The 57671-nt window shown below is 36.0% G+C and carries 60 protein-coding genes and 12 pseudogenes (1 of these 72 running past the window's edge); 18 read left to right on the top strand and 54 right to left on the bottom strand.

The window, feature by feature from the left end; genetic code table 11:
• Positions 1 to 800 carry the 3' portion of an MFS transporter gene (locus JCM21714_RS11760; RefSeq protein ID WP_084040741.1) on the top strand. 436 nt of this gene lie to the left of the window's left edge, so 800 of the gene's 1236 nt are visible here — the last part of the coding sequence; its start codon lies beyond the left edge, outside the window; it ends in the stop codon at positions 798 to 800.
• A gap of 71 nt (positions 801 to 871) precedes the next feature.
• Here JCM21714_RS11760 and JCM21714_RS21605 read toward each other — a convergent pair whose 3' ends face one another.
• The 10 genes from JCM21714_RS21605 to JCM21714_RS11725 all read right to left on the bottom strand — a co-directional run bounded on the left by JCM21714_RS21605 (position 872) and on the right by JCM21714_RS11725 (position 6771).
• A complete protein-coding gene (locus JCM21714_RS21605; RefSeq protein WP_235182804.1) occupies positions 872 to 1069 on the bottom strand; it encodes a hypothetical protein in 198 nt (65 codons plus the stop codon).
• A gap of 7 nt (positions 1070 to 1076) precedes the next feature.
• Positions 1077 to 1643, bottom strand: a complete 567-nt coding sequence (locus tag JCM21714_RS21600; RefSeq protein ID WP_235182803.1) for a hypothetical protein — start codon at positions 1641 to 1643, stop codon at positions 1077 to 1079.
• An 8-nt stretch (positions 1644 to 1651) separates the two neighbouring features.
• A complete protein-coding gene (locus tag JCM21714_RS21595; protein ID WP_235182802.1) occupies positions 1652 to 2587 on the bottom strand; it encodes a hypothetical protein in 936 nt (311 codons plus the stop codon).
• 253 nt (positions 2588 to 2840) lie between these two features.
• On the bottom strand, positions 2841 to 3065 hold the full coding sequence (locus tag JCM21714_RS18435) for a hypothetical protein (protein ID WP_052000565.1): 225 nt from the start codon (positions 3063 to 3065) through the stop codon (positions 2841 to 2843).
• A 371-nt stretch (positions 3066 to 3436) separates the two neighbouring features.
• On the bottom strand, positions 3437 to 4336 hold the full coding sequence (locus JCM21714_RS11745) for a nuclease-related domain-containing protein (protein ID WP_052000562.1): 900 nt from the start codon (positions 4334 to 4336) through the stop codon (positions 3437 to 3439).
• A gap of 65 nt (positions 4337 to 4401) precedes the next feature.
• Positions 4402 to 4728 (bottom strand): ATP-binding cassette domain-containing protein, encoded by a 327-nt coding sequence (locus tag JCM21714_RS23100; RefSeq protein WP_268748353.1) that lies wholly within the window; start codon positions 4726 to 4728, stop codon positions 4402 to 4404.
• Positions 4725 to 5069, bottom strand: coding sequence for an ATP-binding cassette domain-containing protein (locus JCM21714_RS23355; RefSeq protein ID WP_305037898.1), 345 nt, complete (start codon positions 5067 to 5069; stop codon positions 4725 to 4727). The genes JCM21714_RS23100 and JCM21714_RS23355 overlap by 4 nt, the downstream gene beginning before the upstream one ends.
• Positions 5062 to 5427: a GntR family transcriptional regulator gene (locus JCM21714_RS11735; RefSeq protein WP_035724573.1), complete on the bottom strand. Its 366-nt coding sequence runs from the start codon at positions 5425 to 5427 to the stop codon at positions 5062 to 5064. Before JCM21714_RS11735 ends, JCM21714_RS23355 begins: the two co-directional genes overlap by 8 nt.
• Before the next feature lie 21 nt (positions 5428 to 5448).
• The gene (locus JCM21714_RS11730) at positions 5449 to 6165 is read right to left on the bottom strand and encodes a hypothetical protein (RefSeq protein ID WP_035724570.1); all 717 of its coding nucleotides are present in this window, start codon (positions 6163 to 6165) and stop codon (positions 5449 to 5451) included.
• A gap of 324 nt (positions 6166 to 6489) precedes the next feature.
• Positions 6490 to 6771: a DUF2524 family protein gene (locus JCM21714_RS11725; RefSeq protein ID WP_035724568.1), complete on the bottom strand. Its 282-nt coding sequence runs from the start codon at positions 6769 to 6771 to the stop codon at positions 6490 to 6492.
• Between the two features lie 110 nt (positions 6772 to 6881).
• On the opposite strand from JCM21714_RS11725, the pseudogene mnmM reads away from it, so the two are divergent.
• A pseudogene (gene mnmM / locus JCM21714_RS24765) lies at positions 6882 to 7467 on the top strand (tRNA 5-(aminomethyl)-2-thiouridylate-methyltransferase MnmM).
• A gap of 63 nt (positions 7468 to 7530) precedes the next feature.
• On the opposite strand, the gene JCM21714_RS11715 reads toward mnmM, so the two are convergent.
• Complete coding sequence (locus JCM21714_RS11715; protein ID WP_305037897.1) at positions 7531 to 8604, bottom strand: tetraprenyl-beta-curcumene synthase family protein; 1074 nt, start codon at positions 8602 to 8604, stop codon at positions 7531 to 7533.
• An 82-nt stretch (positions 8605 to 8686) separates the two neighbouring features.
• Between JCM21714_RS11715 and JCM21714_RS11710 the strand changes: the two are divergent.
• A pseudogene (locus JCM21714_RS11710) lies at positions 8687 to 9200 on the top strand (gamma carbonic anhydrase).
• A gap of 20 nt (positions 9201 to 9220) precedes the next feature.
• On the opposite strand, the pseudogene asnB reads toward JCM21714_RS11710, so the two are convergent.
• The 10 genes and pseudogenes from asnB to JCM21714_RS11665 all read right to left on the bottom strand — a co-directional run bounded on the left by asnB (position 9221) and on the right by JCM21714_RS11665 (position 20183).
• Positions 9221 to 11126: pseudogene (gene asnB / locus JCM21714_RS11705) on the bottom strand (asparagine synthase (glutamine-hydrolyzing)).
• 154 nt (positions 11127 to 11280) lie between these two features.
• A complete protein-coding gene (gene metK, locus JCM21714_RS11700; protein WP_035724564.1) occupies positions 11281 to 12483 on the bottom strand; it encodes a methionine adenosyltransferase in 1203 nt (400 codons plus the stop codon).
• A 353-nt stretch (positions 12484 to 12836) separates the two neighbouring features.
• Positions 12837 to 13318, bottom strand: a pseudogene (gene ytkD / locus JCM21714_RS11695) (RNA deprotection pyrophosphohydrolase).
• 22 nt (positions 13319 to 13340) lie between these two features.
• The gene (locus JCM21714_RS11690) at positions 13341 to 13904 is read right to left on the bottom strand and encodes a hypothetical protein (protein ID WP_035724562.1); all 564 of its coding nucleotides are present in this window, start codon (positions 13902 to 13904) and stop codon (positions 13341 to 13343) included.
• Positions 13905 to 13996: 92 nt separating this feature from the next.
• Positions 13997 to 14326: a hypothetical protein gene (locus JCM21714_RS11685; RefSeq protein ID WP_035724560.1), complete on the bottom strand. Its 330-nt coding sequence runs from the start codon at positions 14324 to 14326 to the stop codon at positions 13997 to 13999.
• Between the two features lie 936 nt (positions 14327 to 15262).
• Complete coding sequence (locus tag JCM21714_RS11680) at positions 15263 to 16078, bottom strand: hypothetical protein (RefSeq protein ID WP_035724557.1); 816 nt, start codon at positions 16076 to 16078, stop codon at positions 15263 to 15265.
• Between the two features lie 33 nt (positions 16079 to 16111).
• Positions 16112 to 16717: a hypothetical protein gene (locus JCM21714_RS11675; RefSeq protein ID WP_035724554.1), complete on the bottom strand. Its 606-nt coding sequence runs from the start codon at positions 16715 to 16717 to the stop codon at positions 16112 to 16114.
• A 291-nt stretch (positions 16718 to 17008) separates the two neighbouring features.
• A pseudogene (locus JCM21714_RS11670) lies at positions 17009 to 18313 on the bottom strand (IS1380 family transposase).
• Between the two features lie 805 nt (positions 18314 to 19118).
• Entirely contained in the window at positions 19119 to 19250 is a 132-nt protein-coding gene (locus JCM21714_RS23090; RefSeq protein WP_268748352.1) for a hypothetical protein, read from the bottom strand.
• Between the two features lie 96 nt (positions 19251 to 19346).
• Complete coding sequence (locus tag JCM21714_RS11665) at positions 19347 to 20183, bottom strand: ABC transporter ATP-binding protein (protein WP_035724551.1); 837 nt, start codon at positions 20181 to 20183, stop codon at positions 19347 to 19349.
• A gap of 215 nt (positions 20184 to 20398) precedes the next feature.
• On the opposite strand from JCM21714_RS11665, the pseudogene JCM21714_RS11660 reads away from it, so the two are divergent.
• Positions 20399 to 21651 (top strand): annotated as a pseudogene (locus tag JCM21714_RS11660) (DNA polymerase IV).
• A gap of 111 nt (positions 21652 to 21762) precedes the next feature.
• Here JCM21714_RS11660 and JCM21714_RS24180 read toward each other — a convergent pair.
• The 7 genes from JCM21714_RS24180 to JCM21714_RS11635 all read right to left on the bottom strand — a co-directional run bounded on the left by JCM21714_RS24180 (position 21763) and on the right by JCM21714_RS11635 (position 28019).
• Positions 21763 to 22170: an AMP-binding enzyme gene (locus tag JCM21714_RS24180; RefSeq protein WP_369403566.1), complete on the bottom strand. Its 408-nt coding sequence runs from the start codon at positions 22168 to 22170 to the stop codon at positions 21763 to 21765.
• Entirely contained in the window at positions 22136 to 23182 is a 1047-nt protein-coding gene (locus tag JCM21714_RS11655; protein ID WP_369403565.1) for an AMP-binding protein, read from the bottom strand. The genes JCM21714_RS24180 and JCM21714_RS11655 overlap by 35 nt, the downstream gene beginning before the upstream one ends.
• An 80-nt stretch (positions 23183 to 23262) precedes the next feature.
• Positions 23263 to 24081 carry a 1,4-dihydroxy-2-naphthoyl-CoA synthase gene (gene menB, locus JCM21714_RS11650; protein WP_035724549.1) on the bottom strand — a complete coding sequence of 273 codons (819 nt, stop codon included), beginning with the start codon at positions 24079 to 24081 and terminating at the stop codon, positions 23263 to 23265.
• Positions 24059 to 24529, bottom strand: a complete 471-nt coding sequence (locus tag JCM21714_RS24175) for a hypothetical protein (RefSeq protein ID WP_369403564.1) — start codon at positions 24527 to 24529, stop codon at positions 24059 to 24061. The genes menB and JCM21714_RS24175 overlap by 23 nt, the downstream gene beginning before the upstream one ends.
• Positions 24501 to 24884: an alpha/beta fold hydrolase gene (locus JCM21714_RS24170; protein ID WP_369403563.1), complete on the bottom strand. Its 384-nt coding sequence runs from the start codon at positions 24882 to 24884 to the stop codon at positions 24501 to 24503. Before JCM21714_RS24170 ends, JCM21714_RS24175 begins: the two co-directional genes overlap by 29 nt.
• Positions 24874 to 26625, bottom strand: a complete 1752-nt coding sequence (gene menD / locus JCM21714_RS11640) for a 2-succinyl-5-enolpyruvyl-6-hydroxy-3-cyclohexene-1-carboxylic-acid synthase (protein ID WP_035724546.1) — start codon at positions 26623 to 26625, stop codon at positions 24874 to 24876. The genes JCM21714_RS24170 and menD overlap by 11 nt, the downstream gene beginning before the upstream one ends.
• Positions 26622 to 28019 carry an isochorismate synthase gene (locus tag JCM21714_RS11635; RefSeq protein ID WP_035724544.1) on the bottom strand — a complete coding sequence of 466 codons (1398 nt, stop codon included), beginning with the start codon at positions 28017 to 28019 and terminating at the stop codon, positions 26622 to 26624. The genes menD and JCM21714_RS11635 overlap by 4 nt, the downstream gene beginning before the upstream one ends.
• 231 nt (positions 28020 to 28250) lie before the next feature.
• On the opposite strand from JCM21714_RS11635, the gene JCM21714_RS11630 reads away from it, so the two are divergent.
• The 3 genes from JCM21714_RS11630 to JCM21714_RS23085 all read left to right on the top strand — a co-directional run bounded on the left by JCM21714_RS11630 (position 28251) and on the right by JCM21714_RS23085 (position 29967).
• Positions 28251 to 29195, top strand: a complete 945-nt coding sequence (locus JCM21714_RS11630) for a 1,4-dihydroxy-2-naphthoate polyprenyltransferase (RefSeq protein ID WP_035724541.1) — start codon at positions 28251 to 28253, stop codon at positions 29193 to 29195.
• Positions 29196 to 29246: 51 nt separating this feature from the next.
• Entirely contained in the window at positions 29247 to 29636 is a 390-nt protein-coding gene (locus tag JCM21714_RS11625) for a PaaI family thioesterase (protein WP_035724539.1), read from the top strand.
• Positions 29637 to 29835: 199 nt separating this feature from the next.
• Positions 29836 to 29967 (top strand): hypothetical protein, encoded by a 132-nt coding sequence (locus JCM21714_RS23085; RefSeq protein ID WP_268748351.1) that lies wholly within the window; start codon positions 29836 to 29838, stop codon positions 29965 to 29967.
• Between the two features lie 516 nt (positions 29968 to 30483).
• Here the strand turns inward: JCM21714_RS23085 and JCM21714_RS11620 are convergent.
• Entirely contained in the window at positions 30484 to 31482 is a 999-nt protein-coding gene (locus JCM21714_RS11620; RefSeq protein WP_439644460.1) for a M20/M25/M40 family metallo-hydrolase, read from the bottom strand.
• Positions 31483 to 31565: 83 nt separating this feature from the next.
• On the opposite strand from JCM21714_RS11620, the gene JCM21714_RS11615 reads away from it, so the two are divergent.
• A complete protein-coding gene (locus tag JCM21714_RS11615; RefSeq protein ID WP_235182801.1) occupies positions 31566 to 32618 on the top strand; it encodes a potassium channel family protein in 1053 nt (350 codons plus the stop codon).
• Between the two features lie 33 nt (positions 32619 to 32651).
• Here JCM21714_RS11615 and JCM21714_RS11610 read toward each other — a convergent pair whose 3' ends face one another.
• Both JCM21714_RS11610 and JCM21714_RS11605 read right to left on the bottom strand, forming a co-directional pair.
• The gene (locus tag JCM21714_RS11610) at positions 32652 to 33059 is read right to left on the bottom strand and encodes a YugN family protein (protein WP_035724530.1); all 408 of its coding nucleotides are present in this window, start codon (positions 33057 to 33059) and stop codon (positions 32652 to 32654) included.
• Positions 33060 to 33231: 172 nt separating this feature from the next.
• Positions 33232 to 34578, bottom strand: coding sequence for a glucose-6-phosphate isomerase (locus tag JCM21714_RS11605; protein ID WP_035724528.1), 1347 nt, complete (start codon positions 34576 to 34578; stop codon positions 33232 to 33234).
• Between the two features lie 226 nt (positions 34579 to 34804).
• Here JCM21714_RS11605 and JCM21714_RS11600 point away from each other — a divergent pair, with 226 nt between their 5' ends.
• Positions 34805 to 35002 (top strand): DUF378 domain-containing protein, encoded by a 198-nt coding sequence (locus tag JCM21714_RS11600; protein WP_035724526.1) that lies wholly within the window; start codon positions 34805 to 34807, stop codon positions 35000 to 35002.
• Between the two features lie 60 nt (positions 35003 to 35062).
• Here the strand turns inward: JCM21714_RS11600 and JCM21714_RS11595 are convergent, their stop codons facing one another.
• On the bottom strand, positions 35063 to 35413 hold the full coding sequence (locus tag JCM21714_RS11595; protein WP_035724524.1) for a CvfD/Ygs/GSP13 family RNA-binding post-transcriptional regulator: 351 nt from the start codon (positions 35411 to 35413) through the stop codon (positions 35063 to 35065).
• Between the two features lie 241 nt (positions 35414 to 35654).
• Between JCM21714_RS11595 and JCM21714_RS19845 the strand changes: the two genes are divergently transcribed.
• The 4 genes from JCM21714_RS19845 (at position 35655) to JCM21714_RS24160 (ending at position 37720) form a co-directional block, all read left to right on the top strand.
• Positions 35655 to 35855, top strand: coding sequence for an alpha/beta fold hydrolase (locus tag JCM21714_RS19845; protein WP_148295021.1), 201 nt, complete (start codon positions 35655 to 35657; stop codon positions 35853 to 35855).
• A 46-nt stretch (positions 35856 to 35901) separates the two neighbouring features.
• The gene (locus JCM21714_RS11590) at positions 35902 to 36471 is read left to right on the top strand and encodes an alpha/beta fold hydrolase (protein ID WP_084040737.1); all 570 of its coding nucleotides are present in this window, start codon (positions 35902 to 35904) and stop codon (positions 36469 to 36471) included.
• 161 nt (positions 36472 to 36632) lie between these two features.
• Positions 36633 to 36941, top strand: a complete 309-nt coding sequence (locus JCM21714_RS24165) for an aminotransferase class I/II-fold pyridoxal phosphate-dependent enzyme (protein ID WP_369403562.1) — start codon at positions 36633 to 36635, stop codon at positions 36939 to 36941.
• Positions 36942 to 36979: 38 nt separating this feature from the next.
• Entirely contained in the window at positions 36980 to 37720 is a 741-nt protein-coding gene (locus JCM21714_RS24160) for a MalY/PatB family protein (protein ID WP_369403568.1), read from the top strand.
• 31 nt (positions 37721 to 37751) lie between these two features.
• Here JCM21714_RS24160 and JCM21714_RS11580 read toward each other — a convergent pair whose 3' ends face one another.
• The 3 genes from JCM21714_RS11580 to JCM21714_RS11575 all read right to left on the bottom strand — a co-directional run bounded on the left by JCM21714_RS11580 (position 37752) and on the right by JCM21714_RS11575 (position 38901).
• Positions 37752 to 38330 (bottom strand): superoxide dismutase family protein, encoded by a 579-nt coding sequence (locus tag JCM21714_RS11580; RefSeq protein WP_035724517.1) that lies wholly within the window; start codon positions 38328 to 38330, stop codon positions 37752 to 37754.
• Positions 38331 to 38392: 62 nt separating this feature from the next.
• Positions 38393 to 38560, bottom strand: coding sequence for a hypothetical protein (locus JCM21714_RS20375; RefSeq protein WP_162833704.1), 168 nt, complete (start codon positions 38558 to 38560; stop codon positions 38393 to 38395).
• Between the two features lie 77 nt (positions 38561 to 38637).
• Positions 38638 to 38901: a phosphocarrier protein HPr gene (locus JCM21714_RS11575; protein ID WP_035724514.1), complete on the bottom strand. Its 264-nt coding sequence runs from the start codon at positions 38899 to 38901 to the stop codon at positions 38638 to 38640.
• 222 nt (positions 38902 to 39123) lie between these two features.
• On the opposite strand from JCM21714_RS11575, the pseudogene deoD reads away from it, so the two are divergent.
• A pseudogene (gene deoD, locus JCM21714_RS11570) lies at positions 39124 to 39838 on the top strand (purine-nucleoside phosphorylase).
• Between the two features lie 194 nt (positions 39839 to 40032).
• Positions 40033 to 40512, top strand: a complete 480-nt coding sequence (locus JCM21714_RS11565; RefSeq protein ID WP_035724511.1) for a divergent PAP2 family protein — start codon at positions 40033 to 40035, stop codon at positions 40510 to 40512.
• A 222-nt stretch (positions 40513 to 40734) separates the two neighbouring features.
• Here the strand turns inward: JCM21714_RS11565 and spsC are convergent, their stop codons facing one another.
• From spsC to JCM21714_RS11550, 3 genes and pseudogenes are all read right to left on the bottom strand, one after another.
• A complete protein-coding gene (gene spsC / locus JCM21714_RS11560) occupies positions 40735 to 41421 on the bottom strand; it encodes a stationary phase survival protein SpsC (RefSeq protein WP_035724508.1) in 687 nt (228 codons plus the stop codon).
• 68 nt (positions 41422 to 41489) lie between these two features.
• Positions 41490 to 41801 carry a YuiB family protein gene (locus tag JCM21714_RS11555; RefSeq protein WP_035724505.1) on the bottom strand — a complete coding sequence of 104 codons (312 nt, stop codon included), beginning with the start codon at positions 41799 to 41801 and terminating at the stop codon, positions 41490 to 41492.
• Between the two features lie 169 nt (positions 41802 to 41970).
• Positions 41971 to 43193: pseudogene (locus tag JCM21714_RS11550) on the bottom strand (NAD(P)/FAD-dependent oxidoreductase).
• Between the two features lie 285 nt (positions 43194 to 43478).
• On the opposite strand from JCM21714_RS11550, the pseudogene JCM21714_RS11545 reads away from it, so the two are divergent.
• Positions 43479 to 44460 (top strand): annotated as a pseudogene (locus JCM21714_RS11545) (NAD(P)/FAD-dependent oxidoreductase).
• A gap of 43 nt (positions 44461 to 44503) precedes the next feature.
• Here the strand turns inward: JCM21714_RS11545 and JCM21714_RS11540 are convergent.
• The 3 genes and pseudogenes from JCM21714_RS11540 to JCM21714_RS11530 all read right to left on the bottom strand — a co-directional run bounded on the left by JCM21714_RS11540 (position 44504) and on the right by JCM21714_RS11530 (position 46075).
• Positions 44504 to 44863: a HesB/IscA family protein gene (locus JCM21714_RS11540; RefSeq protein ID WP_035724504.1), complete on the bottom strand. Its 360-nt coding sequence runs from the start codon at positions 44861 to 44863 to the stop codon at positions 44504 to 44506.
• 98 nt (positions 44864 to 44961) lie between these two features.
• The gene (gene dapF, locus JCM21714_RS11535; RefSeq protein WP_035724502.1) at positions 44962 to 45816 is read right to left on the bottom strand and encodes a diaminopimelate epimerase; all 855 of its coding nucleotides are present in this window, start codon (positions 45814 to 45816) and stop codon (positions 44962 to 44964) included.
• Between the two features lie 15 nt (positions 45817 to 45831).
• A pseudogene (locus JCM21714_RS11530) lies at positions 45832 to 46075 on the bottom strand (DUF1450 domain-containing protein).
• Positions 46076 to 46275: 200 nt separating this feature from the next.
• On the opposite strand from JCM21714_RS11530, the gene JCM21714_RS11525 reads away from it, so the two are divergent.
• A complete protein-coding gene (locus tag JCM21714_RS11525; protein WP_035724497.1) occupies positions 46276 to 46506 on the top strand; it encodes a NifU family protein in 231 nt (76 codons plus the stop codon).
• A 52-nt stretch (positions 46507 to 46558) separates the two neighbouring features.
• Here JCM21714_RS11525 and thrB read toward each other — a convergent pair whose 3' ends face one another.
• The 4 genes from thrB to JCM21714_RS11505 form a co-directional block, all read right to left on the bottom strand.
• Positions 46559 to 47467, bottom strand: a complete 909-nt coding sequence (gene thrB, locus JCM21714_RS11520; protein ID WP_035724494.1) for a homoserine kinase — start codon at positions 47465 to 47467, stop codon at positions 46559 to 46561.
• Positions 47464 to 48528, bottom strand: coding sequence for a threonine synthase (gene thrC / locus JCM21714_RS11515; RefSeq protein WP_035724491.1), 1065 nt, complete (start codon positions 48526 to 48528; stop codon positions 47464 to 47466). The genes thrB and thrC overlap by 4 nt, the downstream gene beginning before the upstream one ends.
• Positions 48529 to 48533: 5 nt before the next feature.
• Positions 48534 to 49826 carry a homoserine dehydrogenase gene (locus tag JCM21714_RS11510; protein WP_035724488.1) on the bottom strand — a complete coding sequence of 431 codons (1293 nt, stop codon included), beginning with the start codon at positions 49824 to 49826 and terminating at the stop codon, positions 48534 to 48536.
• 157 nt (positions 49827 to 49983) lie between these two features.
• The gene (locus JCM21714_RS11505; protein ID WP_035724485.1) at positions 49984 to 50955 is read right to left on the bottom strand and encodes a YutH/CotS family kinase-like spore coat protein; all 972 of its coding nucleotides are present in this window, start codon (positions 50953 to 50955) and stop codon (positions 49984 to 49986) included.
• Between the two features lie 86 nt (positions 50956 to 51041).
• Between JCM21714_RS11505 and JCM21714_RS11500 the strand changes: the two genes are divergently transcribed.
• On the top strand, positions 51042 to 51557 hold the full coding sequence (locus tag JCM21714_RS11500) for a phosphatidylglycerophosphatase A family protein (protein ID WP_035724483.1): 516 nt from the start codon (positions 51042 to 51044) through the stop codon (positions 51555 to 51557).
• 419 nt (positions 51558 to 51976) lie between these two features.
• On the opposite strand, the gene JCM21714_RS11495 is transcribed toward JCM21714_RS11500, so the two are convergent.
• The 9 genes and pseudogenes from JCM21714_RS11495 to moaA all read right to left on the bottom strand — a co-directional run bounded on the left by JCM21714_RS11495 (position 51977) and on the right by moaA (position 57605).
• The gene (locus tag JCM21714_RS11495) at positions 51977 to 52372 is read right to left on the bottom strand and encodes a YbaN family protein (RefSeq protein ID WP_035724481.1); all 396 of its coding nucleotides are present in this window, start codon (positions 52370 to 52372) and stop codon (positions 51977 to 51979) included.
• A gap of 4 nt (positions 52373 to 52376) precedes the next feature.
• Positions 52377 to 52967 (bottom strand): molybdenum cofactor guanylyltransferase, encoded by a 591-nt coding sequence (locus JCM21714_RS11490; protein ID WP_052000560.1) that lies wholly within the window; start codon positions 52965 to 52967, stop codon positions 52377 to 52379.
• Between the two features lie 101 nt (positions 52968 to 53068).
• The gene (locus tag JCM21714_RS11485; RefSeq protein ID WP_052000558.1) at positions 53069 to 53461 is read right to left on the bottom strand and encodes a molybdopterin-guanine dinucleotide biosynthesis protein B; all 393 of its coding nucleotides are present in this window, start codon (positions 53459 to 53461) and stop codon (positions 53069 to 53071) included.
• Positions 53445 to 53579 (bottom strand): molybdopterin-guanine dinucleotide biosynthesis protein B, encoded by a 135-nt coding sequence (locus JCM21714_RS23080; RefSeq protein ID WP_158413506.1) that lies wholly within the window; start codon positions 53577 to 53579, stop codon positions 53445 to 53447. Before JCM21714_RS23080 ends, JCM21714_RS11485 begins: the two co-directional genes overlap by 17 nt.
• Before the next feature lies 1 nt (position 53580).
• Positions 53581 to 53814, bottom strand: a complete 234-nt coding sequence (moaD, locus tag JCM21714_RS11480; protein WP_035724478.1) for a molybdopterin converting factor subunit 1 — start codon at positions 53812 to 53814, stop codon at positions 53581 to 53583.
• A pseudogene (locus JCM21714_RS11475) lies at positions 53811 to 54283 on the bottom strand (molybdenum cofactor biosynthesis protein MoaE). Before JCM21714_RS11475 ends, moaD begins: the two are co-directional and overlap by 4 nt.
• 29 nt (positions 54284 to 54312) lie before the next feature.
• Positions 54313 to 55543, bottom strand: a pseudogene (locus tag JCM21714_RS11470) (molybdopterin molybdotransferase MoeA).
• An 11-nt stretch (positions 55544 to 55554) separates the two neighbouring features.
• Positions 55555 to 56571, bottom strand: a complete 1017-nt coding sequence (locus tag JCM21714_RS11465; RefSeq protein WP_035724475.1) for a ThiF family adenylyltransferase — start codon at positions 56569 to 56571, stop codon at positions 55555 to 55557.
• A gap of 17 nt (positions 56572 to 56588) precedes the next feature.
• Positions 56589 to 57605 (bottom strand): GTP 3',8-cyclase MoaA, encoded by a 1017-nt coding sequence (moaA, locus tag JCM21714_RS11460; RefSeq protein ID WP_035724473.1) that lies wholly within the window; start codon positions 57603 to 57605, stop codon positions 56589 to 56591.
• Between the last annotated feature and the right edge of the window lie 66 nt (positions 57606 to 57671).

Raw genomic sequence — 57671 nt, 5'->3', positions numbered from 1 at the left:
GTTCAACAGTCGCACCAATCATCGCGGCCCAAATGATGGGATGGGAGGTATCCTCAACCGTACTTGGTTGGCGTGGAATGTATATGATCATGCTATCATTATCGATTCTACCGATTATACCTGTAATGCTAAGTCGTTTTCCAAAACAAGACGGGATAGAAGAGGAAGATCGTACTTCCATAAAGAAATTAACCCGTGATCCTATCGCATGGCTTATTGTATTTGCCTTAACGATGGGAGTAACAGCAGAATTAGGTATTGCTGCTTGGCTTGTAAACTATTTAGTGAAAGTAAGCGAATGGTCAATTGCAGATGCTTCAGGACTGCTGTCAATCTTCTTCTTTTCATTTATGCTTGCAAGATTATTATTAGGACCTGTTACCGATAAATTTGGTTATGCTATTTCCATTGTTATCTTCTCATTATTTGCTGGGATATTAAGCATTATTCCAATCTTTAGCGGTGATCAATTTGCGATTTTATTTGGAATTGCCGGGTTTGGAATTGGTCCGATTTACCCTACCATGATGGCACTACTTGCAAAAATGTATACAAAAGGTACCGATTCAGCGATTACTTTTACAGTTGTACTGATCGGGATTGGCGGAGTTATTACTAATTTAATGATTGGATATATAATTGAATGGGTTACCGAGCTATCATTTGGTACTACTTTTGAAGAGAGTAACAGAATTGGGATGCAGGCAGGTTATTTCTTTATTGCACTTACAGCAATTCTTTGTGCCCTTGCTACCTTGGAGATTTACCGCAGATTAAAAAAAGCTGGAAACATTTTATAATAAAAGAAATGAGGGATGCGAAAGTTAGATGATTCGCATCCCTTAAAATTATGCTATTTAATCAGTATTCTTTATTCACTTAATCCTTCGATTTCTATTTCTTCCACCGTTGCTGTGCCATTATCTAATAATTGAACTTCTGCTGTAATGGCATCTCCTTTTTCTAAAAAGATCGCTAATGGTGCTTTACTAGCATTTACCGTATAAATGGTTGTATCTCCAGATAATAAATACTGAACGATTTGCCCTTGTTCTGAGGAGGTCACCAATACTCGATCAACTTCCCCCCGAGCGTGTCTCTAATTCCACACCGTCAGTAGCACCAACATTACCAGGATTTTGTAACAACGCCATCCGGTAAGCATCTAATGTTTGATTAGCGGTATCTCCAAATACAACAAAGTCAGAATCATTTGCTTTAATGTATGCGTATTGTTTATGGAGTCCATTTGGATCTAATACATTCACGACCCATGTTGGATTACCGTCTACATTGTATAGAACGGGCATGTAGCCTTCCCATCGCTTCTCAGGAAATTCTTTGTTAACAATTTGCTTAGCACCCTCACTATCCATAATGCCATTATTTTTTTCTCCATTGTAATAAGTCAATTCTCCTGTACGGGCATGAATTAGTGTATAGCCTAATGCAGAGTCAATATTTTCTTTAGGTGATGTAAGATCAGTAAAATAGAACATTTCCCCCCCGTTCTCATCAAAGATTGGAGTTACTCCAGATTCAGAACCAGAAGCATTTGGAATCTTAACATCTCTTTTTCCAAAAACACTATTCAGCCAACCATGAATGTATTTACCAAAATAATTATTTTCGGTTGTTGCCATTTCAGAACTTACCGACCTTCAATAAAATCGGGTGCTTCATTTGTTTCAAACATCTTCATGTCACCTGAGGTTGGATCGATGACAACTACCTTTAAGGCATTTAAATTTGGTTTATTCGTAACATGCATTGGACGATAAATGGTTTGTACATACCAAGGCTTTCCATCTTCATCTATTTCAATTTGAGCTTCACCACTTTGTATATATTGTGGATACTGATTATAAATCACACGTTTAACATACTTATGAAAATAACTGGAATTCGTATACTGCATCGCACTATCATGAAATTCCGGCTGTGCATTTACATTCGTTGCTGAAATCGTAAAATAACCCGCAGTTTCTTTTCCACGAAGAAACTTCCAAAAACCAGCAAACTCTACTGGCGCTACATACACTACTTCTTCTTCTACTTTTTGAACTTGCAATTTCCCTAAATCATAAAATTGCGGATTAGGTACCACACTCATTGCCTTCTGAATTTTATTTCGTGCAAATTCAGGAGCTACTGTAATAGGCGTTTCATCTTTCGTTAACGGTTTTGCCTCTTCTTCCTCAGTTACTGAAATAGACTGATGTGCATCATCCAGCGTTGTAAATCCTAAAACAATGATGACAATCAAAGCTATAAATCCTACACTAAAAAAGAGCACAATCGGTTTCATTACGCTTGTCTCTACCTTTTTCCCTGGTTGAATCACATAAAGAAATAATGGCAGAAAAATTGCTGCTACGATTATATTAGCCAATAACATATTTGGAACTGTAATTGCAGGAATTGCAAAATAAAAGATAATCCCTGTTGTCAGATAACCAATCACCAAAATTATTAGTCCATGTTTCATTACCCTTGATGCATTCAATTTAGAAATACTTAACGTGATAATCATACCGACTACATATAATATCATTGCGATTAATGTTGCTATTAATACACCTATCATACTTATCCCCCCTCTTTCTTCTCAACTATTGTTTACGATCATAAGAGAAAAAAGGTTTCAATTATTTTATTTCATCTGCTGTTAAACGATGAAGAAACACCAGGTTTTCTCCTCCAGAACCTGCACCATTACGGATGCAAGAGCACATATCCCGTTCGGTCAACAATTGCTTGCCCTTGTTCTGAAGTTATCCAATTAATTAATGTTGGTACATTGGGATTATTTATACCTGCAGTTACTGCATAAAACTCAGCTATAATAGGATAAGTTCCGTTTTGATTTCCTTTGTAGGTGCTACATTATTAATGGCGATGTGTTTGATCTCCCCCCCATTTTCCACCATTTCCTGCGAGAAAAAGCGGAATGAATATCCTATTGCATTCCGATGATTCTGATAATTGGACGTTTCTCGGATAATACCACACATACCTGAAATAATCTCATCACTTGGTGGCTCCATGAATGTTTTGCCATCCATAAACCGAAGCAGAGCAGACTGACTGCAACTACCTTCCGGACGTTGAAATGCACGAATCTCTTTATTTTCTCCGCCTACTTGTTGCCAATTAGTGATATCTCAAGCATAAATCGATTGAATTTGTTCCACTGTTAATGAATCAATTGGATTATTTTCTCGGTAGAACAAGTGCATACTTATTATTAGTTTCGATTATTGCATGAAAACTATTTACTGAAATTAATAGATTTTAAGTAATAGATTATTATTGCATAAAATCGACTAATAACAGTAATATGATTTCATGCAATTATGATCGATAACATAAAATCAGTTACAGAATATCGCCTGATTTCATGCAATTCTTTTCCTCATAGTATTTTTGGTACATTTTATAGAATATAATATGCTCCTTTCGTATTTCCTTCTACCTTTAAATGTTTCTTTAAGATGTAGCGCATCCTTTGGGCAGATAAAGGTAAGTCACACCAATCCTTCATTAGCTCAACTGTTATTTGTTTTTCGGGAAAAAGTACCATTAATTCTTTCAAGTTCCGTAAAACTGCTGATACAACTGATTCCATCTTTCCACATGCAGAGCAAATCAATATTTTTCCCTCTACTTGGTCTAGAAAATGACAACAATACGTACATGGAATTCCTTTTAATAATTGATCATATGAATAGTTAGCTGAATTCAGAAATGGAGAATGCGGCATTTTTAACGTATTTAGTTGTTGATATAGCGTGTGATAAGTCGGACTTAATGAGGTATGCGATGGAAATTGCTTAAAGTAACGATTTAATTGCGTGGGAAGTATCAACCTTGGATTTTTATCCTTTGAATAGATCGTACACTCGGGATTAACAAAGACTACTGCAGATTTAATTGTGAATTGATAGCCTAAATCTGCTAATAATTGCCGGAACAATGATTCACTTCGCCTTAATTGAATTAATGGGTCATCTATTTCAACATGTGTTTCCCTAAAAAATTTTTCGTTATCATAAAAAAAGTCACCAGAAAAATTTTTCACTTCGTAAAGATATATCGTATCATTGTAGAACAATAAGAGATCAAGTTGGAAAGTGCGTCCATGATGAGTGAGCCAAAGGTCATGGATGATTATTAAATCTCCTGATAGTTGTTGGACGTATGATTCTAATAACTTTTCACCCTGATAACCACGTTCTATTTTTCTATATGTACTTTTCTCTTGCTGTGGCAATTGTTTACGCTTACTTAGGTAATCAAAAATAACCAGTTCATGCGGCTTTATTTGCGCATTCAAATGCATCACTCCTTTTTTATTTTACTATATTTTACATTAAACAGACCAATATTACTAGTGGAAGTTCAATATATTTCCTTTAACCATTCGTGTATCGACGCCTGCTCGCGGATAGCTTCTACCTGTTCTTGTGCAATAACTTGGCCATTTTTCAACACAATTACTTCATCTAATAAGTTTTCTACTTCTAGTAGTTCATGAGTTGTTATAATTAATGATTGCCTTTCCAAATCAATAAATTGGATAATGCCTTTCGTAATTCTTTCTTTAACAAGGGGGGGATCAAGACCTGCCAATGGTTCATCCAGCACAAGAAAAGGTGCGTTTCGCGCAAGGGTTACCGTAATCTTCACACGCGCCATTTGGCCTTTTGATAAATATTTTATTTTCATTTTACGATCAAGATCAAAAAATCTAGCATTGCTTCGGCACGTTCTTGTACAAAATCATCAAATTGTGACTGATAAAAATCTATCAATTGCTCAATGGTAAAATAATTATAGAAATAGTCGTGATCTGAACTATACGAAATGTTAAAACTCCGATCTTGTTTAAGATTGATATGACCTTTACTTGGATATAATACACCTGCCAATATTTTTAGTAACGTTGTTTTGCCACTACCATTTTCTCCAATAATACCAACTATCTTTCCTATCTCGATAGAAAAAGTACAATCGGTTAATATCGGGCGGAACATTTTCCTTTTACTTATATGTTGTACATTAAGCATCTGTTTTTTCCTCCTTCAAGCTTTTTAGAATGTCATCTTTGGTAAATCCTAAAGCTACCATATCGTCTAAAAATGTATGGAGATATTGTTGTTTTAATGATTCTCTTACTTGAGCAATTAATATCTCATCTTTAGTCACAAATGTACCTTGACCTCTTCTTGTAACGGTAATATGTCTTTGATCTAACTCGCGATATACACGCTGAATCGTATTCGGATTGACTCCCGATTCAACTGCTAATTCACGAACAGAGGGTAATTTCTCTCCTGCTTTTCTACTTCCACTGACAATTTCCTGGATGATTTGGTCGACTACTTGTAAATAAATAGGTTTGTCTCTTTCAAATTGTGGAGGCATCGTTACACCTCCGCTTTCTTTTTAAAAAGCCATGTTACAAAGAAAAAAGACAAGACTATAAATTAAAAAAATAAATAAAATCATACTTATCGATATTTGATCATTCACCATAAAGGTGTTAATAGAAAGGTTTATCTCATCACTCACATCCCATAACCACCAAGATTGAAGAAATGTTAACTGTTTTGTTATGAAATTAAAGCTCAACATTATGAAATAAAGTATAAACAACGTGCTAATAATAGAAAGAACAAACCCAATTTTCGATTTTAACCATTGATGACCAGTCCATCCAATGTATACAGCAAGTGATAAAGAAAAGGCAATCGGCAGAACAGTGCTAAACAAACTGATCAATAATAGAGATGTTTCACTCCATGTCATGGTCCAAACATTTAGTAACAGGAATACGATTAATAAGATATATAGAATAAAATAAAACACGACCATTAAAAATATCGCATGTAACCATTTAATTATCATTTGTTTATACATATTACGTTTAAGAAATAATAATTGACCGATCTGTAAAGTTTCCGTATTAAGACTAAATAAAAGCGTAGCAGGCATTATAATGAATCCAATTGCACTGAAATCTATTACAAATAAAGCATCACGCTGTGAATCCATCCTCAAATAAATCAAATAGGAAAATAATAACAATAGAAAGATAAATGCACTTATCTGGAATCCCCCCCGCATCATAGCTATTTCCTTTTTCCATAACCCCCCCAACATTTTTTCATCTCCTTGTATTAGTGTGCTATTTATATAATACACTAATACATATTAGAATGCAATATCGCTTAAGACTTGTCTGAAAGTTAGGCTATGTGTCTTAGAAAAAGAGTGCTATAGAACAGTAAGAACCGCTTTTGCATGAAATAACATCATTCTTTTTCGAAGATTTTATGCAATAATAGCTTATAACATGAAATCCTATTACAAAATACTAAAGATTTTATTTAATAAAGAATGATTGCATAAAATCCACAAATTTCTTACTATATATTTCATGCAATCATTCTCTCTATAAAAAACTATCCCTAACCAAAGGGATAGTTATTCATATCTCGTTACATCGACCTGATCCAAGATCATATCGTTTAATTTTCCATTGACTGCTAATTGAAAACGGTGCAACTGTTCACGTTGTTGAGAATTTGCACTGTGCATGACGCGATCAATGCTTTGTGATAATTTTTCTAATTCTAAATGGGCGTTCGTGTAATCTTCATTCAACATAAATTGGCTACGGTTAGACATATCTAATTGTTCTTCTGCTTGCTGAATAATATGTTGACCCTCAATAAGTAAGTTTTCAATTGAATCTCTTGTGGTCATATTCATCACCTCGTCTATAGTGTGAAACAACCAATAAAATTCATACATTTTATAATAATAATTTGCTAAAATAAATTTAAAAATATGCTTTTTAAAGGAGTACTATCAAAATGAAGGCAATTGTCGCTTATTCTCATCAGTTATTGAAAGACATTGTTCAGCATGGCGACATCGTAATAGATGCAACCTGTGGAAATGGAAATGATACCATATTCTTAAGTGGATTAGTTGGAAAATTTGGAAAAGTTTACGCCTTCGATATTCAAAAACAGGCCATTGCGAAAACTAAAATTTTATTAGAAAAAAACAACATTAATAATGTTGAATTGATTGAGGATGGACATGAAAAGGTGACCCATTACATTGTGAACCAACCGATAGCAGGGGGCCATATTTAATTTAGGCTATTTACCAAATGGTGATCATTCCATTATTACGGTTCCAGAAACAACGATTCATGCTATTTCATCGATGCTGGCGTTGCTTAAAAGGCGCGGTCGAATCGTGATTGTTATTTATCATGGTCATGCTGGAGGAACAACAGAAAAAAACGAAGTATTAGCCTATTGCGAGCAGTTAGATCAAGAAAAATATCAAGTATTACAGTACCAATTTATTAATCAAATCAATAAGCCTCCTTTTGTTATCGCAATTGAAAAGACATATTCCAATTTATCACACACTTTAACACCCTGATAAGTTTCGCTTAATGAGCAGCGGGAGAAAAAATTCCCACTGATAGTTTCACTTTATACTTCCTCAGTATCTTCCTGCTAATCGGTTATACATTTTAATATTCCAATGAAAAAATTGTGATTTTCGTCCACTTGCTTTGAGCAGCCTTTTTACAGTAGGCTGGAATTGGCGCATTTTTCGCACCTTTGGATCTGCGAGGTAAAGACCTACTAACCCATGTTGAATCATTTCATGAAATCCTCGCTCAGGTAAGGTTTGTACCTGTTTATTGGTTTGCTCAACAAAATAGAGAAGTCGCTTTTCCAGTTCATCTTCATTCTGATAATAGTTACAGAAATTCAAATCTCCTTCTTCCTTATCTTCTTGCTGATCAATAAAATAGTCCAACATAATATGTAACCCTTGCAAAAAGGGAAAATAGCTTTCAAATATATTATCCGCTAATTTCGTTGTCATTTTATTATTTAATCCGTATGATACCATACAAAAAATTCCTAACGTGGAACCAGTGCAGGCAGAAAACTCATACCAGCTCAGCATCGGCCATTTTTGTTGATGTTCCTGAAACCATTTCTCTAATCTTGGAATTCGTTCATGGTGTGTTACATGCTTATGTACTTGCAAATCACTATATAAAGATTCTAATTGAATCATATGATTTTGAAAGTCGGTATAATCGTCAATTTCACGAAGAACTGCTTGGCATGTTTGCACTAAATTAACTAAATATTCCCCCCCATCGTCCTGTTCTTCGCGATATTGATAATAATTTTTCGCTTTATTTTCGGGCGAAAGTGCATCTTCCATTGATTGATGAAGCATCCTGAAATCTGTGGGATCAAGGGAGGTGCTGCGGTCACATAAGTTATCCAAATAATCACTAATTGTTTGGTAGGCAACAATAAAACGAATCGACTTTTCCCATTGTCCTCCTGATAATACACTATAGACACTTCCACCCTGGCAATGAAATTTTTTAGTTTGAATACTCGCTAATGCTTGTGTTCGCAACTCCTTATTAGGAATTTGTTCTGCACGTTTTCTCCAATAATTCAGTTCTATTTTTACTTGTGGAAAGATTTTTTGATAGACATTCTTCATCAGTACCGGTGCATTGGTTGGGACATGTAGTGTCACCTTTTTCCCCTCGCTTTACTGTTATCCTTTTTCTATCTATATGATATCATATAATTAACTAGATAATAGGAGGTTAACATAGATGATCTATCAATATAAAGGAAAAACTCCTGTAATTGATCCAACCGCTTTTATCGCTTCGGATACCGTTATTACAGGAGATGTAGAAATTGGCGCCTATAGCAGTGTTTGGTTTAAAACCGTGATACGTGGGGGGGATGTTTCTCCAGTTAAGATTGGTGCTTATACAAATATTCAGGACTTATCGCTTTTGCATCAGAGTCCTGAGTTACCACTAATTATCGAAGATTATGTTACGATTGGACACCAGGTAACCCTTCATTCCGCGGTTATTCGTCAGCATGCTCTAGTCGGAATGGGATCCATTATATTAGATGGTGCTGAAATTGGTGAAGGGGGGGCTTTTGTGGGAGCAGGAAGCTTAGTTCCCCCCTGGCAAAAAAATCCCACCTGATACTCTTGCATTTGGACAACCAGCAAAAGTAGTTCGCAACTTGACTGAAGAAGATAAAAAAGAAATGAAGCGAATTCAGGAAGGCTATGTGACAAAAGGACAAGATTATAAAAAATTATAAAAAAAAAGCAAGCTTGTTTATCAAACGTGAACAAGCTTGCTTTCTGTTTTATCTTCTGTCTGTAATTGTGAAATATCAAATTTATGTTCGACATATATTTGATACCATAACATAAACATTAAGACGGTCCAGATTTTTCGGCTATTATCTCTTTTTCCAATACAATGTTCATCTAATAAATGCCAAATCACTTTTTTATTAATTAAATGATCTGTCTGACTTTCCTGAATTAACTGTTTTGCCCAGCTGTTTAACTCATTTTTCAACCAATGACGTATCGGAACTGGAAATCCGAGTTTTTTTCTATCCAACACATGATCCGGTACTATCCCACGAGCAGCTTGACGTAAAATATATTTGGTTGTACCATTTGTTATTTTTAAATTCACTGGAATTTCCTTTGCTGTTTGAAATACTTCCTTATCGAGAAACGGAACTCGTAATTCTAATGAATGTGCCATGGTCATTTTGTCTGCTTTTAACAGAATATCTCCGCGAAGCCATGTGTGTATATCAATGTATTGCATTTGATTGACAGGATCATCTTGACTTACTTGATCATATAAAGGAGCTGTTATATTTTGATAAATGTGTTGCTGTTGATATGCTTGAAGCAAATTATTTTTCTCATGCTCTTCAAACATTTTGGCATTTCCTACATATCGATCTCTTAGTGGCGTTGTCCCTCTTTCAAGAAAGCTTTTGCCTCTTACACCTTCTGGCAACACCTTTGCTACTCGAGCTAATAAATCTTTTGCTGGATGGGGGGATCGAATCAAAAACTCGTAATGATTCCGGTTCATGGTAGATATTATAACCACCGAATAACTCGTCCGCTCCTTCTCCTGATAATACAACTGTTACGTGTTTTTTCGCTTCTCTTGCTACAAAATACAGTGGTACACATGCAGGGTCTGCAAGCGGATCATCCATATGCCACATTATTTTGGGTAACTTTGCTACATACTCTTCTGGTGTAATAATATACGAGTAATTATCCACTCCTAATTTATCTGCTGTTTCTTTTGCTACTTCTATTTCAGAATAGCCATCTTGCTCAAATCCTACCGAGAAAGTTTTTATATCAGGATGGTAGCGCTTTGCTAGAGCTACAATAATGGAAGAGTCAATTCCACCTGAGAGAAAGGAACCAACCGGAACATCGCTACGCATATGCTTTTGAACGGAATCATCTAGTCTGGACTGAATTTGATCTATCCATTCATTTTCTGTCTTATTAACAGGACTAAAATTCGGTTTAAAATAATGGTGAAAGGTGAGTGGAGTATCTTTTTGTTTAATAAAATAAGTTCCAGGTTCCACACGTTTCACTTCTTGACTCATGGATATCGGTTCCGGTACATATTGAAAGGTTAAATAGTCTTGCAGACCTTGTTGTTCTATCTGTTCCTTATTAGATAACAGACTCTTCGTTTCGGAAGCAAAATAGATTCCTTGCTCAGTTTCTTTATAATAAAATGGTTTAATTCCAAAAGGATCTCTTGCCCCCCCATATAAACATTGTGATTGTTTATCCCAAATTAAAATAGAAAACATCCCACGTAACTGTTGAAAGGCATCGACGCCTTTATTAGCAAATAAAGCGATAATTACTTCCGTATCAGAATCTGTTTTAAAAGTAACATCTTTTTGTTGTAAGCTTTCCCTTAACTCCACATAGTTATAAATTTCTCCATTAAACACCATCCAATATCGATCATCTTCATAGGAAAAAGGCTGATGTCCACTGTTAATATCAATTATACTTAATCTTCTAAAACCCAGTACAATTTCTTCATCTTCAAAATATCCTTTATCATCAGGACCTCTGTGTTGAATGAGATTAAGACGATTCTTAAATTCCTCTCGTTCTTCCAAATCTAACATTTTTTCTTGAGCTTTTAATAGACCAATAAAACCGCACATCATACTTTCCTCTTCTCACATAAAAATTTTCAATCCTTTATATGACGATCTTAGATGCCGATTTGTTACACATTATCTTTTTATTAACATAAAGGGGTCAAGTACACTGTTAATGTACTTGACCCATGTATTCTTTCTTTATTTTACCTCAATTTTACAATTGTGACAAGAATTTTTTTAATTCGTCAACCTTATCGATTTTTTCCCAAGTAAAGTTTGTATCTGTTCGACCAAAATGACCGTATGCCGCCGTCTTGCGATAAATTGGTTTTTTCAAATCTAACATTTTAATGATGCCAGCAGGACGCAGATCAAAAATAGCTCTAACCGCGTTTACGAGATCTTCTTCAGCGTATTTTCCTGTATCAAACGTATTAATCGCAATCGAGACGGGTTGTGCTACACCAATTGCATACGCAAATTGTACTTCACATGCATCCGCTAATCCAGCAGCCACAATATTTTTTGCTACATATCGTGCAGCATACGCAGCAGAGCGGTCTACTTTAGTTGCATCCTTTCCACTAAAGGCACCACCTCCATGACGAGCATATCCACCATATGTATCAACAATAATTTTCCGGCCAGTTAAACCTGCATCCCCTTGTGGACCACCGATAACAAAGCGTCCTGTCGGATTAATAAAATATTTTGTTTCGGCATCTAACAATTCTGAAGGAACGACAGGCTTGATAACATGTTCTTTAAGATCCTCCTGAATTTGCTCTAATGTAGTATCCTGATTATGCTGTGTGGAAATAACAATGGTGTCTATTCGGATTGGTTTATTATTTTCGTCATATTCAACCGTCACTTGTGTTTTACCATCTGGACGGAGATATTCTAAAGTTTTATTCTTTCTTACCTCTGATAATTGCTTGGCCAATTTATGAGCCAAACTAATAGGTAAGGGCATTAATTCCGGTGTTTCATTATTGGCATAACCAAACATAAGTCCTTGATCACCAGCACCAATTGCTTCAATTTCATCGTCTGACATTCGCCCTTCTCGTGCTTCTAAAGCCTTATCAACACCACTTGCAATATCTGGAGATTGTTCATCAATTGCAGTTAACACTCCACAGGTTTCGGCATCAAAACCATATTTTGCTCTTGTATAACCGATCTCTTTAATCGTATTTCGAACGATTTTTGGAATATCCGCATATGTGGAAGTAGAAATTTCGCCTGTTACTAATACTAAACCAGTTGTTACGGTAGTCTCACATGCCACTCTTGCATTGGGATCCTTTAATAAAATTTCATCTAAAATCGCGTCAGAAATTTGGTCACATATTTTATCCGGATGCCCTTCTGTCACAGATTCTGATGTAAATAAATGTCTATTCTTTACCATATTCTCTATATCCTCCCTGTTAGTTTTCACCAAGACTTTCATCACTATTTTTTATAATCGAAACCTGACTTATCACTAAAAAAGAACAGCGAAGTTCTTCGTTCTCTTGTTCTATAGTTTCATTTTCCTATATGCTTAAGTGGTAAAAATCCATAAAAATTTAATATATTTAAAAATTCTACATCTTCCACTATACAACGTTTCACTAAAAATTGCACGAACCAAATTATCTTAACTTTTCGTAAAAAATTATGGCTATTTTTAATATGTAAAAATAGTAAAATGATAACATTTATCGTATCGAATAAAATTTAAAAAGTCAACTCAAACAAAAGAAACAGCTAATCCGAGGATTAGCTGTAAGGTAGTTCCGTTCTGTTTTTAATATAGTCTAAACTATATGTTAATACATCATCTTTCATAATAAAGCTATATGCTTCATTACTTTTAATATTATTTGGTAAAAATTCTAATAGTACAGGCCCTTCTGTCTCATAATAGCATTTCTTCTCTTTCAGGATATTTATTTGGGCGAAATAAATATTTTTTGCCAATTGTTCTTTTTTCCGGAAACAAAATATTGACCTAAATAATTTATTTTTTCAATCTCGCCTCCCGTTTCTTCTAATACCTCTCGAATCGCTGCTTGTTTTGGTGTTTCATTTCTTTCCACTTTTCCTCCGGGAAATTCTAAGCCACGGTTTCTATGTCTGGTTAACAGCCATTTCTTCTTATATCTGCAAATTACAAAAACATGTTTTGGATTTTGGTCAAATGGCTGATCTTCAAAGGATAATTGTATTTTATTATTATAGTAATCGTAAAAAGTTTTCATAATAATATACTACCCTTTATTTTTACTCATGGCTAATATTTACGATTCTCCATATACCCTCTACTTGCTCAAAAGTGATGACAATTGTATATTTGCCATGAAGTTCATTTTTATTAATTTGCGTAACCTTTACTTTTCCATCATCTGTTTTTTCTTTTTGATATTCCACATCATTCTCAAACCATGCTGGTGTTTCTGTCGGTACAATATATAATCCATCTTCTTGTTCCTGATAATAAAAATCAATGTATGGCTGTACTGCTTCTTTTTTTACATACGGTTCAAACGCTTGGATTAGCTCTACTTTTGTATTGAATTCTACCACTTTATATTGTTCATCTGTTTTCTGTACTAGTAATTCCATAAATGTATCAGTTAAAGTTATGATCTGTTCATGAGATAACTCTGCTTCTTTTTGAGTAAGCTGCTGTATATCTTCAAACTGAAGAACTTTTTGTTCATTATTTTTTTGTGCATGAGCTTTTTTTTCAATAGCGTATGCTTGATCCATCTGTGGTTGATTAACCATAAATATTGCAAATGCGGAAAGGACTATGATTGTTCCCATCGTGATGATTTTTTTCATTATTTTCTACCTCCTATTGTCCCTTTATCTTTTTATTCCTTTTTCATAATTTTTTAAACCTTCTTTTTATAAAAATAGACGTTTTTTTTTTACTAAATAGTTTCATTATTTTTTTCTTGTCCAATATTCGATTCTTCCATAGCTTGTTTCGTCTCTTGATTTGCCAATTTATAAATCATCTGAAGGGCTTCTTGTAAATCATTATCATATTTATCATTATCACGATCATCATGATACTGTACATAGGGAATATGAGCGCGAATGTAGGTACCAAAATCATCTTCATGTATTTCGTTGAATTTTTCTCGTAACAGAAATACTTCTTCATCCGTTGCTTCTATTGTATATTCGGTATTTGCACCATATGGGATTTGGGATATTTCTTGTGATCCGATATTTACGTAGTATGTTTTCTTTTCCATTATTATTCACCTCTTCAAAGGTATTGTATGTAAAATGAGTGGATACATGCACGCTAATTATTATGTGATAGTAAATCCTAATGCCTGTCGTACGGAATATACAATTATAAATCATAAGGATTCGCTTATAAGAAATACCGGGAAAGCCCGCCCGGTCCATATTATTAACACAGGTACTGTGCTCTAACTATTATGTAAAAATTCCAAATTATATAAACCGTAATATCACCGCTTCGGCTTGCCCACTTCGCTTTCCAAGGGGGGGCGTGTCTTCAGCTAACTTTTTTGAGCGGTTTGTGCTCGAAAAAGTTAGCTGAAGGAAAAACGCCACGGACAGGGAAGTGTGCATCCGGAGCGATTTCCTTGCACACGATTACTCTCATAATAAATAATATAACCAGTCAACTAAATCTTAATTTATTTCACATCTAAAACGGAAATTGGATACCAAAATGCCGTAATACCAATGGTCATATACTCCCTCTATATACTAACGTATTCTCTTGATAACTCTGTTTTTCTTAGAATTTCACATATATATCAAGAATTGCTTCACACAATAACTTAAGGCTACTGAATCTTCTATGAAATTATGGTGAAAAAGGGTGTACTTAATAAGCCATTCTTTATATTTAGAAAAAATGGAATATACAAATGCTATTGATCGCACTCCATTCCCACAGTACTCATGGCGACAAACCCTTTCCTCTCAATTTAGCACTGCATGATGTGAAGTATAAAACACACTATACTTTTTACAAAAGTGTGTGCTCTTCGAGGCTAAGATCAAGGTCAATTTCCTTTTTCACCTACCGGCTCAAAAAAAGAGTGGTGGCAAACGAAAATCAGTTTGGCCACCACTCTTTTTAAGATAAAGTACAAATCGCAAGGCTTAATTACAGTAAGACAGCCATTCATTAAAAAACTGCACTTTTCTTAATCTAAAATTTTTTTCATCTTATCTTCGCCAGTATCCATTACACCAAATACTACTCCAGGCATGTAATAATGATTGGTTTCATCGTTACTTACATACTCAACAATAGGAGTAATCGTATAAAAATCATGTTGCTCCATTTCTTTGAACTCCGGAATATTAAAACTTTCGGTTGCATTACCTACTATTTGATTATCACCTTCAAATTCAAACACAAAATGATTAGCTAAATCATATATCTTGGCAAGTTCTATGGTATCAGATGTTTGGTTACTTAAATTTACTTCAAGCTCTGGATGAGGAGATGCAAGTGTATTTTCACCAGTTACATCAAGTTCTAGTTGATTAAAACCTTTATCATTTTTCAAAATTAATGTGCCAAATGTAAATACAGCATCACTTAGTTGATCATAATGGATGGTAAGCTTAGTTGTCTCTTCTAGCTCATCACTATCGAGTTGTACATCAATAAGGATATTAAATAATTGATGATTGTCAAAAACATCGCCTTGACTAATCTCATAATCGATAATATCTATATTTTCATTATTAAGTGAAATAAAATCAACAGAGTCAAGAAAAGAGGGACCATCGGTACTTACATCTTGTGCACCAAAAAGATTAAATCTCATAGTTTCCTCTTCTTCTAGGATATAACTAATGTAATTATCTGCGAAATTGAGATCCTCAGGTTTTGACGAAGTTGTAACATCTTCGTCCGTGGACATGTTATTGATCGACAATAATACAATAACTATTAAAGCAGATAAAGCTAAAATTACCGCTACTAGCAAAGTAAGATTTTTTCTTTTCATTTATGTCCCCCCCTCAACTTTATTGTAAATTAATTACTTATACGCTACTAATAAATATGTGTCTTTTCTTGGTGCATAGTGAGTTCCAGTTTTCTTAGAAGTGGTAGTTCCTACTCTTTTAGTTACTGTTACCCCTCTTTTATTATAGTCACCATAAAAAGCTAATTTACTAAGTTTACTTTTGGACGCTGGAATAGAGACTGTTGTGCCATAGGATGATGATACAGTATGTGAAACGCCAAGCTTCGCAGAAATATCTTTCGCGTTCAATCCAACATCAGTACTAATTGTTGAACTTGCTGAATTTGTTTTTGACCATGTGTATCTGTCTGAGTATGACCAAGAACTAGTCAAATATTTGACGAATTTCTTGGACACTTTTGTAGGACCAGAATTAACTTTAACAGTTGTGAAAACTCCTCCCACACACGCAATACACTGAATTCCCATTTGAGGTTCTTCTTCTGGAGATAATTCCCCTTCAAATTGGAAAGCTTCCCCTAATTCACTATGCGCTTCTTCCTCATATTCTTCGTCATCCTCTGAACTATAAGCTAACCCAACCTGAGGAAGCAAGAGTGTGAAGCCCAATGTCAACGCCAAACTTGTAGATACTAACTTTTTAGTGATTCTTTTCAATATTATCTACTCCTTAAAAATATTAGATTACTAGAAAATATTACCATAATATTATAATTTTATCCATACCTTTTTTGTTTGAATTCATAAAATAGTCTGAATTATTCATACTTCCAAGTTAAAGAATGAATTGAAATCAAAGCTAAGTATTTTTCGCTTTCCTTACAAAATGGGGTAGTATTTTTAATGATTACGACGATGTAAAGCCGGAAGCGCTGAAATCAACTGGTTTTTGGACATACTACTCCCTTGGTCTGACATGAAGGATTAAAAAACTTGTATTAGGATGGTTTATTCCAGTTTAAGGTTTTGGATCCGTTCAAGTACATTCCAGAAGAAATTTTGATACACGAAACTCGACGATAATTTAAAGTAAAAGGATCGTCCTGACTTCACTAATTTGCTGGCGACTTTGATGATTCTTGTTCGTATGGTTTGGAATTGCATGTTCTTTTGTTCTTCTGGAAAACAAAGTGTACGCATCCAATTCGTTAAGTTATAAGCCAACAGACTCAACATCATTCTTACCTCATTTACCTGGAAAGAATGACTATTCATTCTTTCGAGATCAAAACCATTCTTTGCTTCCTTGATGTAGTTCTCCATCGTACCTCTTTTCTGATAAGCAAGGACAATGTCCTTGGGAGAAAAGGCATCTACCAAATTTGTCACGATAAAAGAATGGTTAAAGAACATTTCACCTGCCGGGCGTACGGATTTTATGATCACTTTTCTAGGTTTAGACCAGGAGTTCGCTTGATAGGAGGTTTCTTCGTAATAACATTCCGTCTTTGTAACATCCGTTGGTATGAATGAAGGATGGAGTTCATCTGCAATCCGTTGCAGATTTGCATTCGATTTGAGGCGAATAACATAATAAACCGATTCATTTTTGCACAAATCATACAAAACCGAGACGGCGACCACGAAGAAATGGCGTAGTCTCCGGAAACTTCTCGTTGTAACGTTCAATAAGTGGTTGACTAAAATCCACGACACCGTTGGAGGTATCAACGTTTCCCGGACGTAGCTTAGCTTTTAGAAAGTCGCCTGTTACGCCATCAAAGGCAACTAATGGATGGAAGCCGACGGTTCCATAATGGGCATTATAAGTTGTGGATTATTGATCTCCATAGGTATCGGAATGTGTAAAATCCAAATCAAAGATAAGTGCATCCGATTCTCTGGTTTGATGTACTTAATCTATAAGCTCTTGGTTGGCGCTATTTAATTGGTCGATGGATGACGGATCAAACCGTTCAAAAAAACGAGATAAGCTGGGTTGAGAAGCCAACGCATCGGTTCCAATGATTTCCGTGCACACAGGATCGTCCGTCAATTGATCCGTAGCGTCATCCTCGGCATATCCAGCGATCATTTAATAAATTTTTTGTTGTAGCAAATTTTCATTCAAATGAAAATAATAACGTCTATTGTCTTTCAGATTTAGGTGCTGAGCCAATGTTTCGGAGAAACCAATTTTTTCATCGAATTCTCTAAAGAAAAATTCACCCGTATCAGAAGAAAGGAACCTCCATTAGTAGACAATTTAATCTGATGATTGAAATCAAGCTTTATTTGCGGTAAAGTAGCCATTATAAGAATCCTTTCTGTTGGTTATTTGTTTGCACTTTAACTCTATCAGAAATGGATTCTTTTTTCATTTACTTGATTCATAACTAATTTGGCTGAATAGCTTGGAAGATAAGCGCTCTCGATGTTATCGAATATTTTTATGAATAATTCAGGAATAGCATTCTATTGATACGATGGAGGATATGATCTCAGAGGGGGGGTAATATCCTTTTGGAATATCTATTATTCTTGAAACTCCTTTCATTAAAGGCCTCTGTTTTTTCGGTCCCTATCGGTTATTTTTAGGCGCGTTCATGTTTGATTCCTTCTGAGAAATCTTCCAACCAGTTATAACCAGTGCGTTTTGATAGATCGTAAGTGCCTTGTTCTTCCGTTGTTTCTTCTCTCGGGTGAATCACAAAAATATAATAGTTTTCGATAGCAGATAGGTAGACGTCTATCGATCAACTCCTTAAATTCCTTCCAGTCAGACATTTACCATTGCCCAGTTCCGTATTCTCTTTCTTTTCTCAAAAAAAGCTAATCTAGTGTCTTACATTTTTAAGACCTCTTACGAAATTCTCATCCTTGGCTTCTTCAATCCATATTTTTTTTAACTGTTCCCAATACTATAAAGATACTATAAATGTCAATGATAAAATGTACACTTTTGTTTTTTAGTGCCCCCCCTACTAGATTCATTCTGCAGGGGCACTCAGTGAATCAATCAAACGGCTAATGCCCAAATCAAGTTCAAGAAGTGTTTTCTCTTTTCTTAATGTATCGTTTTCCTTTTCTAACCTCTGAACTTCCATTAATAATCTTTCTACTTTTGTCTTATCATCAATACCTTCTTCGTATGCCGTGCCTTTACGCCTCCACCAATCAGTAAACTCCCATGGAGTTCTTCATAATTAAATTTCCCTTGGTAAGCATGTATCTCATCAATGAATTTCATTGGAGCTTCTACCTTATAAAAAAGCCGAACGATAATAAATTCTTATCGTTCGGCTTTTACTTATATCAAATCACTTTATCTCAGTCTCTTTTTGAACTAACTACTTAACTGTTCTTGCTTCGATTCTTCCACAGCTTCTTTAATTAAACATCGTCCTCTGCCATGCGGGATACACATCGGTGTACCGAACATAGGATCATACAGTACATCTGCTTTCATTTGAAAAACTTCATGTACAAGGCCACAGTTTATGATTTCCTCTGGTTTCCCTTGGGCATATACTTCTTTATCTTTAATCGCAACAATATGATGCGCATAACGACAAGCTAAATTCAAATCATGTAGTACCATGACAATCGTACTGCCATGTTTTTCATTCAATTCAAACAATAAATCTAAAATGTCAATTTGATGCGTCATATCCAAATAAGTAGTAGGCTCATCTAATAATATTGTGTCTGTTCCTTGTGCTAACGTCATCGCAATCCATGCGCGCTGACGTTGGCCGCCAGATAAAGAATCAACTTCCCGATCTTTTAATGCGGTCATATTTGTTGAATCTAACGCTTCCACAACTGCTTTCTCATCGGCTTCAGACCAACGATTAAACATTGTTTTATAAGGATGTCTACCTTGTTTTACAAGGTCTTCTACCGTTAATCCATCTGGACTAATAGGACTTTGTGGTAAAATTGCTAATTGTTTAGCAACTTCTTTAGTAGGTACCCTGGAAATATCTTCGCCATTTAATACAACATCACCATGTTTTGGTTTCAACAAACGAGCTAAAGACCGTAATAATGTTGATTTTCCACAGCCATTTCCACCAATAAATACAGTAATCTCACCTTTAGGTATTGTAATATCTAAATCATCTATAATTATGTCATCGCCATAACCAAGTGTTAGGTTTTTTGTTACTAGTGTTTCCATGCGGAACCTCTCCCTTATTCACACTATTCCAAGTCGGGCATTGTAATTTTTTCTTTTTTCGAATGATTATTCTTCTAGTTTATTAGCTTTTAGCAGGAAAGTCAATGAGTATGATAATCTCTCTCAATTAGTTACTATATTTTGACACTTTTCTTTCACATCTTTTTCGTCTATACTAAAATAACCGAACAAAAGTTCTGCAAGGAGTTTGAACAATGAATTATCATACCTATCCTACCCACGAAGTGCTTTGTATTGATATGCGTTCCTTTTATGCCAGTATTGAGTGTGTAAAGCGCGGCTTAGATCCTATGACAACCATGTTAGCAGTGGTTGGTGACAAAAACCGTTCAGGTAGTATTATTCTTGCCGCCTCTCCAGCATTAAAACAGCGCCATGGTGTTAAAAATGTAAGTAGATATTTTGAATTGCCAAATGATCCAAACATTCAAGTCGCAGAAGCCAAAATGGGAGATTATGTGCGAGTATCCGTGGAGATCACACGTTTACTACATCAATATGTACCAAAAGAAGCCATCCATCCATACTCCGTTGATGAAATGTGGATCACCGTAGATGGATTAGAACCTTTATACGGAAATCCAGAAGAGATCGCTCAAATGATTAAGGAAGAAATTTATGACACGATGGGGGGGCTGACTTGTGCGATTGGAATTGGAGATAATAAATTCCTCGCTAAGGTTGTAATGGACTTATATGCTAAAAAAACAGGTATCGCGATTTGCCGCTATCAGGATGTAGAGCGCTTATTATGGCCAGTTCCAATTGAAAAAATCTGGGGTATCGGCCACCGTTTAACGGTTCATTTAAATCGAATGGGTATTATTTATTTAGGGCAATTAGCTAATTATCGCTTAGACCGCTTAAAGAAACGATTTGGCGTGATTGGAGAACAATTATATTGGCATGCTGGGGAATCGATTTAAGCCCGGTTTATGATTCTTATGGCAAAAAAGAAGAACAAAAGGGATTTGGCCATGGAATTACCTTATTACGAGATTATACGGCAGAAGAGACATTAACCTGTATGCTCGATTTAACTGAAGAAGTATGCCGACGGGCACGAACTCACAGAAGAGCTGGCAGAACGATTCACTTAGGTATAGCTTACGCTGATAATAGTGGAGGCTTCCATCGCTCCTCTTCTCTCCATTTACCAACCAATGTTACCATGGATGTTTATCAGGTATGCTTACAGTTATTCCACCAATTTTATAATCGTCACAGCAAAATAAGACGTGTCTCGATATCTTTAAACAATCTTTATGATGATATGGAAACCCAATTAAATCTATTTGACGACCAGCCAAAAAAGAAGGATATTGGTTACGTCATGGATGCCATTCGCACAAAGTATGGTTCTACGTCTCTTTTACGGGCAAGTAGTTATACGGAAGCAGGAATTACGATAGAAAGAAGCAAAAAAATTGGCGGACACTATGCTTAAGCCAAGCTGTTCTTCTCACGAAATATCGGTTGCTCTCGACGGGATAAATACATGAAGATCACGGGGGGAAAATAATTATTCTCGTGAAAAATCAGTATAGTTCGAATGCCATTATATTAGTTTATGACGTTGCAACTTATTGGTAGCATTTCGCGGGAGCTGATCTCTAAAATAAATGGATTTCGGCACTTTATATTTGCCTAAATGTTCGCTGCAATAATTCTTAATATCCTCAGCCGTTAACTCTTTATCCTTTTGCACAACATAGGCAACAGGAACCTGCCCCCCCCACTTGCTATCCTCCCTGCCCGTCACACCTGCTTCGATTATACCATCCAGAGTCAGCAGTACTTCTTCAATTTCAGCAGGATAAATATTCTCACCACCAGAAATAATTAGATCACTCCGACGATCCACCACATAAAGAAAACCCTCTTCATCGAGATAACCCAAGTCTCCAGTGTGCAGCCATTCATCCGTGTTTTCAGTAGTCTGATGGTAATAGCCAGGCGATACCATAGGGCCCCCTTACGATGATTTCCCCAATTTGGCCGGCGCCACATTCTCCATTTTCGCCGATAATTTTTAATGATGCGGAAAAAAGTGACTTTCCGGCAGAACCTTGTTTTCTTAAAGCATCCTGCTCATTTAATGTAGCAATTTGTGAGCAGGTTTCTGTCATTCCATATGTTTGCACAATCGGCACTTGTTTCGCTTGCGCCTTTTCCAATAATGGTTTCGGAGCTGGTCCTCCTCCTAATAACATACACCGAAAAGAAGCCGGGTATTGCCCTTCGTCTAATCGCTCGAGCAGACGTGAACAGGTAACTGCAACAACGGAAAGTATCGTCACATCGTCTTCCATAATCGCTTTATGTACTTTCTCTGTATCAAATTTTTCTAATAAATACACAGGCATTCCATAAATTACGCTCTTTATTAAAATAGATAAACCTCCAATATGGAATAGCGGCAGACAAGCTAACCATTTATCATTAGATAACAGACCTAAATTCAATGAAGAGGCTACTGCACTTGACCAGTGATTGTCAAATGTATGCTGTACTGCCTTTGCTCTGCCGGTAGTTCCAGAGGTAAACATCATCGAACAAACACGATGCAAATCTATCTCATCTACAGACGCAGGCTCATAAACCGATAACTTCTTCACTTCAAAAAAAGTTTTTACGGTTAGATTCAGATGTTCTGCGTGGTCCAGATATCGAGATGATGTTAGGATCCATTCGACATCGGCATCTGTGCATTGTTGCTGCCATTCTGATATAGCTAACCTCGTATTTAGAAATACCACAGGGAGCTGTAAATACGTACAGGCCCAAAAGGCAATCACCATCTCAGAGGAATTATCAGAAAGGATTCCTATATGTCCTTTTATCTGAAAACGACCTAATTGTCCTGCAAATGTTTTTACTTTTTGCTGCAGTTGATAAAATGTATAGGATTCTTCTTCCATTTCAAGCGCTATCTGATTAGGCGTTAAGCTAGCCCGCTTATTTAGCCAATGTTCCATATTTTTCACCTCTATCAAGAAATATAAGAATAAAACCATGTTTCCGCTTAAGAGGAACATGGTTTTATTTAAAAGTAATATTAAGGAAAACGTGGGAATTGTTTAAAGTCTGGTTTGCGTTTTTCCTTAAACGCATCGCGACCTTCTTTTGCTTCATCTGTTGTATAATAAAGCAATGTTGCATCCCCGCCCATTTGCTGTAAACCTGCTAGTCCATCTGTATCAGCATTAAAAGATGCTTTTAAGAAGCGAAGTGCTGTTGGTGATTTTTCTAACATTTCCTGACACCATTGTACCGTCTCTTCCTCTAATTGATCCAATGGGACTACCGTATTGACTAAGCCCATATCCAAAGCTTCCTGCGCATTGTACTGACGGCATAAAAACCAAATTTCCCGAGCCTTCTTGTGACCGACGATCCGTGCCAATAAACCTGCACCATATCCAGCATCAAAACTGCCAACTTTAGGTCCGGTTTGGCCAAAAATAGCATTGTCTGCAGCAATCGTTAAATCACACACAACATGCAGGACATGTCCGCCACCAATGGCATAACCGGAAACCATCGCAACGACTGGCTTTGGAATCACACGAATTAAACGTTGTAAATCTAACACATTTAGACGAGGTATTTCATCTTCACCTACATAGCCACCATGGCCACGAACCTTTTGGTCTCCACCGGAACAAAATGCTTTATCGCCTGCCCCTGCAAGCACAACAACTCCAATTTTTGAATCATCACGAGCATATGTAAAAGCGTCAATTAATTCATTCACTGTTTTCGGACGAAACGCATTTCGCACCTCTGGACGATTAATCGTTATTTTGGCTATGCCATCATAGGTTTCATATAAAACATCTTCATACGTACGTTCACTTACCCACTCTATTGTCATAAGATGACCTCCTCTGATTTATAAATTCCTCTACTATTGTACCAAATTTTTTTAATTGTTCCACATGAATTGCATGCCCAGCCTCAGATATCACTTCTATTCTACTATTTGGCAAGTAGTCATTCATTTTTTTGCTAATCGAAACAAACTTATGATCCCATTCACCGGCTATCAATAAGACAGGAAAATTCAGAATGGAAAGCTGGTTCCACCATGATGGCATTACACCTGTGCCCATTGCTTGTAACGAAGCGGCCAATCCATTTCTGTTTTGGTGCAAACGTTCTTCCCTTATTGCCGATCGTTTCTGAGCAGAAAGTTGTTTCTGTGACTCAAATAACGGAATGTTCTCCCACTTATCTATAAACGATTCTAATGGATGGCTTAAAATAAAGTCAATTAATTGTTGATCTTTTTCCTTACGTTCCTGACGCTCTTTCTCGTTCATTAACCCTGGGGGAAGCACTTTCTAATGTTAAGGTACGGATCAATTCCGGGTAATAGCAAGCAAAAGAAAGAGCGGTTCGTCCACCCATCGAATATCCAATCACATCCACTTTATCTATATCCAACTGTTCAAGAATCGAATACAGATCACAGCAGCAATCCTCCATAGATTCCACGAGTGCTTTTGTCTGACCATGACCAGGTAAATCAATCAGAATACATTCATTATTTTTAAAAAAGGAAAGCAACGGCAGCCATGTCTGAGCAGAGCCAGTAAATCCATGAAAAAATACTATCGGTTTTCCAGTCCCATGACACTCTACCCAGTAATCGCCACTGTTTGTCTTAACGTACATCTCTAGTTTCCTCCAAAACAGTTAACGTATTCTTTTCGACCTCTTGCCATTTTGACTGATGCCAACTAACATTTTCATTACGAACTGTCTGCACTTCAATCAGCGACACTCCACCATTCTGATAACTTCGGTTTAATGCTTCCTGATATTGCGTCCAATCTGTGACCAACTCAAATTCAATCTCATATAGTGCGGCAACTTTTTCCATTGATATATTTTGTGGCGTTCCAAATAATAATTCATAATGAGAATTATCTTCTTTTGCCTGTGGAAGAAAAGAAAAAATACCGCCACCTTGATTATTAATCAACACAATCGTGAGATTAAAGTCATAGTTTTGAGTCATTAATAAGCCGTTGATACTGTGTAAAAATGAAATATCCCCAACCAATAGGGTAACATGCTTGCCTGTTGCCGCTGTACCTAAGGCAGTTGACAAGATACCATCAATTCCATTAGCACCACGATTTGCTACAATCGTTACTTCTTTATCACTAGTAAACCAAAATGTATCGACATCCCGGATTGGCATACTATTTCCGACAAAAAGTGTACTTTTGATTGGAATAGAAGATTGAATCCCTTGAACCGCTGTTCCTTCTGTTAGAAGCGACTGATCGCTTCTTAGAATATCCTTCGTTTCTCGATTTAAATCCTGCCAAAATGCTAACCAGTTTAAATCAAAAGATAATGGCAGCTGTGTTAACTGATCAGCAATAGCAATAGGCTCACCATATATATAATGTGCCCCCCCATTAATCGATGGATTACGGTAACTGATCTCTTCATCCACGATAAATTGCTCGATATTTCTTTCCTGTACTAATTGCAGAAACGATTTCGATACTGGCATTGCTCCGAATCGCAAAATAAAGTCCACTTCAAGCCTGTCGCGAACTTTACTGGATTTCAGGATACTATCATAACTTTCTATTACTGTCTCATTTCCCCCCCTGATATCTCTTAATAAGGATAAGGGATCAGCGAGCACCGGTATATTCCATGCTTCTGCTAACAGGAGAATATGTTTTGCCAGCACTGGAGAATCATGTGGCCCACATACGATCATACCTTTTTGTTTGCTGCGCAGCTTTTCATAAATATCAGCTAAAGTATGCTTATCGAGTCGTGTATCATTTGCACGGTAATGCATTAAAAATCGAGAATCTTCTCCCCCCCAAATATCACTTAGACTAAAATCAGGAATTAATGGTTCACGAAAAGGAAAATTAAGATGAACAGGTCCTTTTACAAGATCTGTTGACTTTTTCACTGCCCGGTCGGCATGATTCCGTACGTATTGCAGGACATGATCCGTCTCTTCGGGTAATGCCATTTCATGAAACCAATTCACATAGTTCCCATATAGCTTAATCTGATCTATTGCTTGTGGAGCGCCAACATCCCGTAATTCATGTGGACGATCAGCAGTTAATACAATTAACGGTGTCCGACTATAATACGCTTCAATAATCGCAGGAAAGTAATTTGCAGCAGCCGTACCAGAAGAACATACAAGCACAACAGCTTCTTTTGTTTCTTTTGCTATTCCTAATCCAAAAAATCCTGCCGATCGTTCATCAATATCCACCCAGATCTGAAATCGATTATACTCCGCAAAAGTTAAAGAAAGTGGCGTCGATCTGGATCCAGGCGAAATAACAATATGACGCACACCACTTTGATATAATTGGTCAACAAAATTGCCGACATACTTTGTTAAAGATGAAATATGACTCATAAAGATCCTCCAAGCGCCTGTAACATAGGGGGGGTAAACTTAATATTTGTTTCCTGATATTCAATGTCCGGATCGGATTCTTTTACGACACCGCAACCTGCAAACAAGGATGCTTTCATATCAGAAATTAATGCCGATCGGATTGCTACAGCAAATTCCCCCCCGTTAAAATGCTGATCAAACCAGCCAATAGGAGCACCATACCAGCCTCGTTCTAAAAGCTCAAATTCCCGAATAAATGCTAAAGAGCTTTCACGCGGAAAGCCACACAATGCCGGTGTCGGATGTAATTTCTCAACTACGTCTAATAACGTGTATCCTTTATCAAGTTCAGCTTCTACAGGTGTATATAAATGCTGCAGATTTTTCAACGGATATAAAATAGGTTCGTTTGGAATATCTACATATTTGGCACAGGAATGTACAGCATTTTTTATCATATCAACAACAAACTGATGCTCATCCCGATTCTTTTGGTCATTTAGTAATTGCTGACCATACCATTTATCTTCCTCTATTGTAGTTCCTCTTGGCGCAGTACCAGCCAAACAAGTAGAAAACAATTGTTGATTATCTACTTTTACCAGTCGCTCTGGAGTAGCTCCAATAAAGCAGACATTATCTTTTTCCCATGCGAAAATAAAGCTGTGATTTTGCGTATGTTTTAATGTTGTTAAAACTTGTCCAATATCACAATCATCATCAAATTCAACTTGGAGTTCTCTTGCCAAGACAATTTTATTTACCTCTTCGCGCTCAATCGTATCTGTTGCTTTAGCGACTAATCCCTTCCATTGTAAAGGATCAACTTCATGTTTCAAAACGATCGTATTATTCTGAAAAGAAGTATTTGGTGCATGTAACAGTTGGTGCCTTTTTGTAATCAAATCTGCAGAAAGTTCATCAATATGACTATCTTCTTCCACATAGATAGTTGTCGTTAAAAATGCTTTATCGTTTTCCACAGTAAGTAAAAAGGTTGGCACACGAAATTGACTACCCTCAAAACCATTCCACAGTTCGTTCACCTTTTCTTTAGGATCAAAGGGAAAGCCACCAAACGCAATAGGACCTGTTTTGTATTGATCAAATCGATTATCTATCCAGCTATTATTTAATGCCTGCTCCCATTCTTTCTTTAACATTTGATAAGAAGCATCCTTATTTTGAAAAAGAATACTATCTCCAATGCCAACAAACTGTGTTGATTGATCTGAGCTTGACCAAAATATACGATTTTCCTGCAGTTGTTGCCCAGCCTGAAAGAAATGGATAGGATCGATCCATGTAATTTGCTCTGTAACACTTACAAAGGTTGGTGTAGCCTTATCTACTGACTGTTTCTGTGCTGCATGTAACACACCATCTATATTTAAATCCTTTGTTTCAATCATTGGTAACCCTCCAATATAATAGGGCATTTCTCATAAACGCTATTCATTATATTATAATTTCAAATATTTTTAAAGGTTATAACATATGCTAATAGTTATATTCCCTTTCATAGTATAACAAAAAACTTATCTTTGGTGCTGTATAATGTTTGATATAATAGTTTGACACATATTTAAGTATTCACTAAAATTATAATGTTACTTAATTTTTATCAAGGAGATTTTTTACACATGGAAAATAAAACAGAAAAAACAGCAAACCATTTAAATGAAAGACCCGGCTTTCATGTGTGGTGGAGATTATTAAGGCCACATACCTTAACCGCCTCATTTATACCTGTATTCGTTGGCACAATGCTTGCAATATTAGATAATAGCTTTCGGCCTTTATTATTTATCGCCATGTTAATTGCTGCGATGATAATACAAGCAGCAACAAACATGTTTAATGAATATTATGATTATGTCAGAGGCTTAGACAATGAAAATTCTGTAGGTATTGGTGGCACTATCGTACGTGATGGTGTAAAGCCAAATGTTATTAAGAAATTAGCCTTTATTTTATATGGTATCGCAGCACTGCTCGGTATATATATATGTTTCGCCTCCAACTGGTGGATTGCAGTCATTGGTCTCGTTTGTATGTTAATCGGCTATTTGTACACTGGCGGACCGATCCCAATTGCCTATACACCATTCGGCGAATTATTTTCCGGTTTCTTAATGGGGACAGTGATCATTGCAATCAGTTATTATATCCAGACGTTAACAATAACATGGCAAGTTCTTGTTATATCCATTCCGATTGCTATTTTCATTGGATGTATTTTACTCGCAAATAATATTCGAGACCTTGATGGCGATAAAGAGAATGGCCGAAAAACAATTGCTATCCTGTTAGGACATAATAAAGCAATCATTTTGTTATCAAGCTTAATGCTGACAAGCTATGCTTTAACAGCAGCTTTTATTATCGGTGGACTATTACCTATTTATAGTATTATTAGTTTATTAAGTATACCTAAAGCTCGCGAAGCCGTAAGAACTTTCCAAGAAAATACTACCAATGTAGGAATGATTCCAGCGATGATAGCAACAGCTAAAACGAACACTTTTTACGGCGGATTGATTGGCATTTCTCTCCTTCTGCAAATTCTATTTCCGTTAACATTATAAGTCAAACTTATCTTAAATAATGTTTGGCAATGATAAATTGGAGGTTCTTATATGTCAGATCATACTCTAATGGATGCCTTGCAAATGACCGTAAAGCAACAGACAAAAGAATTAATTATAGTGGAAATGCCGATTTCAGGATCAGTAAAACAGCCGATGGGATATTTACATGGCGGGGGGGCTACTGTTGCCTTAGCAGAAACGGCTGCAAGTATTGGTGGATTGCAGCATGTGGATCCTATTTTCCAAAACATTGTAGGAATAGAGATTAATTGCAATCATCTCCAGGCAAAAAAAGATGGCACTATCACTGCTCAGGCGACCCCAATTCATATTGGGAAAAAGACAATGGTATGGAACATAAATATAGTTGATGAAAACAACCAATTAATTGCCATATCCCGTTGCACCCTTGGAATAGTTGATAAAAAGAAACACTAGTTAAAGTGCTTTAAAGGAAGCAAGAACTAAAGTTACTTAATAAAAATAGAATCCGAATGATATGCAAATTCTGCGAGGAATTTGTTATCATTCGGATTTTTTAACTACATAATAGAAAGATTATACGCAATAATCCTAGTAACCATTTTGTATTATATGAAGTGCTAAACAGCCGCTCCGGCTGCCCGCTTCCCTTTCCGTGGGGGGGTTTTCCCTTCAGCTAACTTTTCCAAGCAAAGATCGCTTAGAAAAGTGGATCTTCAGAGAAAAAATTCCCACAGGAGTGAATGCGGGCGGCCTGCGCTATGATATTACGCTACAAACCAAGTAAAACCCGTTATTGCATAAAATGATATCATTACATATCTAAGATTTCATGCAATAACTTCTTATAACATAAAATCCTTTTACAAAACACTAAAGATTTCATTTAATAATGAATATTTGCGTGAAATCCACAACATTTCTATTAGAGATTTTATGCAATAAATAGTGACGTTAGAAACTTTTTAGATCAAATGTCGGATAATTTATTACAGCTGATAAAAACAAAACTGCTATTTCTTACTAAAGTTGTAGCTTCTACTTTGCGTAGCGTCCGCTTTAACTCCTACGGGATGTTTTTATCCGAAGATCCACTTTGGCTTGCCAAAGTTAGCTAAGGAGAAAATCCGTGGAAAGGGAAGCGGGCAAGCCGAAGCGATTGTTAAGCAATCAAATCATTTCATAATTACCACAACAGGCTAAGAATATGTCTCTTCCTTGTATTCATCATTAAGATATGCGGTGGAAAATAATAGATATATCAGCTTCTTTTAATCTTACTGGTCCATTCTGTCATCCTTATTTAATCATCCAATGGATTTAGACTTTCGTTTCCGGTCATATTTGTAATAAACTCCACTAATAGTTGGATTTCTTCTTCCGTATCCTGTAAACTTGCGGTCTCAACTGGGGAATGCATATAGCGTAACGGCAAGGAAACCAAACTTACCGGTACCCCTTTACCTGTCAGGCGCATTTTGTCAGCATCTGTACCCGTATGTCTTGGAGTTAATTCATATTGCAGTTTCATCTCTAGTTTTTTTGCTGTCGCTTCTAATAATTGATTTAATTTCCGGTTAATCGGTGCTCCTTTTGCTAAGACAGGCCCACCATCTAAACGAACATCACCATGTTTACGCTTATCCACAGAGGGATAATCAGTAGCAAATGTTACATCCAATGCCAATGCTGCGTCTGGTTTTAATCCTGCAGCTGCAAAATATGCTCCGCCCATGTTCGTTTCCTCATTGACTGTGCTAACACCATAAACACCAATATTGATATGTTTCTCTTTTAAACGTTTCATTACTTCTGCAACAATAAATGAACCGGTACGATTATCCAATCCTCTTCCAGAAATAAAGCGATCTTTTAGAATTTCTGAAGTTCGTCGATAGACAACTAAATCTCCAATCTGAATATCCTCTTCAAGCTCTGCTTTTGAAGCAGCCCCACAATCTATAAATAAATCTTCAACATCAAAGTCACCTTTTATACCACCATGATGTTGTGCGTTTACACCGATTACTCCGTTGATATTACGCACATGTCCTAATATTTCCACTTTCATGCCGACAGCAGCTTTTGGATTAATTCCACCCATTTTTTCTATAAACACGAATCCATTCTCGTCGATGCGATTAACGACAAAAGCCACTTCGTCGCAATGACCAGCTAATAGCAAATGGAAATCTGCGTCCTCATTCACAACTGCAATCACATTACCTGCATGATCGCTACGAATTTCATCTGCATATGGCGCTACATATTTCATCCATTTCTTTTGAATATCCATTTCCATACTTGATGGTGAAGGAGTATGTAATAATTCCTGTAAAAACGCGATACTATCTTTTTCCACATTAATCACTCCTCGTAAATATATTGAATAAGTTTTCAAAAATTGTAAACACTAAAGGTAAAAAAGGTGATACCATGATCTGGAATAAATGGACTCAATTTTATTTTCATTTGCCTATCTTTCTTCGATTGTTATTTAGTGTTTGTCTCTTAATGTTACTGTTTGGATATCTTATACATATTATAGAACCGAATCATTTCCCAACTACATTTGACGGGATTTGGTGGGCATTTGTGACTGGCTCAACAGTCGGCTACGGTGACTATGTTCCTTTAAGTTTTGTTGGAAAGTTCGTTGGTATTTTATTAATTTTGGCAGGTGGCGGCTTAGTAACTTTTTATATGGCCACCGTATCTGCAGGCACAATAAAGCACGAAAAAAATTTAACAGAAGGCAAAATATCCTATAAAGGGTCCAATCACACAATTCTAATCGGCTGGAATGAACGGACAAAGCAACTGATCCAAATGTTCAAAGAGCACCACTTACAAACTGATACCGTATTGATTGATCATACGTTAAACAAAGTATCCTATCAGAATCATCGCATACATTTTATTCATGGGCAACCAACATCAGATGAGATACTAAAAAAGGCAAATATCGAACAAGCAACATTCATTATTATCACCGCAGATCCTTCTTTAACAGAGGAAGAAGCTGATCGTCAAACAATACTTAATATTATCGCTGCCCGCGGAAACAATTCGAATGTTCACATTATCTCTGAAATACTGACTGAAGTGCAACGGAAAAATGCAATTAGGGCTGGATCCAATGTTATACTTCGCTCCAATAATTTTATGAGTTCTTTATTATATCAGTCGCTTTTTCAGAAAGATATCCAGATTATAGATATTATAGCAAAGACATTGGAAGAACAACAATTCTGCACGAAATTGATTGACGATCATTTACTTGAGCATGAATTTTATTATTGTGCCCAGCATTACTTACATGATGGGAAGTGGCTAATTGGCCTTATCCGAGAAGGAGAAATGATTCTGCATCCTTCCTTTTCTTTAAAAACTCAAAAAGATGATAAACTTATTTATTTAAAAGCAATGGCGGAGTAGCTGTAAAAAAGACAATTACATACTTTATCTGTTTTATAGCTGATTTAATAATGTTTCCAGGTTTTTTAATACAATTTTCCCTTTTTCGATATATGGAGTCGGGATATTGGCATCTTTTTCTACCGGTGATTGAAACTGGTTAAAGGAGGCTTGCATGACACTACTTTCTGCATAAGCATCTACATCATCCTGGTAACGGTGGGTCAAAATATATGGCTTATTCAGTTTAATCACAGCATTTTCATTTTCAATTTCTCCTTTAATGGAGTGAAAAGGCACTCTAAGAAAGTGATAACCATCGTCTGTCGCTAATTTATAATCAAAATAGCCATGATCATACTCCCAAGCACCACCTAATGAGAATCCTTCTTTTTCGACCACGCCTTTTACTTGTTGATATGGAAACACCTTTTTTTCAATAGTAGAATCTAATTCGTACAAAACATTCACCCCCCCTTTTTGATTTAGGATACCCAAACAAAATTCATGTATGTAAAAAACTGATTACAATATATCTAAAAATAAAAGTAATTCTTTCGCAATCAGTATCTACTAGTTAATTTATAAATCTAAAAACCTCTCATTCAATAAAGAATGAGAGGTTTTCGCTCGATTATAGACGTTTTTCTAATTTTGCTTTTTCTTCTTCAAAACCTGGTTTGCCTAAGAGAGCAAACATGTTTGTCTTATATGCTTCTACACCCGGTTGATCGAATGGATTTACACCTAACAAATATCCACTGATCGCAACTGATTTTTCGAAGAAATAGGCGATATAGCCAAATGTATATGCATCAAGTTTTGGTAAATGGATGAGCAAGTTTGGTACCTGTCCATCTGTATGTGCAAGTAATGTACCTTGATATGCTTTTTCATTTACAAAATCTAATGTTTTTCCTGCTAAGTAATTTAAACCATCAAGATCTTGATCTTCTTTCTCAATCGTGATATTTGATTTTGGTTCTTCCACATGAAGAACCGTTTCAAAAATATCACGACGACCTTCTTGTACATACTGGCCTAATGAATGAAGATCTGTCGAGAAATTAGCAGAGGAAGGATAAATTCCTTTATAATCTTTTCCTTCACTTTCTCCATAAAGCTGTTTCCACCATTCAGAGAAATATTCAAGTGCTGGTTCATAATTGATAAGCATCTCAATCGTTTTCCCTTTGTTATAAAGGACATTACGCACTGCTGCATATTGATAAGCTGGGTTTTTATCTAGATCTGATTCTGATAATTCTTCTTGCGCCTTTTGTGCACCTTGCATCATTTCATCGATATCAATACCACTAACAGCAATTGGTAATAAACCTACCGCGGTAAGTACTGAATAACGGCCACCAACATCATCAGGGATAACAAAGCTTTCATAGCCCTCTTCGTTTGCTAAGGTCTTTAGTGCACCTTTTTCTTTATCGGTGGTTGCATAGATACGACTTTTTGCTTCTTCGACACCATATTTTTCTTCTAATAATTTTTTGAAAATACGGAAAGCGATCGCAGGTTCCGTAGTCGTTCCACTTTTAGAAATAACATTAACAGATACATCTTTATCTTTTAGTACGTCAAACAAATCGTTAATATAAGTAGCACTTATACTATTTCCAACGAAAAATACTTGTGGTGTCTTCCGTTGTTCCTTTGATAATTCATTGTAAAAGGAATGATTTAACATTTCAATTGCAGCACGAGCTCCTAAATATGACCCGCCAATACCTGACACTAACAGTACGTCAGAATCTGATTTGATTTTATCTGCTGCTTTTTTAATACGCGAAAACTCTTCTTTGTCATAATTTGTTGGTAGATCGATCCATCCCAAAAATTCATTTCCTGCACCTGTTTTATTATGTAACATTTCGTGGGCTAGCTTCACTGGCGCTTTTAGATAATCTAATTCATGTTCACCAAAAAAAGTTAGGGCTTTTCCATAATCAAAGCGTACATGTGTCATGTTTTTCTAACCTCCAATATTTTTATCTCTATTTAAATGTAACGAATACTGTCTCGTAAATCAAGCATTGAAGCGTTAGATTTTTTAAAACCTTCTGAATTTAGGAAAAATTTCTGGATATTATACAAAAAAATTTTTTATATTATGCATATTTTTTTATTTAAACCGCAAAATAAAAATGAACCTTTGACATGAAAATTTTATAGAAGAAAGGAGATCGTTCTATATGAAAAAATTAGCATTAGTTCTGATTATTGTTGGTGCGATTAATTGGTTGTTAATTGGCCTTTTTCAATTTGATTTAGTTGCAACCCTATTTGGTGGAGGCAGTCAGGAAGGAGCATTTGCTAGAGTTATATATACAATCGTAGGTATTGCAGGATTATATAGCATTACATTCCTTTTTAATTCAAACGAAAAATAACATATCATAGAACATAGCTCGAATAAAAGAAACCAACAATTTGTTGTTGGTTTCTTTTATTCATTCTGACTGTTTAATCCATTCCTTCAGCTTGACCTCTAACGTGCTAAATCCATGTTCTCCCTCTTTATCTGCGATCACATTTTCGTTTTTAGGTTGCTTTTCTTCATCTTCTAAAGCACGTATAGATAAAGCATACTTATTATCGTCATCCTTTACTTCGATGATTTTTACTTTTACTTTATCTCCCTGCTGTACATGATCTGTTATATCCTTCACAAATCCATTTTTCACTTCCGATATATGAACCAAACCTTGTACGTCATCACTGATCGAAACAAAAGCACCATAAGGCTGCACACCCGTAACGATTCCTTCCACGACATCCCCTTTTTGAAATATTTCTGACATTATTCCAACTCCTCTGACCGTTTTAATTCCAATTATTTTAGTGGTTTAAACAATAAGTAATATTAGCATATAAGTAATAAAAATAGCAAAAAAAACTCAAAATTATTGATTTGATAAATACAGGTTTAAAAATATTAAAAACGGGCAATATATAAATATGTAAGACTTTCTCGTATTCCCCCCCCTGGAGAGCAAAGCAACTAGTCGCTTTGCTCATTTTTTTAAAAGTGAGGTATAGCATATGAACTCCATGATTAGCTATCAAGGGCACCATATTCATTACAGTCTATACAAAAACCCCCCCACTAAACCTTCTCTTTTACTGCTCCATGGTTTTTTGGCTTCCACTTATTGCTACCGGCATTTAATACCTTTATTACAAAAAGATTATCAATTAATCGCCATCGATATTCCCCCCCATTTGGAAAAAGCGACAAAATAAATACTTGCTTATTTTCCTATGATCATACAGTTGAGAGTATTTTTTTATATTAGAAAGTTTATCGATAAAAAATATAACAATTATTGGTCACTCTATGGGAGGCCAAATTGCTTTACGATATGCTTTTCATTATCCAAACCAGGTAGAACATTTATTTTTATTATCACCTTCAAGCTTTATGAAGAAATCACCACTTTTTTCTCGGTTCATTTATCACAATCGATTATCCCCCCCTTTAATTGCACATCAGTTACTAAAAAGAAAAGGTGTTTATGAAATGCTTAGACAATCTATGTATCATGATCACTTTATTACGAAGGATATGCTAAAGCATTACAAGGAACCTTTTTTAGACAAAAGAATATACCCTTGTCTTATCAAGATTTTAAATGATCATCAAGGTGATCTATCAGAAGATGAATTACAAACAATTCAGACACCGTCTACTGTAATTTGGGGGGGGAAATATGACGAAATTATTCCTCATGAAATCGGATATGAGTTAATCCGCTTTTTATCTGATTCCACACTAACCATTTTGGATTATACCGGTCATTTAATTTCAGAGGAAGCACCATATTATATCGCGCAAAGACTAATGAACATCAAGCATTAATCTTTTTTCTGTTCTTCGATATGGTTAGATAGAAGTAATGAATTTGGATCAAGGAGTGAAACAATGGATTTTTCATTTAATAAACAAATCAACAGAAAAATACAAGAGCGGTTAAGTGGGATCTTGTTAAAACATTATACGGGGCTGAGGATGTGTTACCAATGTGGGTAGCGGATATGGACTTCCAAACGCCACCTGCTGTTACACAAGCATTAACAGAACGTGCCAAGCATGGGATTTTTGGTTACACTTTTACGGATAATGCTCTTCAGGATACCATAACAAACTGGTTGTCTTACAAACATGATTGGGATGTGAAGAGTTCATCCATTGTCTATAGTCCTGGTGTAATTGTTACATTACATATGGCGATGCAAACCTTCACAGAGGTTGGTGATAAAGTTCTGATTCAAACCCCCCCTGTGTACCCACCTTTTTATGATATTATAAAAAACATGATCGCGAATTAGTCAAAAATCAGCTTGTATTAGACGGTGATAAATATAAAATTGACTTTAAAGATTTTGAAAATCAACTGAAGCAAGGGGTAAAAGCCTTTATACTTTGTAATCCACATAATCCGATTGGAAGAGTTTGGACAGAAACAGAATTAGCAGAAATAGTTGCACTATGTAAGCAGTATAATGTGTTAATACTCTCAGATGAAATTCACGCTGATCTTGTATTTGCTCCAAACAAACATATACCAATTGCCAAGTTAGATCCGAGTATGACCGACAATATCATAACATGTATGTCCCCTACCAAAACATTCAACTTAGCAGGATTACAAGTTTCTTATGCTATTGTTAACGACAAACAAAAGCGTGAAGCATTAGAAAAAACCTTTCATAAACAAGGATTGCATATCTTGAATACAATGGGGGGGATTACAGCATTAGAAGCTGCATATCTAGAGGGTAAAGACTGGCTAGTTAAATTAATGGAACAGTTAGAAGAAAATATGAATTATGTAATCAATCAGTTTGCTAATCGCAAGGACGTAAATGTTTTTAAAGCAGAAGGAACCTATTTATTATGGTTTGATTTTAGAGCATTAAATCTATCCCAAGAGCAACTGAAAATTTTTTTAGAGAAGGAAGCAAAAGTCGGATTAAATGATGGTGCATCTTTTGGTGAAGAAGGTACCGGTTTTATGCGGATGAATATTGCTTGCCCACTTGAATTAGTAAAAGATGGAACAAATCGAATTATTTCTGCCTTAGATAGAAGAGATAGCAATAAATAACTTTTTTGTAATAAAAAGAGTAAGCTTCGGCTTACTCTTTCTTTTCATTCGATTCTGTAGGGTCTGTTGGTTGTTCTTCATTAGTAGAATCATTTAGAGAAATAACACCACATACCACTCTTTCGCCAGCGTCTCCAGAAGGCTGAGAAACTCCATCATCCTGTCCAGCATGAATAACAATAGATGTACCGTCTTCACGTAGCAAGGACTTCTCACCGTCCATTAAGGTTACACCTGGCAATTCAAACTCAACGTCAGCTGTTCCATCGGCATTTATCTCAAGATTAGGCATATCACCCATATGAGCGCCGTCTGGATGCATAAGTCCGTGCTCTTTTCCCTCAGGATTAAAATGATTGCCAGCGGATTGAAATTCTGGACCCTCACACTTAGCATATTCATGGATATGAACACCATGTAAACCGGATTCTAATCCTTCGACTTTAATTTGAACAGTAACCTTATCTTCTTGTTCCTTAAAATTTGCTGTTCCCACTGCATCCTTATCTGCATTATATAAGCGAACTTCTAATGGAGACCGTTCCTCTTCCTGGCACCCAACTATAAAAAGCAGAAAAACGAAAAATATACCTTTTAATTTCCATTTCATAGGGATGATCGACTCCTCTTATCTTTTCCATCACTAGTATGGTCAAAGATAAGTAAAGTTAATCAATCTTTATGATTCTTATATTGTTCGTCCCATTTTTCTTGTTCCTTTTTCGATGCCTTTTGAATAAAATACATCGTTACAAATGCACCAATTACAAATATGAGAAGACTAATAATCGCTGGAATATATAGTGATTTATCTTCTGGGAAATAAAGAAATTCCATCATTGTCAAGACACTTCCCTTTTATTTTTCTAAGGAGTTATTATAACATAAAAAAAGCTAGTATAAAACTAGCTTTTTTACTATTTACCTAGATGTTCTTCAATCGTTTCTCCAATTCCTTCAAGCGCTTGATCTTCATCATTACCATCAACTGTAATGCGAATTTCTGCTCCTTTTGGAACTCCCAATGACATAACACCCATGATGGATTTTAAGTTTACCGTTTTACCGTTATAATGTAATTCTACATGTGATTCATATTGCCCAGCTTTATTCACCAATAATGTTGCTGGTCGTGCGTGAATACCTGTGTCACTTTCAATAGTAAATGACTGTTCTTTCATAAAAAATTCCTCCTTATCAATCGATCATCACTTAACTCTCAACTAATTCCCCAAACTTGTGAAAGGGCTAACTAAATCTATTATATACGATAAAGATCATTTAAGAAACTAAAAAAAATAATTTCCGTTAACTATGGAAAGGATACCATTTGTATTTCATTTTTTATTATGATACTTTCTAAATATAATAATTTCTCATGAAGAATGAAGGAGTGCGAAGTGATGAGTGTGCATATTGGTGCAAAAAAGGAAGAGATAGCTGATACAATTTTACTTCCTGGCGATCCGTTACGAGCAAAATATATCGCTGAAAATTTTTTAGAGAATGTATCTTGTTATAATGAAGTTCGAGGAATGCTTGGTTTTACAGGCACCTATAAAGGGAAAGATATCTCTGTGCAAGGTACTGGGGATGGGGGGGGTACCGTCTATCTCTATTTATGTGAATGAGTTAATTCAAAGTTACGATGTACAAAACTTAATCCGTGTTGGAACATGTGGTGCCATTCAAAAGGATGTAAAAGTCAGGGACGTCATTCTTGCGAGTACTTCTTCTACTGACTCACAAATGAATCGTATGGTATTTGGCGGGATCGATTATGCCCCCCCAACGGCAAGCTTTCATTTACTGAAAAACGCTTATGATACAGGCCTTGAAAAAGGACTCTCCTTACGAGTAGGAAATGTATTTACAAGTGATAGTTTTTATAGAGACAATACGAAAGAACTGCTGATATTGCTTGATCAATATAATATATTAGCCATTGAAATGGAGACCACTGCATTGTATACCCTGGCAGCGAAATTTAATCGCAACGCTCTTTCGGTTTTAACGGTTTCCGATCATATGATTACAGGTGAAGAAACTAGTTCAGAAGATCGTCAAACCACCTTTAATGATATGATTGAGGTTTCTCTCGAGGCTGCAATTAAATAACTTAACATATGGTGAGACTACATTCTCACCATTTTCTTTATTAAGAGCTTGTTAATTGCATGTTCGCTTCATATAAATTTGAAAAGAGCTATGGTATAATGTTTTACGTATATTATCCGGAAATACTGACTACTAATCCTAAAAATAATTAACCTTATAATAATTCAGCTAAGAATCAGAGAGGATGTTATTAATTGGAACTTTTTGAAAACTTTCCATTATGGGTTGCGTTAATTGCTATTACTTTTGCCCAATTTGTTAAAGTTCCCTTACACCTAATAGCAACGAAAGAATTCAAACCAGGCCTTGCTTTCAGTACCGGTGGAATGCCAAGTAGTCATTCTGCTGCAGTAACCGCTCTTTCTACCGGTATCGGAATAGAGCACGGGGTCACTTCAGGGTTATTTGCAGTATCCTGCATTTTCGCTATAATTATTATGTTTGATGCAACAGGGATTCGTAGACAAGCTGGGGGGGAACAAGCTATTTTACTAAATATGTTAGCAAAAGATTTTCACCGCTTTGTATCAGAAGCAAAGGGTTGGTCTAAAAAAGGGGGGGAATACGAAAAGCAGAAGGAACTAAAGGAATTATTAGGTCATCAGCCTATTGAAGTATTCTTCGGCGGATTAACCGGCATCATTCTAGCCTTTTTATTATTCCCTCTATTTTAAAATATACATGGTTTTACTTTATACTGTCGACACAAACTGCGAACAAAGTGAGTGAGAAAGCTGAGGCCATGCCCGCGGAAAGCGAAGTATATGGACGGAGCTTTTGTATACATTTATCGCTTTTTTAAACAAATCAGTACTTCGCAGTTTAGTTAAATTATACTATTAATTAAAATGATTCTGTGATAAATAACAAAACAGCCAAATTGGCTGTTTTGTTATTTATTCTGCTTTATATTGATGGCGGAATACTTGTAATGATTCCGTATTATTTAAGTTTGCTAGTACCTCTTCAGATAATGAGCCATCCCCATATTCGACTACATATACATCTACTGATTTTTTACCCCACTGCTGGTATACATCCTCGACTGACGGATAATAAAGATCAATTTTATTTCCTTTAATTGCGCCACCTTTATCCGCGACTATTCCATAGCCATAGTTCGGAATATATAAAATCGTCCCAAGTGGAAATATATTTAAATCAGCAGCGATTGTTGAATATAAATCCCTTGCTACTTTAACACCTGAATACGTAATACCATATGCCGGGTGGTCAGGTGACTTGCCAGTAGACTCCACACCTGCCGTATAACCTGTAGCGATAACATTTTTTTTCTCATATTTTTTGAGATCGATTGTCTCTTCTAATGTAGCTGGTGCTGTTACTTGTTCACTTGAAATATATGTTACCCGACTGTCTGTATGTTTCATATATTTTTTACTTTTCCAAATTTCCCGCTCTGCTTGATTTTGAAAAAAATAAGTATTTTCATTACTTTTTTCTGTTAAACTAGCAAAGACTTCTGTTGCTGATACATTGGTTATCATAGTGTAACTCGCGGTCAGCGCACCTATAAATAATATTATCATCAGCACTTGTTTTATTATTTTCCATAACAACATGGAAGATCACACCTTTCTAGGTGTCATCTTTTCCAGTTTCAGTTGATTTTATACATAGTACACTATGATTAAAACATTTGATATCCGTTTTTTCTTAAAAATTTAATAACAATGCCTGCTATAATTGTTCCTATAAATCCAGAAGATAGTATAATAGCATCCTGAATGCCTAACGTGATAAATTCATTCCACAATGTTGAAAAAGCAAAGCCTGGATCTGTAAAATAAGTTGAAAAAGCTAAGTTGTCTATAATAAATATAACAATTACAGGAAAAACGAAAGCCATTAACCATGTTTGACGTAAAATCATATTTATGATAAAACTAATACCGAAAAATAATACAAAGAACAATAATACTGATATAAACAGTTGAATCATTTGTCTACTCCTCTTCCATCATCTCAAAAATAATGAACCACTCCTATTTTATAATGAGAGTCACTATCTTGCAATAATGTTCATAGTATTGTTGATTATATATTATGTTTCCCCCCCTCATATTTATAAAAAATAAAGCAGAGGAATTATCCTCTGCTTTTCTGTAATGTTATTTAAAAATGTTAAACTTACCTTTTTTCAGTAGTAATCCCATACCGCCGATTTTCAATAAGGCACGGTTATCAATTACTTTCTTCATAAATGAAGCAGTCCATCCGTAAATTTTCTTACCACCAAAGATAGAACCCATTCCATCATCATCACCTAATGAACAAACCGTACCACGATTGATGAATTCAAAGTGTTCTAAATCTCCACCTTTTACTAAAGCAACTAAGTTATGTGCACAAATCTCCGCTTCCTGCATAGCAATTTGTGCAGTTGGTGGATATGGACGATCGATTTCTTTATTCCAAATTAAAGCACAGTCTCCCACTACAAATACATTGTCATGAGATGGCGCACGTAATTCTGGGGGGGTTACTTCTACTTTACCACGGTTATCTTCTAAAGATGATTCTTCTACTAAATGATTTGCACGTACACCTGCAGACCATATCGTAGTCAACGCAGAAATATCTTGTTTTTCACCGTTTTGTTCAAATGTTATGCCATCAGCACGTACTTCTTTTAAAAATGCACCTAATTTAAATTCTACTCCTCGTGCTTCAAGTGAATTCATAGCATATTCTATTAATTCAGGATCAAATCCAGGCATAATAGTATCCATTGCTTCTACTACTATTAGACGAACTTTACTTCGATCAATATCATATTCTTCACATAATTCAGGAACACGATTAGCTAGTTCCCCCCTGCAAATTCAATACCAGTAAAGCCACCACCACCAATAATGATGTTAAGACGTTCCTGTCTTGCTTCCGCTTCATTATTGTATAGTGCCAATTGATGTTCAATATGTTGACGAATTAAACGAGCTTTATTGATATTTCCGATTGTAAATGCATTGTCTAAAAGTCCTGGAATACCAAATGTTGCTGCTTCGAATCCTAAGGCAACTACAAGATAATCATATTCCAATTCACCATCCTGTAATTCGACTTTATTCTCGTCAGGTTTGATCGCAGTTACTGTATCCTGCACAAAATTAATCTTGGCAGAGTTAATTAAGTCAGCAATTTTTACACGGCTTCGATCATGATGTATTGTACCTGCTGCCGCTTCGTGTAACCAAGTTGATTCATAATGATAGTCGTTTTTATTTACAAGTGTAATGTGTGCATCATTTACTCCTAATTGCTTTTGCAATTTCACTGTCGTAGTAAGGCCACCATAACCTGCACCAAGAATAACTATTTTTGGTCTATTCATCTTTCTCACATCCATTTAAAGTTTTTTTGTTACATTTCGTGATATTTTTCACGTACCGTTATAAAAGAGTACAAGTGAATAATAATTAGTCCATAATATATGTTAGACTTTTTTACGACATTTTTCAACCCTATTTTTATTTTTTTGTATTATTTAGCAAAACAGCTAATTGGATTTTAGCTGTTATAACAAATTTTTATATTCATTCTGTTTAAATGACATGTTTGCTTAAATTATGTTAAAATATATTGCATTGATGCAAGCATTAGGGGGGGGAATCTAAATATGTCAGATCAAGTTTATGATATAACGATTATTGGAGCAGGTCCAATCGGATTATTTACTGCCTTTTATGGAGGACTAAGACAATCCTCTGTTAAAATTATTGAAAGTTTGCCACAAATCGGTGGACAACTTAGTGCCTTATATCCAGAGAAGTACATTTATGATGTTGCTGGATTTCCTAGAGTAAGAGCTCAGGAACTAGTAAATAATTTAAAAGAACAAACAGACTTATTTAAACCAGAAATTGTCTTAAATCAATCCGTTGAACGAGTAGAACGTCTAGAGGATGAAACGTTTCGTATAACTACCGAAACAGAAGAACATTATTCCAAAGTAATTATTATTACTGGTGGAAATGGAGCATTCCAACCCAGAAAATTAACGATAAATAACGCAGAAAATTTTGAAGATAAAACTTACATTATTTTGTTGATAATATGGATAAATTTAGAGATAAACGAGTAGTACTATTTGGTGGTGGTGACTCCGCTGTTGACTGGGCATTAATGTTGGAACCAATTGCAAAAGAGGTTACGTTAGTGCATCGGCGCGAACAGTTTAGAGCACATGAAGGAAGTGTAGAAAATCTGTTGCATTCCAGCGTAAACATCTTAACACCCTATGTTCCTGAAAGCTTAATCGGGCAGGATAAAATTGACCAGGTCCGTTTAAAAGAAGTAAAAGGGGAAAAAGAAATAATTTTAGAGGTGGACGATGTCCTTGTAAATTACGGGTTTATTTCCTCACTTGGTCCAATCAAAAATTGGGGACTAGAAATTGATAAAAATAGCATTGTCGTAAATTCCAGAATGGAAACCAATGTCGCTGGTATATATGCAGCAGGAGATATATGTACGTATGATGGGAAAGTAAATTTAATCGCGACAGGATTTGGAGAAGGTCCTACTGCTATAAACAACGCCAAGCATATATGGATCCAAAAGCTAGAATTCAACCGAAGCACTCTACTAGTATGTTTTAAACAAAAATAAGCATCGAGAATAATCTCGGTGCTTATTTTTAAATTAACAACTTTCAGGTGTTCCTTCTCGTTCTTTTGCTTTAAACGATGAACCACAGCCACAGGAAACAATCGCATTAGGGTTATCGATGGTGAAGCCACCACCCATCATGTTTTGTTTAAAATCAATTGTTGTGCCTTTAATTACATCAATGTCAAATTTTTTAATAGTAAGCGGGATCCCATTGGAATCCTCTGTGTGATCAAGTTCTTCGTTTACATCATAATCAAATCCTATAGAATAAGAAAGTCCACTACATCCTCCACCTTTGACTCCAAAACGTAAACGGACTGTTTCTGCATCTTCCTCTTTCATCATTTCTTCTATTTGTAATTTCGCATTTTCGGTAATATTGATAACCATAGAAAAACTCCTTTTTCTAAGCAACTTAGATATTGTATATTTAAGTATACTAACATCGTTCCACCACTTCAATAAATTTGTTTTGATCTTTTATATTTTTACCAGAAAAAAATACCATCAATTGTTGTTTCTGCTTTTCCCCGCATCCAAACGTGTTGATCTTCTGACCAGGTAATAAATAAATCTCCACCAGCTAAATGAACTGTAACTTCTTTTCCTTTTTCTAATTGACCATTTAACACAGACGCTACAACGGCCGCACATGCACCTGTTCCACATGCTTGAGTGATACCAGAACCACGTTCCCATACGCGAAAGTGAATCTCTTCCTCATTGACTTTCTCAATAAATTCAACATTTACACCTTCTGGAAAACGCGGATCTTTCTCGATTACAGGTCCTAATGTAGTTAGCGGAGCAGCATCAATATCATTTACGAAGAAAACGGCATGTGGGTTTCCCATTGATACAGTGGTAACTTCTAATTTGTCATCATTTATCGTGAAAGGTTCTGCCACCACTTGTTCCATAGGCTCCCCCCCTGCCATTGGAATTTCCGATCTTTTTAATAACGGGAGTCCCATATCAACTGTTACTTCACTTACATAATTTCGATCACCATGCACTTCAGCAATCACGTTCCCTGCCTTCGTTTCGATTGTAAATTTTTTATCCTTTACCATCTCATGCTCATACGCGTATTTTGCCACACAACGCAGACCATTTCCACAATTCTTTCCTTCTGATCCATCCTTATTAAAGATTCTCATCCCTACATCCGCTTTATCTGTCGGATGGATTAAGATAAGACCGTCAGATCCGATGCCAATATCTTTATTTGCTGCTGCAATCGCTAAATCAGCTAACAGACCTTCTTCGATAAAAAAATCAAATATATTAATAAAAATATAGCTATTGCCTAATCCGTGCATTTTCGTAAATGGAATTTTCATTTAGGTCACCTCTATTTATAATTGCTCCAATAATTCATTATCTATATATTCATCAATATTTATTAATAATTCTGCGGGGGGGTTTCAGCTGTAATAGCTTACCGTTTACGATGGCCACATGATATCTTCTGCAAATACCACAGTAGCTGGTACAACCATATTCCACCACATCTAAATCTGGATCTTTCAACAATTCCTTTCTTGCTTCTTCTGATCCATTTGCTAAGTTTTTCACACAAAAGGCTACCTTAATTCTAATCACTATTATATCACACCTTCACTGGTTCTAAGACACTACATACCCCCCCATTATATTTTTAAAACACTTTTATTTACAAATCATACGATAACAGATAAAATAATATTGAAAATGTTTATCAATCCTGTAACATATACCATAGATTTTTAAGAAATATCACTTTATAATAGAGAAGTAGTTAAGAAAGGGGAATCTTTTTCATGAACGAACAAACTGCACAGGTTCAAGAAGTATTGAATAAATTACGTCCGTTTTTATTACGTGATGGCGGCGATGTTGAATTAGTGGAAGTGGAAGATGGCATCGTGAGACTCCGTTTAATGGGGGCATGCGGCAATTGCCCAAGCTCTACAATAACACTCAAAGCAGGTATTGAACGTGCCTTAATGGCAGAGGTACCCGAAGTAACCGAGATCGAACAAGTATTTTAATTTAAAATATTAAGAGAGAATAGAATGGTATTCTATTCTCTCTTTTTTATCCCTAGCTTAACTCTTCCATTGTTTTCTGTACAGAAGACCCATTATTTTCAACTTCAAGCGGTAACCATTGATAGGCGGGATATGCCTGTTTCCACTGTTTTACTGTTTCATCAACTAAGTGGTCGGCAACCAAAGCAATGATTGTAGGACCTGCTCCACTTAAGAATACCCCGTAAGCATCCTCATTTAGATAGTCATATAACTCATCATAATGAGGGATCAAAGATTTACGGTATGGTTGATGAAAATAATCCTTTTGCATCATTTCGCCTAATAGATTCCATTCACCTTTGCTTATAGCAGCGACACTCAGATTTGCAACACTACTTGCTTGCACACTTTCTTTAAAAGAGAAAGATTTAGGCAAAACAGCACGTGCATCTTTTGTTTTTAATTCAAAGCTCGGTATAACTGCAACAAAAGTTACACCAGTAACTGGTATTTGTGTATAAGAAACCTTACCATCATAATGACCAACAACACATCCGCCAAGTAGAGAAGGGGGGGCCACATTATCTGGATGTCCTTCAATCTCTGTAGCAATTTGTAATTTCTCATCTTGTGACAGTTGCAGGTCAAGCAAAACATTTGCTAGTTCCATACCAGCAATAATTGCCGTAGCACTACTTCCTAATCCTCTTGCTAATGGAATATTACTAGTCATCTCAACGCGACACGAAGGAATATCATTTACTTTTCCATATTGAGATGCTACCTTCTCGACAATTTCATAAACTAAATTGTTTTTACCAGCAGGAATGCCTTCCAGACACTCAGACTTAGCGATAAACTCCCATTCCTTCGACACTGTTACATCTAACTCTAAATATAAATTTAATGCCAAACCAATAGAATCAAAACCAGCACCTAAATTCGATGTGCTTGAAGGTACTTTGATCGACCAGCTCATGCTTTAACACTACCTAAAATCTTATTCATAATTAGTTCTTCGTCGTTTGGCAGGACGGTAGGTTTTATTTCACTGTAATCAATCGCTGTATCCGGATCTTTTAATCCATTACCTGTTAACACAGTCACAACAGTTGAGCCTTTTTCAATTTTTCCTTCTTCTAGTTTTTTCAACAAACCAGCTACAGATGCGCATGAAGCAGGTTCAGCAAACACACCTTCGTTTTGAGCAATCCATTGATATGCTTCTATCATTTGCTCATCTGTTATTTCATCGATTTCACCTTGTGATTCATCTCGTGCATTGACAGCTCCTTGCCAGCTTGCCGGGTTTCCGATACGAATAGCTGTACCTACTGTTTCAGGGTTTTCAAACACACGATTATGGACAATCGCTGCTGCGCCGCTGGCTTCAAATCCCATCATTTTCGGTAAACCTGTTTGTTTTTTCTCATTATATTCTTTAAATCCCTTCCAGTATGCCGTAATATTACCAGCGTTTCCAACTGGAATAAATAAATAGTCAGGAGCTTGTCCAAGCTCGTCCACTACTTCAAATGCTGCCGTTTTTTGTCCTTCAATACGATAAGGATTCACAGAATTCACTAGGGCGACTTTGCCTGTTTCTGCCGTTTTACGCACATATCTAAGTGCATCGTCAAAATTGCCATCAATCGCATAAATTTCTGCTCCGTACATAACCGCTTGCGCAAGTTTACCTTGTGCAATTTTTCCATTAGGGATAACTACAATACATTTCAGACCTGCACGTGCCGCAAATGCTGCTGCAGATGCAGAAGTATTTCCTGTGGAGGCACAAATGACAGCTGTTGCACCATCTTCCAATGCTTTAGCCATTGCCATTACCATGCCTCTATCTTTAAATGAGCCTGTTGGGTTTAGACCATCAAATTTTGCGTATGCATTAATTTCATATTTTTCAGATAATTTTTCCAACTTATATAATGGTGTATTTCCTTCATAAAGCGTGATAAGTGGGGGGGTGTTTTCTCCCACTGGTAAAAATTCTTTATATTCTTTTAAAAGACCTTGCCATGCCATAATAATTAATCCTCCCCATCGACGCGATAACAACTAATAATTTCGTTAACTACGTCTAATCCTTTTAGATTTTCTCTACTATTTATTAATTGTTGTTTACTGATTTTATGTGTAATCATTACAATTTCAGCCAATTTCTCTGTATTGGAAGGTAATTGTAAGATTTTTTGAAAACTGACTTTTTCATCAGTAAAAATATTTGTGATCTTCTGGAATGTACCAGCTTGATCGTCAACTTCCATGCGAATAAAATATTGCATATATTTTTCATTATTTTCTTTCAGTTGCTTTTCGTACTGAGGTATTATATATTCATTTCCGGTAATACCAAGACGAATATTTTTGACAACATCCATTAAATCTGAAACAACCGCTGTAGCTGTTGGCATACTTCCTGCACCTGGTCCATAAAACATGGTTTCTCCCACTGCCTCACCGTAAACATATACTGCATTATATTCATTTTTAACCTGTGCTAATGGATGATCATTTGGTAAAAGGGTAGGCTCCACGCTTATTTCTACTTTCCCCTCGTAAATGGCTGCGATCCCTATCAACTTAATAGTATACCCTAAACTCGTAGCAAAAGTAATATCTTCTTGAGAAATTGTACGAATTCCAGTAACTTCTACGTCATCTAAGCCAATCTCCATCTTGAATGCTAAATTAGCTAATAAAGTCATTTTACGTGCTGCGTCTAGACCATCAACATCTGAGGTTGGATCAGACTCAGCAAAACCGAGTGCCTGCGCTTCTTTTAACACCGTTTCATATGCTAATTTGTGATCCGTCATTTTTGTTAAGATATAGTTTGTTGTTCCATTCACGATACCCATTATTTTTTGAATTTTATCAGATGCCAAACCCTCTGTTAAAGAACGAATGATTGGAATTCCACCTGCTACACTTGCATCATATAAAATATCACATTTATTTTCTTTTGCTAAGCGTAACAATTTTTGACCATAGACAGCCATCAAATCTTTATTAGCAGTTACGATATGTTTTTTATTACGAATCGCTTGCTCTAATAACAGATTAGTATCTTCAATTCCGCCCATTACTTCAATAATGATATCAATATCAGGATTATTGACTAAATCCTCGGGTTTATTTGTTAACCAATCCGATTCGATTACAACATCACGTTTTTTCTCAATATCATGGACAAGAATTTTTTTAATTCTAATTTCGCTGCCTATTTTATATTTTATTTCATCTGCATGACTTTGTAACAGTTTTACTACTCCAGTACCAACTGTACCTAGACCACACAAACCAACATTAACTTGATCCATCCAGACGTCCTCCCTTTGTTTGCGTTACGAATACATTTGTTTATATATAGTGGACATTATACATGTGAATTCTGTGTTTATCAAGACACATTCGCCCAATAATAATAAAAAAATACACCTCCATCATCTTAAATAGAGAGGTACACTATATAATTTACTAAAGATTCCATAACCAATCTAATTGTATACTATTTATACTCCGATCATCAATCCCCATCTGATGAAAAAAAGTAGACAGATTTTCTTCGTAAACATTCTGATTTTCAATAATATGCTCGAAAGAGTAAATGTTCTCATTAGATGATTGGATTTGATCCATGATCTCTAATAAATGAATAGGATAAATAAGTCGGGCATATAACAACTTCCAGCCAAAAACAGAAAGAGGCAGGTCTGAAGTATAGTTTTGAATAAAAGATTTACATTGCTCGGAAGATATACCATTTCGCTCGCTCATATATGACCTTAATTTTTCTGCCATATCGCGCACTGGATGATCAAAAACAAATTGATTACACCAAATAAATGGATCATTCAATTGGGTATGATACCTGCCAAATACGATAGTTGGCTGATCATATTCGTGAAATCGGGTTTCTTTTTCCACTTGATTCATATATTGTATAGCGTTTTCCGCTATACCTACAATATAAGGAAAAATATTAACGAAATCCCGAACAAAAAAAGAGGCAGGCCTTTTTTGATAGAGGTGTTGATACAGTGCTTCATATTGATCTATTTTAGCAATCCATAACTCTTTCCATTTGCCATAGCTGCTAATAGAACTAGGCTGATATGGATAAGCAAAACCAGCACGATGAAAGGAACTTAATTTCGCTGCATCGTTCTGCTGTGAATTATTTTCCAGAGCATAACATAACATATATTTATCCTTACCGATCATGGTAATAAATTGGTCATGTACATTTGGTATAGGACATGTAACTTGAGGCCATCCTTGTTGATGAAAATGACTGGCAATCGTATATAATTCAAGTGCGTACCGTTCTGTTATATTTGTTGGAATTACAAAATAGTAATACGACTGATCAAGAAAAGTTAAATATGGCTTTTCTGATACTTGTTTAGTTGGAACCTGAATCGGGTAATGCAAAAATATTGGATGCACTAAAATCTTCCCCCCTTCGGTTATATGTATATTAAGATATATATGTATCCCTTTGTGGTAAAATGATGAATATAGGATGTGATCATATGACAAATGAACGTAAACAAACAGAGTTGGAAACAAAGGCAAGAGGTTTATTAAAAGAACGTGGAGTTGAACTAGATGATATTGCTGATTTAGTCTTTTACTTACAGAATAAATATCAGGAAAATCTCACAATGGAAAATTGCTTGGAGAATGTGGATCGTGTACTGAGGAAAAGAGAAGTACAAAACGCCGTCATTACAGGTATTCAGTTAGATATGTTAGCTGAAGAAAAGAAACTTGCTTCGCCATTGCAGGAGATTTTAGAGACGGATGAAAGTTTGTACGGAATAGATGAAGTAATTGCACTTTCGATAGTAAATGTTTATGGTTCAATAGGTTTTACAAATTACGGCTATATTGATAAACAAAAACCGGGGGGGATTTTAGAGAAGCTCAATGATAAGGCCAACGGATGTCATACTTTCTTAGATGATATTGTCGGCGCAATCGCAGCAGCAGCGTCCTCAAGATTAGCCCACAGCGCAGCAAATGACGAAACAATAGATGATGAGTAAAGTTGACCCAAACTGCGAACTAGTGACAATTTTGAAAGTATGATGAATGTAAGCAAAAGCTCCGTCCATTTACTTCGCTTTAATAGGGTCCTACAACGTTAGTGACAGCTAGCACATTGAAATCTTTGCTTATTTCATCTTATTTGAACAGAGATCTATCCAAAGCGGAGGAAAAATGCAAGACTCCCGAGGGATCAGTGTGAGCTGAAGATCCACTTTGGAAAGTGCTCTGCTTTTCAAAGTTAGCTGAAGCCGCACCCCTAGGAAAGGGAGTGTTTTTCCGCAGCGCAGGATTACAGTTATCTAAATACTGTTGCCAAATCAGTTACTTCGCAGTTTAGTTATACTGTTTAATGTTAAGGGGGGGCTCATTATTCTGACATGGTATTGTTCAGATAATGAGCCTCTATTTTTAATCGTTATGTAGTTGGTTCTTTTTTCTTTAGTAAAGGAGATGTAAAGATAAAAATCGTGACGAATAGAGCCACACAGATCATAAAGATCTTCACATAAAATAAAGGAATAACCGTCAGCGTAAACAGAATACTTGTCCAAACAATCAATACAGCAAATAGCTTAATTCGTATCGGTACACCTTTGCCAGTTTGATAATCTGCAATGTATCTGCCAAAGTATCTATTTGTTACAAGCCAATGGTGTAATGCTGGCGATGATTTGCCAAAGCAAAATCCAGCCAATATTACTAAAGGAGTTGTAGGCAGCAGGGGGGGTACAATAATCCCGATAAGTCCAATAATCAGACTGACACTGCCACCAATCACCCATAATATTCGTTTTAACTCGCTTATACGCATACAATCACTCCAGCTGGTCTTTGATATAATAGTGATATTCTTCTTCTGTATTAATGTTTGCAAAGAAATGCGCATCCTCAGCAGGAAACTCAACATAATGGACGGTCAACTTTGCTAATAATTGATGCATAGAACGATCTTTATTTATAAGTTGTTGTTCGATATAGCCTTTTACATCCGAATGATATAATCCAATAAGTGGTTGAATATTTCCGTTAACAATAGGTATTACAGCGTCAGTTTTTTTGTGGAGATATTGTGTTAACCGAAAAAGAATTGACGCACTTATTAATGGAGTATCGACAGGTAATACCATAAACCAATCTGTTGAAGCACGAGACATTACTGTATAAATACCCGCTAAGGGTCCTTCACCTCTAAAACGCTCTATATCTGAAGCTATAGTAATTTTATCATGGTTAATCGTTATGGATTGGTCTGGACGCTTCACAACATAGATAGTATTGGCAAAAGGTTCGAGCAATCTAATCGATTGCTGATAAAAAGTTTTATCGCAGTATACCGCAAATGCTTTATCTGCCTGAAACCTCCTTGACTGCCCGCCCATTAACACTATTCCCGTTATATTTGCCAAACGGAGATCCTCCTCGCTCAATAGTTCACAAAGATATCAAAATGTATTACTACCTTATTCTTTCTAAATTCATCATACAGTTACCCTGTCATATTAATAAATTAGCTCTCCTGATTCAGTAGATGCAGCATATTTTTTATGTTACTCCATGCAAACTCCTCATATCTGGTTTCTACTTTTTGAAAAAGCTCCAGATAACTCTTATTAGTATGTGATCTGTCAATAAATTTTATATTTTCAAGTTTATTTAATAATCTCTCATCATTTCCGCGTAATAAGACCACTTTTGGTAAAGGTAGCATCTTATATCCTTCCACTAGAATCACATCGATTGCTAAGAGCTCATAAACAGCAAACAATTTAGCTAATGACAAATGACGGTTCGATCCGGTCATTATAAATTGCTGTTCACCTTTGACAGTTGAGAGGCTTGCACCACTTTGTATATGTTGAAAACTGTCTGTATTTTTCTTTTGGTCAGGCTCTCCCCCCATGTCCATGATGCTTAATAGTTGCTACATGTAAGTCCTTTGCTGTTAAATAATTTATCCAGTGATTAATTAAAGTTGTTTTCCCACTATTCTTATAGCCGACAATTTGAATAACATACATATTATCCACCACTAACGGGAGGAATAATAGCGATGGTATCGCCTTGATAAATGGGATCATCATCGAGTGCATATGCTTCGTTGATTGCGATCATTGATTCCTCTATTTGTTGAAAGGAATACTCCTGATACAATTTTTCTTTTAGTTGTTTAACAGTCATGGCAGTATCATCAAGATAGATTTTATCTGTTCCTGCTTGTTCCTGTAATTGAGCAAATAATAGTATTTCGATCATTTGTTATTCTCCTTCATCTCAGGTTCACCACGTGGATAGCGTTTATTTTCTAATTGATCACCCATCCATGATTCGCCATCTTCCCATTGTTCCTTCTTCCATATCGGTACGATTTCTTTAATCCGTTCAATTGCATATTCATTGGCCTGGTATGCAGCTTTGCGATGTGGAGAGGATACCGCAATAACAACTGCCACTTCCGAAATGTCTAAAGAACCGATTCGGTGTGTAATCGCAACCTTCGTCCCTTGCCACTTTTCCTGAATTTCTTTTCCGATTTGCATTAACATTTTTTCAGCCATTGGTTATATGCCTGATATTCCAGATAAATGGTTCGCTTCTCACCCGTTATTTCCCGAACTGTGCCAATAAAGGTGGTGATCGCACCTGCATTTCGATTTTCGACTTTTTTGATAATAGACTCAATAACTATAGGTTGATCCACCACTTCAAATAAACAATTGTTCATTTCTATCTCCCCTATATATATCGTAATAATTACGTTAACAAATGGATGTTGACACGGTCACCTGTCTTATAACCTCTGTCACCACCCGGTAAATGAATGAAACAGTTCACTTTTGCCAGACTATGAACCATATTTGACTTGTCTTTCCCAGCTGGCCCTGCATAAAGCTTTCCATCTTCCAAATAGTAGTATCCTCTAATAAAACGATCAAATGGATTTTTCTTTGAGAAATCCTCAGATAGAATAGCCACTTGTTTTTCATTTCCGATCTCATGTTTCTCGAGAAAATAATCTATAACCGGCTTTGTAAATAATTCAAATCCTACATAACATGCGGAAGGATTGCCAGATAAACCAAATAAAAGTTTGTCTTTCATTTTGGCAACGGTTGTTACACTTCCAGGTCGCATTGCCACTTTATTAAATAACACATCCGCTTCCAAATGTTGATATATTTCTGGTAATAAGTCAAAATCACCAACCGACACTCCACCTGTCGTGATCAGATAGTCAACTTCATCTATTACGCTTGTTATTTTTGTTAAACTCTCCTGTACATCGTCTGTCAGTTGACCATAGTATGTCGCTATCGCACCTGCACGGTCAAGCTGTGAAATGATCATATAGGCATTACTATTTCGAATCTTCCCTGGTTCCAATGGCTGATCCACTTCAAGCAGTTCACTTCCGGTAGCGATAACTCCAATCACCGGCTTTTTCTTTACGGGTACCTTTGCATAACCAAACGTAGCCAATAAAGCGATAATGCCAGGATTAATCACCGTCCCTTTCTCAACTAGGACATTTCCTTTTTTTACATCTTCTCCTTGAAAAGAAATATTTTGATGATGATATAATTTTTTATTAATCGAAACAAATGTTTTTTCATGCTCTGCAAAAGACGTAACATCCTCTAACATAATCACTGCATCCGCACCACGCGGAATTGCAGCACCAGTCATAATTCTGACCGCCTGCTTTGCTTCTAAGTAAGATTCATATACACTTCCTGCTCCGATATGACCAACTACCTCAAAAAATACAGGTGTTTGATCTGACGTATCTTGTGATCGAAGTGCATACCCATCATACGGGGAACGGTCAAATCCAGGAACATCATAGTCTGCACGCAGATCCTCTGCTAACACACGGTTATAAGATGCTGTCAGCTCTACTAATTCTGTTTCCCCCTGTTTGATAATGCGCACTAATAAGATCTATTGCTTTTGAAACTGGTATAGGGTTTCTTTTCGTTAACATATATGATTCTCCTAACCTATCACTTGATAATATAACTTTTTAGCCTCTTCAATCGAACTCGTTCCGTGAACAAATGTACGTCCATCATGAAAGAAGACAAGTCGCATTGAATCGATTACAACAGAAACCAAAAAAGCATTGGTCTGGACCTCACCATATTTCGATAACATCGATGCTAAATCTCCCAATGAATATTGCTTCCCACGAATTTGGACAGTGTCTCTCCCACACAACACCTCTGATTTGGTTTGATTTTGATAAGATAATGAAGGGAAAGTTGGCAACTCCCCCCCACAACTTGTACAATTGGCTTGCTTTGATCGACTTACATCAATGCTCTGATAATGATTATTCCATAAGTCAAAAATAATAAGTTGCGAACGAATATGCTTTGTATCATCGATCAATATCTTGATTGCTTCCGTAACTTGGTGGGTAACAACCATTTGTACAGCCGGCCCAATTACTCCAATGGCATCACAGGTAGCGCCAAAAACAGGAGTTACTTTTAATAAACAATTCAAGCAAGGGGTTTGGCCTGGAATAATCGTAAAAGTCATACCCGAACTGCCGACACATGCGCCAAAAATCCAAGGAACTCGATATTTATGAGCAAGATCATTTATAACAAAACGTGTGTCAAAATTATCTGTGGCATCAATGATGAGATCTGCTTTTTTTATATAATCAGCTAAATTGTCTGCAGTTGCATCCATTACTACCGAATTAATTGTTATTTCACTATTAATAACCTGGAGCTTGTTAACTGCGGCAATTACCTTGGGAATTTTGTTCTTGACATCTTCTTCGGTAAACAAATGCTGGCGCTGTAAATTAGTTAACTCAACATAATCGCGATCAATTAAAGTTAACTCACCGATACCAGCACGAGCTAACATCTCTGCTGCTGAAGAGCCTAGTGCCCCGCATCCAATCAACAGCACATGCTTATTAGCAAGCTTCTCTTGTCCCACTTCGCCAATTGGATGGAATAAGGTTTGGCGATGATATCTAGTTATGTCTGTCATAACAAACCTTCCTTCCTTTAACCACCAATATAAGACATTTCAATTTTCTTGCGATTTTTAGCAGTTTCTGCAGTTCGTTCATCAGAATACCTGTCATCACGATACTTCCATCTTGAGATAATGGTCTCTGTTAATTCTTCATTTGTCGCGCCATCGCGCAAAATAGTTTTTAGGTTTAATCCTTCACTGGCAAACAAACAAGTAAAGAAATGGCCATCAGCAGCTATCCGTGCTCTCGTACAAGAAGAACAAAATGACTCTGACACAGACGTAATAAATCCTACCTCGGTATCTGTATCTTTGTAACGATAACGTTGGGCAACCTCTCCGAAATAAGCAGGATCTAGAGCTTCGAGTTGATATTGCTGTGAAAGCTGCTGATAGATTTCCTTTTTAGTGACTACATGTTTAAAATCCCAGCCATTTGTTTGACCAACATCCATGAATTCAATAAAACGTAATGTCACATCTATTTCTTTGAAAAAATGAGCCATCGGCAATATCTGATGATCATTCATCCCTTTTTTAACAACCATATTCACTTTAACAAACAGACCAGCTTCTTTTGCCTTGATAATACTATCAATAATTGGTTGCGGCTTTACATGGCTATCATTTATTTTCATAAAGGTCTCATCATCAATGGCATCCAGACTAACATTCACTCGTTTTAAGCCTGCTTGTTTTAACTTTGGTGCCATATTTCCTAATAAGACTCCATTTGTCGTTAAACCTATCTCATCCAATCCGTCCAGGTTAGCTAAAAGCTCAATTAAGCGTGTAATATCTCGCCGTAATAAAGGCTCTCCACCCGTTAAGCGCACCTTTCGCACACCCAGATCCAAGAAAATTTTTGTTAATCGTTCTATTTCTTCAAAACTTAACAAGTGCTCTTTCGGTAAAAAAGTAAAGTCTTTCCCAAAAATTTCCCGTGGCATACAATAGCGACAACGAAAATTGCAACGATCGGTCACCGAGATCCTTAAATCCTGTAGTACACGACCAAACTTATCTGTGATGACTGATTGTTGCATAATATCCGCTCCGTTTCTTTAAAGTATTATTTATAAATAGTAAACCATAAGGTCTAAGCTATTATA

Source organism: Gracilibacillus boraciitolerans JCM 21714 (genome assembly GCF_000521485.1).
Classification (GTDB): domain Bacteria; phylum Bacillota; class Bacilli; order Bacillales; family Amphibacillaceae; genus Gracilibacillus; species Gracilibacillus boraciitolerans.
The sequence above is the reverse complement of the archived record's forward strand: the minus strand, read 5'-3'. Positions and strand labels throughout refer to the sequence as shown.

Excerpts from the sequence above, each read along its gene's own strand:
- JCM21714_RS21600 (WP_235182803.1), bottom strand. The coding sequence starts at position 1,643 with ATGGCAACAACCGAAAATAATTATTTTGGTAAATACATTCATGGTTGG.
- JCM21714_RS21595 (WP_235182802.1), bottom strand. The coding sequence starts at position 2,587 with ATGATAGGTGTATTAATAGCAACATTAATCGCAATGATATTATATGTA.
- JCM21714_RS18435 (WP_052000565.1), bottom strand. The coding sequence starts at position 3,065 with ATGGATGGCAAAACATTCATGGAGCCACCAAGTGATGAGATTATTTCA.
- JCM21714_RS23100 (WP_268748353.1), bottom strand. The coding sequence starts at position 4,728 with ATGAAAATAAAATATTTATCAAAAGGCCAAATGGCGCGTGTGAAGATT.
- JCM21714_RS23355 (WP_305037898.1), bottom strand. The coding sequence starts at position 5,069 with ATGCTTAATGTACAACATATAAGTAAAAGGAAAATGTTCCGCCCGATA.
- JCM21714_RS11735 (WP_035724573.1), bottom strand. The coding sequence starts at position 5,427 with ATGCCTCCACAATTTGAAAGAGACAAACCTATTTATTTACAAGTAGTC.
- JCM21714_RS11730 (WP_035724570.1), bottom strand. The coding sequence starts at position 6,165 with ATGTTGGGGGGGTTATGGAAAAAGGAAATAGCTATGATGCGGGGGGGA.
- JCM21714_RS11725 (WP_035724568.1), bottom strand. The coding sequence starts at position 6,771 with ATGACCACAAGAGATTCAATTGAAAACTTACTTATTGAGGGTCAACAT.
- metK (WP_035724564.1), bottom strand. The coding sequence starts at position 12,483 with ATGGTAAAGAATAGACATTTATTTACATCAGAATCTGTGACAGAAGGG.
- JCM21714_RS11690 (WP_035724562.1), bottom strand. The coding sequence starts at position 13,904 with ATGAAAAAAATCATCACGATGGGAACAATCATAGTCCTTTCCGCATTT.
- JCM21714_RS11685 (WP_035724560.1), bottom strand. The coding sequence starts at position 14,326 with ATGGAAAAGAAAACATACTACGTAAATATCGGATCACAAGAAATATCC.
- JCM21714_RS11680 (WP_035724557.1), bottom strand. The coding sequence starts at position 16,078 with ATGAAAAGAAAAAATCTTACTTTGCTAGTAGCGGTAATTTTAGCTTTA.
- JCM21714_RS23090 (WP_268748352.1), bottom strand. The coding sequence starts at position 19,250 with ATGAAATTCATTGATGAGATACATGCTTACCAAGGGAAATTTAATTAT.
- JCM21714_RS11665 (WP_035724551.1), bottom strand. The coding sequence starts at position 20,183 with ATGGAAACACTAGTAACAAAAAACCTAACACTTGGTTATGGCGATGAC.
- JCM21714_RS24180 (WP_369403566.1), bottom strand. The coding sequence starts at position 22,170 with ATGGTATCGCCTGGCTATTACCATCAGACTACTGAAAACACGGATGAA.
- JCM21714_RS11655 (WP_369403565.1), bottom strand. The coding sequence starts at position 23,182 with ATGGAACATTGGCTAAATAAGCGGGCTAGCTTAACGCCTAATCAGATA.
- menB (WP_035724549.1), bottom strand. The coding sequence starts at position 24,081 with ATGACAATAGAGTGGGTAAGTGAACGTACGTATGAAGATGTTTTATAT.
- JCM21714_RS24175 (WP_369403564.1), bottom strand. The coding sequence starts at position 24,529 with ATGAACGAGAAAGAGCGTCAGGAACGTAAGGAAAAAGATCAACAATTA.
- JCM21714_RS24170 (WP_369403563.1), bottom strand. The coding sequence starts at position 24,884 with ATGTACGTTAAGACAAACAGTGGCGATTACTGGGTAGAGTGTCATGGG.
- menD (WP_035724546.1), bottom strand. The coding sequence starts at position 26,625 with ATGAGTCATATTTCATCTTTAACAAAGTATGTCGGCAATTTTGTTGAC.
- JCM21714_RS11635 (WP_035724544.1), bottom strand. The coding sequence starts at position 28,019 with ATGATTGAAACAAAGGATTTAAATATAGATGGTGTGTTACATGCAGCA.
- JCM21714_RS11630 (WP_035724541.1), top strand. The coding sequence starts at position 28,251 with ATGGAAAATAAAACAGAAAAAACAGCAAACCATTTAAATGAAAGACCC.
- JCM21714_RS11625 (WP_035724539.1), top strand. The coding sequence starts at position 29,247 with ATGTCAGATCATACTCTAATGGATGCCTTGCAAATGACCGTAAAGCAA.
- JCM21714_RS11620 (WP_439644460.1), bottom strand. The coding sequence starts at position 31,482 with ATGGAAATGGATATTCAAAAGAAATGGATGAAATATGTAGCGCCATAT.
- JCM21714_RS11605 (WP_035724528.1), bottom strand. The coding sequence starts at position 34,578 with ATGACACATGTACGCTTTGATTATGGAAAAGCCCTAACTTTTTTTGGT.
- JCM21714_RS11600 (WP_035724526.1), top strand. The coding sequence starts at position 34,805 with ATGAAAAAATTAGCATTAGTTCTGATTATTGTTGGTGCGATTAATTGG.
- JCM21714_RS11595 (WP_035724524.1), bottom strand. The coding sequence starts at position 35,413 with ATGTCAGAAATATTTCAAAAAGGGGATGTCGTGGAAGGAATCGTTACG.
- JCM21714_RS19845 (WP_148295021.1), top strand. The coding sequence starts at position 35,655 with ATGAACTCCATGATTAGCTATCAAGGGCACCATATTCATTACAGTCTA.
- JCM21714_RS24165 (WP_369403562.1), top strand. The coding sequence starts at position 36,633 with ATGTGGGTAGCGGATATGGACTTCCAAACGCCACCTGCTGTTACACAA.
- JCM21714_RS11580 (WP_035724517.1), bottom strand. The coding sequence starts at position 38,330 with ATGAAATGGAAATTAAAAGGTATATTTTTCGTTTTTCTGCTTTTTATA.
- JCM21714_RS20375 (WP_162833704.1), bottom strand. The coding sequence starts at position 38,560 with ATGATGGAATTTCTTTATTTCCCAGAAGATAAATCACTATATATTCCA.
- JCM21714_RS11575 (WP_035724514.1), bottom strand. The coding sequence starts at position 38,901 with ATGAAAGAACAGTCATTTACTATTGAAAGTGACACAGGTATTCACGCA.
- spsC (WP_035724508.1), bottom strand. The coding sequence starts at position 41,421 with ATGTTGTTATGGAAAATAATAAAACAAGTGCTGATGATAATATTATTT.
- JCM21714_RS11555 (WP_035724505.1), bottom strand. The coding sequence starts at position 41,801 with ATGATTCAACTGTTTATATCAGTATTATTGTTCTTTGTATTATTTTTC.
- JCM21714_RS11540 (WP_035724504.1), bottom strand. The coding sequence starts at position 44,863 with ATGGTTATCAATATTACCGAAAATGCGAAATTACAAATAGAAGAAATG.
- dapF (WP_035724502.1), bottom strand. The coding sequence starts at position 45,816 with ATGAAAATTCCATTTACGAAAATGCACGGATTAGGCAATAGCTATATT.
- JCM21714_RS11525 (WP_035724497.1), top strand. The coding sequence starts at position 46,276 with ATGAACGAACAAACTGCACAGGTTCAAGAAGTATTGAATAAATTACGT.
- thrB (WP_035724494.1), bottom strand. The coding sequence starts at position 47,467 with ATGAGCTGGTCGATCAAAGTACCTTCAAGCACATCGAATTTAGGTGCT.
- thrC (WP_035724491.1), bottom strand. The coding sequence starts at position 48,528 with ATGGCATGGCAAGGTCTTTTAAAAGAATATAAAGAATTTTTACCAGTG.
- JCM21714_RS11510 (WP_035724488.1), bottom strand. The coding sequence starts at position 49,826 with ATGGATCAAGTTAATGTTGGTTTGTGTGGTCTAGGTACAGTTGGTACT.
- JCM21714_RS11500 (WP_035724483.1), top strand. The coding sequence starts at position 51,042 with ATGACAAATGAACGTAAACAAACAGAGTTGGAAACAAAGGCAAGAGGT.
- JCM21714_RS11495 (WP_035724481.1), bottom strand. The coding sequence starts at position 52,372 with ATGCGTATAAGCGAGTTAAAACGAATATTATGGGTGATTGGTGGCAGT.
- JCM21714_RS11485 (WP_052000558.1), bottom strand. The coding sequence starts at position 53,461 with ATGGGGGGAGAGCCTGACCAAAAGAAAAATACAGACAGTTTTCAACAT.
- JCM21714_RS23080 (WP_158413506.1), bottom strand. The coding sequence starts at position 53,579 with ATGTATGTTATTCAAATTGTCGGCTATAAGAATAGTGGGAAAACAACT.
- moaD (WP_035724478.1), bottom strand. The coding sequence starts at position 53,814 with ATGATCGAAATACTATTATTTGCTCAATTACAGGAACAAGCAGGAACA.
- JCM21714_RS11465 (WP_035724475.1), bottom strand. The coding sequence starts at position 56,571 with ATGACAGACATAACTAGATATCATCGCCAAACCTTATTCCATCCAATT.
- moaA (WP_035724473.1), bottom strand. The coding sequence starts at position 57,605 with ATGCAACAATCAGTCATCACAGATAAGTTTGGTCGTGTACTACAGGAT.